Here is a 53780-nt window from a genome sequence, read left to right as displayed (position 1 = left end):
CTACGTCAAGCGCGCCAAGAAGATGCAGGTGATCGTCGGCGTCTCCGCGCCGGGCTTTGCCACCATGCGTTCGCTGGCCAAGGCTTCGATGGACGCGGGCGCGGCCGGCGTCATGATCGCGCCGCCGCCTTCGCTCCGCACCGACGACCAGATCATCGGTTATTTCAAGCAGGCAGCCGAGGCGATCGGGCCCGACATTCCGTGGGTGCTGCAGGACTATCCGCTGACGCTGACGGTGGTGTTCACGCCGGCCGTGATCCGCAAGATCGTCATGGACAATCCGAACTGCGTCATGCTCAAGCACGAAGATTGGCCGGGTCTGGAGAAGATCTCGACCCTGCGCGGCTTCCAGAAGGACGGCTCGCTGCGTCCGCTCTCGATCCTCTGCGGCAATGGCGGCACGTTCCTCGATTTCGAGATGGAGCGTGGCGCTGACGGCGCCATGACCGGCTACGCCTTCCCGGAGCTTCTGATCGACGTCGTGAACCTCTCCAAGGCCGGCAAGCGCGATGCGGCACATGACATCTTCGACGCGCATCTACCGCTGATCCGCTACGAGCAGCAGCCCGGCGTCGGCCTGACCGTGCGCAAATACGTACTCCAGAAGCGCGGCATCATCGCCTCCAGCGCCCAGCGCAAGCCCGGTGCGACGATGACGGCGACGGCGAAGGCCGAGGTCGATTATCTGCTGTCGCGCGTCGCCCGTTTCGACAAACGTGCCAATCTCGGCCCGCAATCCAGCGCTGCAGGTTAACTGAATGCCCGAGACATCAGCATCACGCCCGGCCTCGACGATCCTCCTGCTCCGTGACGGCGCCAAGGAGGTCGAGATCTTCATGATGGTCCGCCATCATCAGATCGAGTTCAACTCGGGCGCGCTGGTGTTTCCCGGCGGCAGCGTCGACGCCGGCGATCAGGAGATCGTCAAGCGATCCGACCTGTATTCGGGCGGCGAAGGCCTGAGTGAAGCGGACCGCGGTTTTCGGATCGCCGCGATCCGCGAGACCTTTGAGGAGAGCGGCATTTTGCTGGCGCGCTCGAAGGACTCGAACACGCCGATCGATGCCAGGCGCGCCGGCGAGATCGCAGATAGCCATCGCGTCGCGCTCAACGAGCACAAGGTCAGCTTCCTGAGCATTTTGGCCGACAATGGCCTCCAGCTCGCGCTCGACACGCTGGTGCCTTACGCGCACTGGATCACGCCGGAGGGCATGCCGAAGCGGTTCGACACCTGGTTCTTCCTTGCGGCCGCGCCGTCCGACCAGCTCGGTGCTCACGACGGTCGTGAGTCCACCGACTCGATCTGGCTGTCGGCGCGCGAAGCCGTGGAGGGCGGCGAGAGCGGCCGCTTCAAGCTGCCGTTTCCGACCACGCGCAATCTGATCCGGCTCGCCAAGCAGGGCAGCGTGAAGGCCGCGCTCGACCATGCCAAGGGCATGTCGATCGTCACGGTGATGCCGGTCATGACCAAGACCGACACCGGCCGCCAGCTCCGCATCCCCCGCGAGGCCGGCTATGACGGCGAGGTGTTCGAGGTCGGCGCGGTCGGCTAGAACACTTCGACATCCAGCGAAGTATTGGCGCGCGCGGACGCGCTAGGTTCCGTCCCTGACAACGGAACGGAGCGCGCGCCATGGACAACCGGCAGGACACCAGCATCGCCGCCGAGCTGGCGCTGCTGGTCGCGTTGGCAACGCTCTGGGGCGGCTCCTACACCTTCATCAAGCTCGGCGTCGCCTCCATTCCGCCGATCACGTTGATTGCGGCACGGACGACGATAGCCGGTGTGCTCCTGCTGGTCGTCATGTGGGCGCGGGGCGTCACGATGCCGACGGACGTCGCGACCTGGCAGCGCTTCGCATTCCAGGCCGTCCTTAACAGCGTCATCCCCTGGACGCTGATCGCCTGGGGTGAGCGCCATGTCGATGCCGCGCTCGCCACCATCCTCAATTCGGCTGGGCCGATCTTCACCTTCCTGCTCACGGCGGTCGTGACCCGGCACGAGGCGACGACCCCGCGAAAACTGTTCGGCGTCGTCGCCGGGATGGCCGGCATCTTGCTGATCGTCGGCGTCGATGCCTTCCACGACATCGGCAGCGGCCTCGTCGCGGAGGCGGCCATTGTCGCCGCCACCGTCTGCTACGCCTGCGCCGCGATCTTCGGCCGCAGCTTCAAGGGCCTCGATCCCATGGCGCCCGCGGCCGGGTCGCTGCTGGCAGGCGCGGCAGCGCTGATCCCGGCCTCGCTGATCGTCGAACAGCCCTGGACCCTGTCGCCGTCGCTGAGTTCCGTGCTGGCGCTGCTCGCGCTGGCCGTGTTCTCGACTGCGGCGGCGTTCGCGATCTATTTCCGCCTGATCCAGACCCTGGGCTCGGTCGGCACCACCGCGCAGGCTTACTTGCGCGTGCCCATCGGGGTCGCCATCAGTGTCGCCTTCCTCGGCGAGACCCTGAGCCGGACCGCCTGGATCGGCCTTGCCTGCGTTGTCCTCGGCGTCGCCGCCATGACCATCCCGGCCCGGCGGGCCGCCAGCATCAAACCGTCATGATCGGGAGGGGAGGAGCGCGGTCGGCCCACAATATTAAGGATATTGGGCGGCCCCAGGCATGTTCCCCCGGGGCCGCAATACGTCGTATATTGGGCTACCAGTAGCCCGGTCCTCAAAGCCAAATGTCCGCCGAATTGACGCCGACCCCTGAGAAAAAGCGAACATTCTCGCTCTCCATCGGCCAGCTCACCTTCGGCAGCTTCCTCCTGGTGCTGGCGGTGATCATCGTCACCTCGACGGCGAGCGTGATCGCGATCCGGCACATCGACACGACCTTCGCCGAGTTGCAGCGGCTCCAGAGCGTCGGCGACCTCGCCGAGGACATCGACCGCCGCATGAACGAGCTGCGCCTCGCGGCGCGCGACTTCGTCACCGATCCCGGTGCCGGCACCCAGTTCAAGCAGGTGGGCGAGGCGGCCTCGACGCTCAGCGACATCCTGAAGAAGACCCGTATCGAGCTCGCGCCCGAGCAGCAGGACATGATCGACGGGGTCACCGAGCGCCTCGCGACCTACCGCAACGGCCTCGAGCGGATCTCGACCCTGATCGACCGCCGCGCCCAGCTGCTCGCCGGCCTGCCGCCGCTGCGCGACCGGTTCGACGTGGCCGTCGGGGCGACAGCGGACCGCGAGCTGGCTTCCCGTCTGTCGGAGGCGCAGAGCCGGATCGCGCTCGGGCTGCTCGCGCGCAACCCGTCCGCGGCCGAGCAGGCTGCGCAGAGCATGCGGGCGATGGATATCCCGGACAGCCAGCTGAAGTCGGCCGTCAACGACTACGCCGAGGCGATCATGGCCGTGGCCGTCCGCGAACGGCAGATCGCCGATATCGACCGCGAGGTGCTGGGCACCGAGGGCCGCCTGATCGGCCGCGTCACGGAACTCCTGCGCGAGGTCAGCGCCCGGCGCGGTCACGTGCTGTCGCGCGACTTCGCCCGCACGCTGACGGAGGCGCGGTGGCAGAGCATCGCGCTCGGCTCCATCGGCGTGCTGATCGGCATTCTCGCGGCGGGGTTCGTGGTGCGGCGGACGGTCCGCCCGCTCGCCCAGATCGCACGGTCGATCCGCGCGCTTGCAGCCGGCGAGAAGAACACCTCGATCCCGTCGGCCGACCTCGACAACGAGATCGGCGACATCGCGCGCGCGGCCGAAGTGTTCCGGCGTGCGCTGGAGGAGGCCGACACCGCGCGCGAAGCCGCAGTGCGTGCGCTGACCGAGCAGCGCCTCGCCGAAGAGAGCTACCGCAAACTGTTCGAGGGTTCGGTCGACGGCATCTATGTCACGACGCCGGCCGGCGATCTCCTCAACGCCAATCCGGCGCTGGCGCGGATGATGGGCTATGACAGCCCGCAGCAGCTCATCGACAGCATCAACGACATCGCCCACACCATCTACGTCCATCCCGAGGCGCGCGACGAATATCAGAGGCTGATGGCGCGCGACGGCATCGTGCGCGAGTTCGAGTACCAGGTGCGCCAGCGCAGCGGCAATATCCTGTGGCTTTCCGACAGCGCCACGGGCGTACGGGACGAGGCGGGCAACATCGTTCGCTACGAGGGTACGCTGCGCGACATCACCGACCAGAAGCGGGCGGAAGACGCCATCGCCGAAGGCCGGCGCCTGCTCCAGCAGGTCATCGACACCGTGCCCGCGGTCATCAACGTCAAGAACCGCGACCTGCGCTATGTGCTGATGAACCGTTACATGGCCGGCATCTTCGGCATCGAGCCCGGCGATGCGCTCGGCCGCACCACGGCGGACCTGATGTCCCGCTACGGCGCGGCCAAGTCCGACGAGAGCGACAAGAGGGTGCTCAAGCTTCGAAAAGGTCTCGGGTTCTACGAGGAGGAGTACAAGGATTCCGCCGGCAACATGCGGCAATGGCTGGTCAACAAGCTGCCGCTGCTCGATGCCGAAGGCGAGATCGAGCGGATCGTCACCGTGGCGCTGGACATCGGCGAGCGCAAGCGCGGCGAGCAGGAGATGCGTAAAGCCAAGGAATCCGCCGAGACGGCGTTGCGCAACCTGCGCGAGACCCAGGCCTCGCTGATCGAGGCGGAGAAGCTCGCCGCGCTCGGACGGCTCGTCGCCGGCGTCGCGCATGAAGTCAACAACCCTGTCGGCATCAGCCTCACGGTCGCATCCGCGCTGGAGCGCAAGACCGCGATGTTCACCTCCGAAGTCGAGCGCGGCGAGCTCCGTCGCTCCACGCTCAACGACTTCCTCAACACCAGCCGCGATGCGTCCTCGCAGCTCGTCTCCAATCTGAACCGCGCCGCCGAGCTGATCCAGTCGTTCAAGCAGGTCGCGGCCGACCGCAACTACTCGGACCAGCGCAGCTTCGATCTCGGCGACCTCACAGAGCAAGTGGTGATGAGCCTGCGGCCGGGCCTGCGCAAGCACAATCTGACGCTCAACGTCGAGTGCCAACCGGAGCTGACCATGAACAGCTATCCCGGCCCGTACGGCCAGGTGCTGACCAACCTGTTTCTCAATTCGGTGGCGCATGCCTTCCCGGACGGCCGGCCGGGGACCATCGACATCCAGGTGCGCGCGTCCGGCAAGGACAATGTCGAGATCATCTTCTCCGACAATGGCTGCGGCATGTCGCTCGACGTTCGCCGCCGCGCATTTGACCCGTTCTTTACGACGAGACGCGATCAGGGCGGCACCGGCCTCGGACTGCACATCGTCTACAGCATCGTCACCAACCGGCTCGGCGGGCGGCTCGATCTCGATTCCGAGCCAGGCGAGGGGACGCGCATCCAGATCATCCTGCCGCGCACGGCGCCGCTCGAGCAGGCAGCAGAGTGAGCTAGTCAGCCTCTGCGAGCTTGTGCAGGGTGGCGTTGAAAATCAGGCTGGCCTTGCCGACGAGCGCCGTTCCCGTCATCTCCGCGCGAGTATCCGTGTAGGTCCCGCTGACGCCGATGCCGACCGGCGCCGGGCCGCCGAACAGCGGATTGTCATTGCCCCGAGGCGAGGTGTGCCGTTGCACCAGCACCTCGCCCTTGAAGGTGTTGTTGTCCTTCGCCACGTAGCTGCCGGTGTAATAGAGGTAGGCATCGCCGCCAAGAATCTTGCCGTCGCGAAAAAGAATTACGCCGCTGCCCTTGCCGACTCGACCATCGAGCAGGTTCACGTGAATCGAATAGAGGCCGTTCTTCATAACGTCCCACAGGCCGGCCAGCATCGCCCAATAGCGTAACCGGTAGGGCTTTTATGCCAAAGCGCGTTCAAGCGCGCAACGCGGCAGTTTGCCGACCGCCGGTGCGATCCTGCCGCCGCGAGCCGTAGTTGTCCCAGCTTGTCTATGACGCCACCATGACGGTCTGATCACGACGCGAGGCCAGTCGTTGCGAATCAAGTTGGCCCGCGAAATGCATAACCATTGTTGCACTGGCCGCGGGGTGCTGGAGCAAGACAAACGTGAGCAACTGGATCGATTCCGGCGGCGATGAGCCGCGTCCGTACAGTGTGCGTCCCACGATTTGCGAAACACAACGGCAGACTGGCGCATCAAGCTGGCGAAGCGTGGCGAGCCTCGCTTGCGCCTTGGCCTTGATCGCACTCGCAGCCCCCTTGGGGCACGCGCGCGACCGCGGCCAGTTCGTCAACACCAATGCCGAATTGAAGGCATGGTTCGACGGACTGCGCAGCGGCAAGGGGCCCTGCTGCTCCGATGCCGACGGCTCGGCGCTCTCGGACAGCGACTGGGAGAGCAAGGACGGACACTATCGTGTCCGCATCCCGCGCCTGGGTCATGTGCCCGACGGCCAGCAGCAGGAGCTCGTCTGGGTTGACGTGCCGGAGGAGGCCGTCATCTCGGAGCCGAACCGGGTCGGGCGCACCATGGTCTGGCCGATCTACGGCTACGCGGGCGTCGCCATCCGCTGCTTTATGCCCGGTAGCATGACTTAGCCGGGCGAACGCACGCCCGGCTTCTCGGCGACATCAGATGCGGCGCCGCGTCAGGTGTATTTCTTGTCGCGCTCGAGCAGCTCGATGGAGATGCCCTCGGGACCGCGGATGAAGCAGATGCGCACGCCGGGGCGGATCGTGGTCGGCTCGCGCGTGAAGGTGACGCCCTTGGCCTTGATCTCGGCCGCGACGGCGTCGATGTCCCTCACGGTGAGACCGAAATGGTCGAGGCCCTGATGCGGGTGCGGCGGCGGCGGGTTGACTTCGTTGTCACCTTCGAGCGGCGCGATGAAGATTTTTGCGCCGCCGAGATTCACGTCGATCCGTCCCGGCGCGCGCACGACCTCGCCGCCGAGGATGTCGCGCAGCCACGCCGCCGTGGCCTCCGGATCGGGGCTGCGCAGGTGGACGTGATCCCAAGTGACGACGACTGGCATTTCATTTTCTCCCAACGGGGTCTTCGATGTTGCAGCGCATGTTAGCGGCCCCGGCCGGTGATCGCCACCGTCCTTGCCGATTCGCAACTGCGGGAACCTTAGTTCGTCTCCTGGATTAGGGTAAGCAGTGGCCGAGGCTGTCGTACGAGCGTCGGCCGCGATCGGTGGCGCAATGAAAGCCAGGTTTGACCGGATTGGGCTTGGACGTTTCGCCGGGAGCAGCGAGCGCCTCGCGCGGGCCGTGACGATTGCGAGCGTCTCGTTTGGCCGAGGCCTGCTCTGGCTACTGGCGGCGATCATCGTCGGCTGCGGCGTGTGGATGTTGCTGCCGCTTTCCAAAGGCAACAGCGCCGAGCCGATGAAGTCTGACGTGGCGACCGTCGAACCTGCCACCCCTGGCGATGCGGCAGCCGTGGTCTCGCCCATAACCCAGGCTCAGGCTCCAGCTGCGGCGGAGCTCGATGGCCTCAGAATTTCATCGCAGACCTGGCGCCGTGGCGGGCTCGGCTCGAAGGCGCTGGTGACCTTCACGCTGCGAAACGACAATGACTATGCCGTAAAGGATCTGGAGATTGTCTGCGCGTTCACTCGGCGCGATGGCAGTCATCTCACCGACCGCAGCCGCGTGCTTGCCGACACGGTGACGATGAAGAGCCGCAAGACCTTTGCGCGTATCGCTGTCGGCTTCATCAACGTTAACGCCGATCAGGCGAAGTGTTCGGTGGTCGCAGCACGGCGCGCGTAAGGGCCGGCAGCCTCCGGTAGCGGAAAAGTTACTGTCCCCGGGGCTTGGTCGAAAAACTTGGCGTTGCCATTTGAACCTAGGGCCGGGTGCAGGAACCAATCAAAGGATCGCCTGTTGAAGGCGAAGAGCCCACGCGGGGATGCGGGGGGCGGAGCGCGGCCAATGCCCATTTTCAGGTATTTCGTTTTCGTCGGTGGAGCCTTGCTCGCACTGCTGTTCGCGGCAGATTACGTTCTGCCATCGCAACCGGTCGCACAGGCCGTTGCCACCGCAAGCAACGACCAGCCCCTGATCCGGATCCGGTCAGATCGCCATTTGCCGGAGCGTGTCGTGCTCGACACCAGCCAGCCGACGATTGCCGCGCCCGCCGTGAAGACAGCCGCGGTCGTTGCGCCGCAGCCGCCGGAGGCGGTGTCGCCGGCGCTGGCCGAGATGTCGGCCAAGGCGCGTGTGCGCGAGACTTTTGCCCAGTTCACGCCGGCCCCGAAGGCCGATGCCGCCAAGAAGACCGAGGCCAGGCCGCAAGTCCAGGCACAGGCCCAGCTCCCTCAAACCCAGGTTCCGCAGATCCAGGCGCAGCCCAAGCGCAAGGTCGTGAGGGCCCATCCGGCGCCGCAGCAGGGCCGGCCGATGATGCTGGTGGCCCAGCAGCCGCATTTCGGTCTCTTCAACTCCACCTGGTGAGAGCGGCCTCCGACCCGTCTCGAAACGAGACGGGAGGGCTTTTTATTGGTCAGTCTCTCTGCTAATTCGAACCCATCCGAACGCCGCGCCCGGCGCTGGCTTGCCCAGCACCGCCAGGTGACGTTTGGTGACGGCCCGTGATCCGGGCCGGGGCGCTCGTAGCTCAGCTGGATAGAGCATCGGATTTCGATTCCGAGGGTCGGAGGTTCGAATCCTTCCGAGCGCGCCAATAAAATCAATGGGTTGGCGCGTATTTCGCCCGCCGACCGTGCTGCGCCTATCGCGCCAAAATCTAATGCAATTTCAAGGGATCAAATACAATCAAAGCGGCTCGGCGCGATACGAGGCGCAGCACGAGGGCACCAGCTTGGGGCAAGCCACTTGTTGCTAATTGACTCTGCAACCGACGCGTGAAAGTAGGGGCAGTGTCGGGGGATTTTGATTCATGAATTTCGCAGCGCGGAAGAGGATTTATACGGCGATTGAGCGCGAGCGAGAAACAAAGGTCATAACCTTCGTGACGAGCGATCGCGTGGGAGTGGAGACACAAATCGCGCCTGATTGCGTGGATCTGTTCGTTGATTTGCTTGACCGCCTGGGGCCTACCAAGCGTATTTCGCTCCTTCTGCATACCAACGGGGGTCATACTTCAGTTGCGTGGCGCCTGGTAAATCTAATCCGGACATTTTGCGATGAGCTGGAGGTACTGATCCCCCTCAAAGCGCTGAGCGCCGGCACACTGCTGTCATTAGGTGCGCACAAGATCGTTATGACAAAGCAGGCTGCGCTTGGTCCCATCGATCCGAGTGTCAATCATCCGCTTGGCCCGCAGGTGCCGTACGGCAATCAAATAGCTCGCGTCCCCGTAAGCGTTGAGGCGGTCAAGGGCTACCTCGATGCGGCGCGGAAAGATCTTGGTGTGATCGACCAGGGTGCGCTTGCACAGGTCATCATCGATCTTTCAAACAAGGTTCATCCGCTGGTTCTAGGTGAGATTTTTCGATCGCGGGCCCAAATTCGTTTCTTGGCCGAAAAGCTCCTAGCCGGACAGGTCAATGACACTGAACAAGCTCAGAAGATCATCGATTTCTTGTGCGCCGATTCCGGCAGTCACGATTACACGATGAATCGCCGGGAGGCGGAAAGTCTCGGCCTCAAAATCGAGAAGCCCACGCAAGAATTTTACGAAACGTTAAGGAAGATTCACCTTAGCTACGCCGAAGAACTGAAGATCATAGAGCCATATTCCCCGCAGGTGCTGCTTGGGGCCAATCAGGCCACGAACTATTCGCTGGTGAGGGGATTAGTCGAGAGCACCAAGGGAGGCTGTTATGCCTTTCTTTCCGAGGGCACCTTGGCTAAGGTAATGGTTCCAGGTCCGACGGGCGCGATGGTGGAATCGGTGACGGATCAACGTACCTTTGAGGGCTGGAGGAAGATCGTATGAGTTTTCATCTGGATTTTGAGCCGTTGGTTCTTCCCCTTACTGCTGATGCAAGCATGCAGTACCACGAACGGACAGGCGTGCTCGTGGCCAGTTCGACCTCGTCGGCCGACAACGGGAATCTGGCGGCAGCCACGAAGAACAGCACATTTCAGTGTGGCCCCAGCGGAAACATTCCCGTTGTAAATCTGCCTCGGAGTCAGGCTACGGCCTCCCGGCGCTAAAGCCGCAGCTCTTCACGCCAAAACCGTCCGGCGCCCGACGTGGCCCACCAGATCCCGTAGCTAACGGCTAGCACGATGTCGTCGTGCTTGCCGGCGCGCGCTGACCACGTGTTGGCACCCGATGCGGTGACGTGCCGTTGAAAGTCGCGCAATTCGTCGCGTAGCGAATCCGCTTCCGTCAGCGCCGCAGCAACGTGCAGCTCTTTCGAGTGCATCGCGGCTTCGAGCTTCGAAATCAGGATCGTCTTGGCCACCCGGTACACGTTTCCTTCGTGCGTCTGCTCACTGCCGGCGGTGATTTGGACGCGCATCGGCCGCAGTCCGTTCGCTTCCATCAGGTCGACAACGCCGGCACCGACGCCGCTTTGGTCAATGACCAGCTTGGCCCTGGCGCTCTTGAGCGGTTCGCGCTGCATCAGCTCGCCGATCGCAAGCGCCTGCGCCACGTAATTCATACCGAGGGGAAGCCGTTGCAGGTGCACGAGGTCAAATCGCCGGATCGTCCGTTCGCGTCGGATCTTCAATCGGTGATCGACGACGTCCTCGCCCGTGCCCCTGACTGTATGATGAATGACCGCGATGGCGGTGCTGTCGACCGACTTTCCCAGGTCGGCGCCGACCACCCATTCATCAATCGGCTGAACGTCAACCCGTTTCCAACCGTCAACCATTACACCCATAGTGGTCGCAACTCCTTGTCAAAGATGCCGTCGATGATCTCGTTCGGAAATGCGGCCTCCTGATCGTCCAAGAACTCGAGTCCGTATTCCGTTCGGAACGTGGTTTCGCCGAGTGCTCGCCGTTCGCTTTCCAGAAACTCAGGCGTGATCCGGGGGCACATGTCGGGCGTCACGCGGATCTTTTCGAAGTCAGACTCGGGATCCGTCCATCCCTCGTAGAACCAGCCACGCTTGGCGGCGCCGGTCGTGAGCCCGATCAGTTGGCCGCGGGGATGCACCGCCAGCATGGGGCGCACGGCGGCATAGATTTCGTCCGAGACGCGCGCGCCTTCGTCGATCAGGACCAAGCGCACCCGCGCGATGCCGCGCACGTTGTCCGCCTCACCAGGCAAGCCGATGATACGTGACCCATTGGGCAGCTCGATACGCTGCACGGCGTCGTTGGCAAGGTCCGCGCCAGGCAAGTGCAGATAGCGTCCCTTGGCGCGACGGATGAACTCCGAACTGATGCGCTGCGCCGGGCTGATGACAACAATGGTTTCGCCCGGCTCGGTGTGCGCCACATGGTCCGCGAGCAGCACGCACGTTTCCGTCTTACCGGCCTGTCGGCATGCCAGGATCAGCCCGCGGCGGGGCGGCTCGCGCAGGAAGGTTTGCTGCCACGGGTCGGGCTCGACGCCGCAGTCATTGGCGAACGCCACGGGGTCGCAGGCGTAGGCCAGGTCGCGGGCCATCAGGGACACGGCGGCGCCTCCGGCAGCGGGACGGGGCAGGGCGGGGCGGCCGGCTTTGCCTCGATGAGCCGTGGCGCCTTGGTGGCCGTCTTTGTGATCTCTTCGGCGGCTTGCGTCTCGATGCCGGCGAGCGCGCGCCCTACGGCAAGCCGCGCCTCAGGGAAGGGCGCCAGGGCGCGCAACAGCACCTCGCGCAGGCGCAGGTAGTCGGGGTGGGTCAAGATGTGCTGGTGCCGCGTCTCGTGGACGTTGACCAGTACGCCGAGCAGCTTCGACACCAGTTGCAGGTTGTTGGTGATCGCAGCTTCGCCGCGGATGGCTGCGCCCGCGTCGCCGATGGCTGCGGCCAACTCGATATGGTTCGCCAGGCGGGCGCGCTGGTGCACGAGGTGGTGAAGCAGGTTCTCGCCCTCGCTCACCTTGAGCGCATCGAGATCCACCGCGCTCGGGTGCAAGGCGTGCTGCACGGCCGCCATCATCTGCGGCGACAGGTGGTTCTTGCCGTGGCGCTGAACGCTATGCGGTGACAGGTTGAAGCGCTTGCCGATCGCGTCATGACCGAGCCCATGCGCGAGTGCGACGTCGACAGAATGCCTATGCGGGCTGTTGCAGACTTGGCAGGCGCCGGGACCGGTCTTGGCCATTGAGTTCGCTTTCAGCAAGCGCGAATGGCGCCCCCGACCCGCATCACCGGTCAAGGGCGCAACATAGGCGCATTACGATGTAGAAAATTAGGTTATTTCAGCATCTTAGCATGAGACCCAAAGATATATAATCCGTTAATCGAATCCGAAGCGGTGCGAAAGCACCGGAAAACCGGCGCGGATTTACGATCGGCTGCGCAGTTGTTCTTCAAGCGAGGCAATCCGCTGCCCAAGCGTGTCGACGTGGCGAACAAGATCGATCGCCAGGCGACGAGTGATCCGAATGCTCTGATTCTCCACAACATTGCGATGTTCTTCGTCGAAGTTGTGGAGTTGCTCTGCCAAATCGTGAAGGTCTTCAATCGCCATATTCCGTTCCTTTGCTGCCATTCTCGTCGTGGTTGGGATGTAACCGTGTAACGCTGTAACCGCAGTTTTCCCACGGGGGCTACGGCTGTACGTAGCTATAAGATTCTATTTTCTCTGCTCTAATAGAAGAATCTACAGTTACAACGGTTACAACAACGCATCGCTTTGAACTCATTGCGAAATTGCTGTAACCGCCAGATCGACCCAACGGTTACAGTAACGGTTACATCAGCCTCGCGGCGGCGGAACGGGTGGCAGACCGACCGGACAAGGCGGCATCTCTGTAACCGCAACATTTCCCGCAACGGTTACAGCCATTGCCGCTTGCGCCAGTCTGTCGATCACCAGTTCGCAGGGCCGATTGACGAATATTTCCGCCTTGAACCGAATGGCCGCTTCCGGTCGACCGCGCCGCCACACCTTCCGAACGTTATCACCGTCGCGATGCGGCACGGGAGCGAAGCCAAGGCCCTTGAGCGCTGCGCGAACGTCCCTTAGAGGCAGGCCCCGTTCCGAGGCGAACGTCTGCACGTCGGCCGCGGTCACATAGCAATCGCTGGCGTCGCCGAAGGTGAAGGCAAGCACGTCTTCCGCCCCCGTCCGCTCGCGCGCGGCGTCCTGATGCCTTCCGGCGACCGCCCACAAAGCCTCGGGGATCCTGAAGTCCTCGCCGGCCGCGTGCCAGTCAGCGGCCTCTGCGTAGAGCTGCTCGATGTTCTCGCGGACCCATTCGATATCGATCTTCTCGACGACGTGGACCGGTAGCCATCGGCGGTTTCCAGTTTGCGACAACAGTGGCGTGCTGTCGTTCGTGGTCGCGACGAAAATGTGCCGGCGAAGGTGGTCGCTCGCCTCTTCCTTCCACTTCAGGGTGGCGTTGTCGTTCTCGCGCGACATAAACGCCTTGAGCTTGGTGGTTTCAGTCTTAGACATGCCGGCCAACTCGGCCAGTTCGATAATCTGCTTTCCCTTGAGCTGTGGGATGACATCTTGCGGCCGGCCACCTAACTCCACCGAGTCGATGAACCATTCGGGCCGCAGCGCGAGCGCTTTGCACATCGTCGACTTGGCTTTGCCTTCCTCGGAAATGAAAATCACGGTCTCGTCGTGTTTCGCGCCTGGCTCGCGCGCGCGTTTGACCAAACCACCAATGAGGTTAGCGCCGACCGCGCGATGATATGCGTCATCAGGGCAACCGACGGCTTTCGACAGCCAGTTCCCGAGCCGCTCCACGCCATCCCACCGCAGCAAATCGACCGCATCGCGCAACGAATCGTAGCTGTATTCTCGGGCGATGCGATCCACACCGGCGCGGAAGAAATCCCACGAACAGTGAAAACCGTGTCCGCTGGTGTGGGTATCGAGCCACAGGTCTTTCCGCTGGTTCTCACCGAGCCGTTGCCAGGATCCGTGAAGTCCCTCGCTGCCCTCGATGGAATTAGTGAATTCGTCGAAGCGTAGATCGACACCACGTAGATTCAGGAAGGTCCGGATGTTGTCGAAGCTGGAGGGGTCGGGCTTACCGCTGCTCGTCGCAATGTAGGAACCGCGATTCTTACCTTGTACTTCCCACACGATCTTTTCTTCGAAGCTCTTGTAAGCCCTGGTCAATGTATCCTCGGGCAGCGCGCACATATTTTCGCGGATAAGGTCGATGAGCGCTTTCACCGTCTCCTCATGCACAATGCCGAGAATGGCGATGATGTGCGCGCAGCGATCGGCCCGGAACGTGCGCGGCTTTTGGGCCATGGTCACGATGCGCCGGATGGCGGAATTGAACTGGTGAAAGATCGCCGGATAGTTTTGCTCGACCGCGGCGGGAAGTTGAGGCGCGTCCGGCCAACGCTCCGTGCAAGCCCATCCATCGTTAAACTCGTCGATCGGACGAGCGGCCAGGCTGGCGATCGTCAATGGCGTCTGGCCCACAAGTGAGCCGGCGGGCGGCCCATACAGTCGTTGGCGGCGAACCTCGTCTTGGGGTTTTTTCTCTGATTCGTTCACGGGGACTTTGCTCCAATACGCATTGCCGAGGGCTTGGACCTTGTTGCTGATGGTGTCGACAGCGGCGCGTTGCTCGGCGTTGAGCGCAGGACGACCTTGCTTGCGACCCTCCGGGGTAAGTTCGCCGTTGAGTCTCTCTTGTAGCGCGGACCACTCGGCGAGCGCCGATTGCCAGGCTTCCCATTCAGACCGGGCAGGTTCGAAGACCGGTCGTTCGGGCAATTCGATTGTTTCATCATCGTGCCCGGGATGGCGTTCCCACCTGGCCACCGCGTCGAGATACGCGCGGCGTTCCGCTTCGAGTTTCAGCGCGGGGAAATCATCGAGAATAAATTGACGGTTTACCTCGCGATCGAACCAGAGCTGTTCAGCGCCGCGGTCCGGTATCACGCCGCGTTCGAAGATTCGCAGCGTCTCGGGCTTTACCCGAACGAACATGCGGTCGCCGCCTTCCCAATAGTCAGGGTATATCTCGACCGTGTTCTCTGTTCCCGGACGCCTTACGTGGATTGGCGAGCCGCCGTTATCCGGCCAAACGGTTTCATCGGGCTCCTGATCCTCGTACAATTCGCAACGGGCTAGAGCGAAACTGCTGTCGTAGAAGATCAGCCACCGACCATCGATGTCGGCGGTTTGGGGTAGATAGTTCGCGATCATTAGGACTCTCCGTTTGAGTCCCCGAACCAAGTTCTGATTGCAAAAATCGCGGATTGTGCTAGGTAAAGGCCGCCAAGCAATTTACCAGACGTCCGCGGCCCTGCGATCAACCTTGATCCGGGGCCGTTTCGTTTGCTGCGAGCTTTTCGAAGACGATGCGGTGCAGCCTCGTGATGCGCTCGATTGCGGCGATACTCGGGGCTTTCTTCGGTTCAAAGATGAACACGGCCGAATTGTTCGTTCGCGGGCGATCGATCATCACCGTGACCGATCGGTCCCCGTGAAAGTCGACCACGATGTCCGCAGGGTTTTCGGCTTCCCAGTCTGGAAAAGCGCTCGTGCGCATGCTGCCGACTATCCCGTCCAGCGCGGTACCCAAGTCATCGAACTTGATCCCGAGCCGTTCCACGAATTGGAATGCGGCCCGTGCACTATCCTCTGGAGAGAGCTTTGTCCGGAGAGGATTGTAAGTGGCGCTTGAAAGTTCGAAACGCCTAATCCGCTTCACGTTCGCAACGCGGGACTCACCCCGGGCCGGATCGAATGTGAACCCGAGCAGCGTGTTTACCCGGTCGGAGTCGGTCATGACTACGCCGCCGTAGCGACCGGGTTCGCCCTTCGATACTAGCTTGCCGGATTGCATATCCCGGAAACGATCCGCAGCCGTGCCGGGCGCAAGCGATGTCAGTTCCGCGGCTGTTGCCTTGAGCAAATTTGCTTTCATACGGCAACGATAGCAACTTAAACATTGAAAGTCAATGTTTAGCCACTTGTGGCTCTAATCCTTCGCCCGCGGCGCTTTCAATCCGATCTCGATGAGCTGCCGGATTGCATCCGATACGTTTGGGATGGGCCGCTGTTTTGCGCGCCACTTGTCGATTGCTTCAAGCATGCTCTCGCTGAGGCCGACAAGCTTTTTGACCGGATAGATCTCTGGGCGTGGCATCGGTACTCCCTACAAATAACGTATATGCGTTATTGACAAACCGCATATATCGCATATACGTTATTTCCGAGCTTGGGGCAACAGCCCGGCCGAATCGGAGAGCAGCATGATTAATCTTGCCACCTTCAACCCCGCCCGCAGCACGCACATTTACACTCTTCCGGGTGCTTTCTTTTCCAACGGCGGCGCAATGATGGAATTCATTTTTGAGCGTCGCCAATACGAGGCCGCCGTGCAGACGTTCGCCAAGGAGGCAAGCCCGGCTGGCATCAGCGAATCCCTTGCGGCCGCTCGGCGCTACGGCTTCAAACTGACCAGGGGTGAAGCCCGTGAGGCTGCTGCCGACGCGCTGCGCGAGAAGCTGGCGGCACTCGGCTACAGCGAATCCGATGCCGCATGGCACGCGGCCCGCCGCGGTCGCCGCGATCGGCACTACTATTTCATGGACCAGCGCACCGTTGCTGCGCGTTGGGACGAACTCAGGAAGCGCAGGACGCATTAGTCTCGTCCTTTGGTGCGAGGCGGCCGGGTTTTTGCCTGAGCCGCCTTTCGCGCCTCGTACTTCCGTTCCCAATCGTCCTCGATGCGCTGTTCCTCTCGGCGGCGCAGCGCCTCGCGGGCTTGCTCAAGGGCCGCGTGGGACAGTTCGGCCGTGGAAAGACCAAGCGGATTTGACGCGATTGGTGGCGGTCCCATTCGCGTGCCCTGAACCATCACCCACACGTCAGCCAACGTCGACAGGAACGCTTTGCCTGGTCGATAAACGCGCAACTGACCTTTGCGCGCCCGCCGCTTCAAAGTGTCCGCGGTCACGCCGCTACCCGGGAAGGCAATGCGAGCCAGCTCATCCAAAGGTCTAAGGGTTTCGTCGGTCCAATCGGTCACAACCGAGCGGTAGCACGGTCGCGGCGCGTTTCATGTTGACTGTCAACATAACCCCTAGTTTTACAGGCTTTTTGTTGCATTCTCGTGCAAGTTGCGCTTTGATGTTCCGATTGGGGGGGCTTTCAAATGGATGTTCTCGCGCGGGCGGCGCTTTGTGCCGCATGGAGTGTTTGCGCTGTCTCGCTCGGGGCCTGTTCTTCAACTCCGGCCGATCTCGAAGCCAAGGCGGCGCCGATCGTCCAGACATATCCCGAAAATTACCAGGAGATATATCGAAGGGTTTCGACGACCGCCAAACGCTGTTTTGCCGGCAACGTTGGCGCATATGCATCCTTCGCTGTCGACTCGGAACTATATTCCGAATTGGGCTATGGAGAGATGACGCTGTCTTTGATCAACCTGGGAACGCGCAACTACTATTTGTCGGTGCGCGTCGATAAGCAGCCGGCGGGCTCTAAACTGACGGTGCGCTCGGGCAACACGCTGGCAAGCGACCGATACAAAACATTGATACTCGGATGGGCCGGCGGCGACCAGAATTGTCCGGTTATATGAAATTAGGCAGAGACCCCTACCCATGGAAGACGCGGCGACGTTCGCGCCGGCTTAGTCGGTTTCGTAGGTGCCAGAAACCCAGACTTGATCGCCGCTGGTCACGGGATAAGTGCCGTCATACTTTCTGATGTAACCGATGTTCGTGCCAGGGCCAGTAATGATCGCTAAGCCGATGCCCCCAAACTTAAAGCCAGCGAACGGAAACTGAATTGCAGCAGCGGACGACGCGGCGGACGTCGGAAACGGTAGCGTGAACGTCAAATAGTCGGATCCTGTGCCGTTGGTGGTGACAAGAATGTAGCAACCAAAGATGACGGTCTTACCGATTTTTTTGTACCTGCCTGCGCCGCTTTTCGCGGTGATCGCGCCTACCGTAGAGCCGATGGTCGGGGTCCATGCCGTCCACGCTCCAGTTGCGTCAACGCCACCCACGGAAAGGCCGCCGACATCAACATTTCCGCCGAACTTGCTTGGCGTCGATCCAGCGCTGTAGAACGCGTAATTCGACGCCCCCTTGGTGAGGGTATCGCAGTAGAAGCCATACTGCGCTGTAACCGTCCCGGCTCCGGTAATATCGACGGCGCAATGCAATCTCGCATCAGTCACCGTCGCGACAGCTGTTGGCGGCACCGTCAACAGCTGTCGCCCAATATCTGCTGACCGTCCCGGCTTGGCTGAATGTTGGAAGAGACTGGATCGCAGCGTAGTGATCGAAATTGCCAGTACCGCTGAGGGTCACGCGGCCATCGAAAGACGCATACCCGATGGGTCCGCCGGTTGTCCGGCTAATGGCCGTACCGTCACTGACGCCGTGGCCATCGCCGGATCCCGTGTTGTCGAAAGCTCTGGTGATGGAGATGGCCGGATCAGATTGGGCATTCGCAGGAGAGCCAATCTTGACCGGGAAGGCGTTGAAGCTGTGCAATCCGGTCCAGCTTGGCGCGATCGATTGAGACAGCGCCGGCGCGCCGTCCGATCGGATCGCGCTGGACGCTGACCCGTTCACCGCGGTCAAGCCAATCGTGGCTGTCGGATCGGCGACCGTACCAGCCCCATCCTGGCCGGCGGGAATCTCGAAATCGAAGACAGTGGCGGAAGGCGTGCCCGAATTCGTAACCGTCGCCGGGTTGCCATAAGCAACGGTCGTTACCGTTCCGACCGAAATTGTTGCGGCGTCACCGTCAACACCGTCCGCACCTTTGGACGCCAGCACATTCCAATACGTCGCGTTTGGCGCGGCATGCCCCGCGCTCGGCGTGTCGTTGATGTAGATGTACGACGAGCCCGACGTCGTCTGCACGTCGCCGTAGGAATACGTCGTGACGTTGTCGTAGGCGCCGCGAAGATTGAACGCCTTGTAAATTCCGAGATAGGTCCAAACGCCCGCGCTCTTGACCCACGTTTTACCGGTGGTCGGCTGGAACGCATACTGGCCATCGTCGCCAAGGGACGGATCGGGGTCCGTTGCATCGACGTCAACGAAAACGAAAAAGCCCGACGTGTTGAAGGCCGTCACCAGCTTGTTGACGGTCCCCATCACCTCCGCGCCGGCAAAGCGCTGCGGCGAGACCTGCCAAATTTTGTACGCAACACCGGTCTGCGCGCCGCCGCCCCACGGCGGAATGACCAGGTGCGTGGCGTCCGTGACGTCTGAAATCACCGACTGAAAATTGCCGATTTGCAGGAGATCGCCAGGCTTTGCGCTGCCGTCAGACCAAATGGTGCCTGTGCCGGTGACGGTCGTTCCGCCCGCAGAAACGGTGACGGTGCCGGTGGAGTATGAAGAGAGTGCGGTCATCGAGATTGTTTCCTTGCTTCGATCAATGCGTCGGGCGGTAGGTTGCCGAGTTCGATTTTCAAGGCTTGACCCGTGCTCATAGATCCCGCCTTTTCTTCGCGCTCTGCACGATTTTGACCGTGTCGGCGTAGCGGGCGGCGCGATCGCGAGCCAATTCCTCACGGAGTTGCAGAACCGTTTCGGCCGATGCGCCCTCGCCAATATTGATTTGCCGGTTGTCCTGCATGACCACGGATGGCGAATTGCTGTTCGCCGCGCGTGTCATGCTGCCCACGAGCCCGCCGTCGGCGTAGCCGCGCAGGCTGTCCAGATTGGCCACGCCGACGCGTCGCACGGTCACGGCGTCCATGACGTATTCGCCCTTATGGACGATGCCGGCCGGCTGATATTTGCCACCGGGGCCGGTGTAGCCGCCGCTGGCGAACGAGCCGACGAGCGGAGCGCCGCCGACCGACGTCGGACCAATCGCGCCAGCAATCGAGCCGTCGAAGTTGATCGCGCCGCCACCGCCACCCATGCCGAGCAGTCCAAGCAGACCACCCGAGGACGATCCGCCAAACGCCGAGGCGAACAGTTTGTCTGCCGCCATCTGCATCAGTTTGTCGGCGATCTTGCCGAGAGCGTTCAGGCCGGCCGATTTGAACGCATCCCACGCGCTCGCGCCCTGGCGGAGCTGTTGGCCGAATTCAACAAAGAACCCGCGATTTACGTTCATTCCCTCGACCATGAGGGAGTCGAGTTGCTTCCGCGCGTTGCCGGCGTCGTTTAAGGCTTGCTGGAATTGGGGCAGCATCGACCCGGCGACCTTTGCTTGGTCTGCGAGCGCTTCGACGGATTTTGCAGCCAGGTTTGAAGCCGCTGTAAAAGCCTGCAGATTGGACGGATCGACAATGCCTCTGTCGATCCACGATTGAAGCTGGTCACTGGCAGCCTTGCTGGCGTCGCGGAAGCTGAACACGCCAATGCTCGCTTGTTCGGAGACGCGCGACATTTCAGCCTGCGCGCGCGTGGCCAACAGAATGGCGTCGCGCTGCTTGTCCGAAACCGACACGCCCTGTAGCGCTGCCGCGGCGAGTTCAAGTTCCTTCGCCTTAACTTGATCCTCGACGGTTGCCAGGTTGCCAAGTAGAGCAATCCGTTGCGAGATGGCGCCGTAGCAACCTAGCCGACCGCGAGACGGCGGCCGGGCGGAAATCCGTGAGCGACGTTCCAACTTGGCCAGTCGATAGGCGCCGGCTTGATGAGTTGCCCGATTTGATCTTCCGAGCGCCAGTCTTGCAGTAGACATTGGGAAATTCCCTCGCGAGTGATGGTGCTATGCTGCACATATCCACCGATCCAATGGACTTCGTCATCGAACAGAGCGTGGCGTTGCATTTCGATGACTTTGCGCAACCTGTTCTTCAGAAGCGCCGGCTCGTCGTTCTCGGAGAGTCCTTCGAACCATGCGTCCATAATGATTTCGCCGGGGATCACCGGACCGACGATGACATTCGGAAGTCGCTGAAGAACGAAGGGCTCAGGGAGATATTCGCCCTTAGTGCCCTCGGGTACGCCGATTGGCGTCTGATCCGTTGTTTCGATTACGTATGCTTCCGGACCGCCGCGCGCCTCGGAGAATCCAACCACAAGCATCTCGATATGGTCGGTGAGTTGCCATCGGCTGACGATGGAGGGCAAAACGATCTCGATGCATTCAACGAGATCATCGAAGGTCGCGAACGCATTGGTCAGTTCGTAGCCGAGGATGGGCGTTGCGACTGACATGCCGCGAATTGCGATGCCACCGGGCCAACCTGGCACGGTGTAGAATTTCGGCAAAAACCCGGCCAAGACACCGTTGCGGTCATAGCTCGCCGCATCGGTGACTACGTGAATAGTCTGGTTCTTGGGGCTGATTACGATATTTGTCGCGGTCATGCGCGGGTCGTCTCAAGCGCCATATCGAGCTTGCGGCCGATCTCGCCGGCGACGTCGAAGATCGAGTCCAGGCACGGAGGCGACGGACCTTCCTTGACTTCACGCAGACGGTCGAAAGCCCGATCGCGGATCTTCGCCAACTCGGCTTCGTCGGCGCCGCTGCGGACGCCGCTCAGCAATTCGGCTTCGAATTCGAGGGTGATCGTTTTCAATGCGTTGGTCATTACGCGAGCCTGACGTTCGTGGCCATGGGCTTGCCGGACCGGTCGTTGATGCCGATGTCAAAGGCCACATGAGTGCCAACTTCGAGCTTGGTCGTGCCATGCGGAAGCGCCGAAACATGGCAAAAGACGTCATGCCCATCGACGCGCACAAATCCGAACCCGCGTTCGTCGTTCCAGTTTTTCACTTCGCCGATTTTTGTCATCAGGACACAGACACCTGCACGGAACCGCTCTTGGCGGTCACCCGCACCACGACCCGACCTTTGTCCGGGACAGGCCCCAAAGAGGCTATGCCATTGGCGGGAACGGGGATCTGCTGCGCCGCGAAGCTTTGGCCCATCGAGTCGACGGCGAGTTCTCCGGTGGAGCTGCTGTTGGGGGACACGACCGTAACGCGCTCGCCTTGGAGCAATTCGATCGAGACTGTGTCGCCTAAGCCAAAGCTGGGGCCGGCGCTCACCTGCCATGAACGAGGTTGCCGGTAGCCAGACATGCTGCTTTCGAAATACTGCATTACGACTGCCCGAGCGCGCGAGCGAGATCGGCCGGCAGCGGCTTCTTTGCCGGCACGCCCTGGCGCGGATCCGGCGTCGGTGTGATCTTCACGTCAACGACGGGCTGAAGCGCTTCGGTGATCTGGCGGGAGGCGGAATCGGCATTGAGGTTCTTGACCATGGGTTGGCTCCTGTGGGTTACGCTTCGGTGATCAGGCGTTCGACCTCGGCTGCGATGTGCCGCTGGTCGACGACGCGCTCGTCCAAAAAGAGTTTGAGCGCGGTGTTGTTCGGTAGTTCGCCGAGTTCGCCATAGGCCTTGGTCATGACAGCGGTGGCGTTCGCGAGTAGGCTGACCGCTTCGCGCTCGGCTTCCAGTGTCGCAGTCATGCCCGGATGCGCCAGTTCGATCGCATGCGTACGCGCTACATCGACCGTCTGCGCATCCGCGCCGATCAGTTCGGGCGCTTCAAGTATCGTGGTCAGGAAAAGCGGAGACATGGTCGGAATGAGAGCGCGCAATTCCTGCTGCGTCTTGCCGGCGATCTGGTCGCGGACGCGATTTCGAAGAATAGCGCCGGCCGCGTCGGTTTTGTCGATCTCCGGCAGCTTCAGCGCTGCGCGCTTTTCTTCGATGCGCTCGGCGAGGCGGCGGGCGAGCATCTCGGCCTTGATCACTTCCCACGCGCGCGAGCCGATGACTTCGCGGGCCTTCTTGGTCTTGCCGGCCGGGCTCAGATCCTTGTCGTCGCGAATGTTGGCAACAGACGCCCTGGTCACGTCGTCCAGGGTACAATGCAGTTCGATCGTGCCGGTCAGCGCGTTGCGGATCGCTGCGTTGGAGATCGCCGCAGCGACGCGCTCGCTGTGACGGAAATAGGGCTGGCTCATTGGTAGGTGTTCCTGAATGTTGAAAATCAGGCCGCGTTTGCGCGCGGCGTTGCGGTGGGTTGAAAACTGGCGAGGAAGGTGGGGACGTGCATTCCCCAGCGGCCGGCGATCTTCTTCGCGCCAGGCACGCGTCCTTGGTCGAGCATGAACCAGGTCGTTTCTTTTGAACGGCCCAGGTATTTGCTGATATCAGCGGCGCCCCAAACGAAATCGTTCGGCGCTGCGATGGAATTTGGGGTTTCGGTTTTCACAAGCGAGACTCCATCAAGAGGCTCGCTGGGCACAAAAAAGCCGGAAGCGAGCCATGGTGGCTTCGTGCTCCCGGCAGCATCTCGCTGTCGTCAAGAACCGCTACAGCATCCCGCTGCTGGTTCCGTAGAGAGGTGTAATCAAACCCGACAATACTCGATAAAGCTTAATCGAACGTTACCTAACCGAAATTGCCCTCGGCCGCGGCCAGCTCAGCGGAGTCATCGGCGCGCGGAAACAGATGGCCGTATCTGTCGGCCGTCATCGTGATGCTGGAATGCCCCATGCGATCCTGCACCTCCTTGAGATTCAATCCCAAGCCAACCGGCGGCCGATTGATGCACCAGCTCGCGAAATAGTGGCGCAGTGCGTGGGTCCCGGAATACTTCACCTGCAGAAGCGGCTTTCCGTCGTCATCGTGGGCGGGAGCGCCTTGCTCGTCCACAACGGGCGCCGTCACCCCCGCGGCAAGCATGGTCGGGATCACTCCGCGTTTGACGATGTTCGAATGGTTCTCGATGTTGCCCGAGCCGTTGGGAAAAACGTAGAGCAATTCACGAACAGGTTCGCCATGCTCATCGCGCCGGCCAGTGTTGCGGCGAGGGCAGGTTAGTTTCCACTCTCGAAGCGTGGCGAGTGTCTTTGGGGGGACTGGTATGGTCCGCTCACCGGCTTCGGATTTCGGCCGGCCGATCTCGTTGAACGCATCGGCGCGCTGGCGAACGTGGAGTTTGGCTTTCTTGAAGTCGATGTCTTGCCACCGAAGACCACGCAGTTCTGACGCTCGCAACCCACAGCGAATTGCGACGAGCATCAGCGGTCGCCAACGTCCGTCGACGGCTTTGAGGATCGAGTCGATTTCTTCCGGGGTTGGAATGTCGACACCGACTTTTAGTTTTCCTTTGGCCCGGCGCTCCGCCTGGCGCTGTTTGCCCCGTTTGCGGCCGGCCCGAAGGCTGCGAACGACGTTTTGGCCGACTTGCCCCCGTTCCTGAGCATCGGCGAGCAATGACCCCAAGTCGCCCGTTACGCGCTTCACCATGTCGGCCGATCGCGGCTCGGCTTCGGTCTGTCCTGGCGCCGGAGTGCCTTTGCGAAGCTTGTCCTGCCAGTCGCGCACAATCGCGACGGTGAGGGCGGACAGTTTTAGGCCGCCAAGATACGGGCTGATGTGATCGCGAAAGTGCTGCTCGTAACCGTCGCGGGTCGTCCGTTCCAGATCCCCACAAGCGTCAAGCCAGTTGCGGCCGGCCTCGGCGACGGTGATGCTTTTCGAGTGCGGCACGTGCACGCCCTTGGCCACGTCGACCCGTACCTGAGCGTGGAATGCGTCCGCATCCTTTTTGCGTTGGAAGAATTTCAGGTGCCGGCGGCGCTTGCCGCGGCTGTCCAGTTCGGGCGTGCTGTACTGCACCACGTAGGCTTGGCGAGCCTCGCCGGTCTTGGTGGTCCACGTATGAGTTCGAACCGACATGCTGCGCCCCGACCGTTGGAAACTGTTCGGAGTTTACAGCAGGCGCAGCAAAGGCGCAATATAAGCGGGATTTGTCTAGCAATTACAACGTATGACATCGGATTTCGATTCCGAGGGTCGGAGGTTCGAATCCTTCCGAGCGCGCCACTTGTCAGGCCGGAGCCTTGAGGTCCGGCCGCCTCAATCCGCCGGTTCCCTTACTTGCCCTGGATCTTCAGCCCATTGGGACCGACATTGATCTGGAGGCCGTCGGGCTGCTTTTTCGCCTGGTAGAGATTGTAGCCGAGCACCGCTGCCGTGACGGCCAGCGCACCGATGATCAGAAACAATAGATTGCGGCTGATGGACATTCTTTTCCCTGAACCATTTCGTTGACGGCGAGAAAAAGCCCCGCGCGTGGATGCGCGGGGCTCTTCGGTGCGCCGCCGGGGCTGGCTGGCGGCACACTTCTCGAACTTGCTAATGCGGTCCGAAGGGACTGGTTCCGTCGCGGCCCGACGCGAGGGCGCAGGGCCGAACGATCGGCGTTGCGCCCGTGATGTCAGCTTGCGGAGAAACTGGTATGCCGGGCCCGTGCCAGCGTGTCCGACGGTGCCTCGTGGAAGGTCGCGCGGTAGGCGGCGGCAAACTCGCCGAGGTGATGAAATCCCTGGGCGCGCGCGCATGTGGCGACCGTCGCGCCGCCGCCCTTGAGGAGCCGCGAGCGCGTGGCCCACAGCCGCTTCAGGCGGATGTATTGATGCAGGCTCATGCCGCACACCTTGCTCACCGCGCCGCCGAGCGTCCGGACCGAGACGCCGAATTCACCGGCGAGATTGGCCGTGTAGATCGGAGCGGTCGGATAGGCTGCGACGTAATCGTCGATCTGCCGCACGAGCCTGGCGGATCGCGCACCTGCACTCGGGGCGCTGCGCTCCGACAGCGGGTCGATCTGAAACAGGTCGTCGAAGGCGAGCAGCAGGCCTTCCTGGAGATGCGCGGCGACTTCCGTGGTTTCGAACATGTGCGGCTCGACCGACGCGGTCCGCAGGATGTCTTGCACGAGCTGCCGCGCATAGAGGTGAGCGGCGGGGTCCGCCAGGCGAACCCATAGCGCGTCGGCGCGATCGAACCAGCCGCGATCCTTGAGCGTGGGCGAGAACATGATCAGCGCGTGGTAATTGGTCTGATGCTCGACGAAATGGCAGTGATGATTGCCGCGCAAGGCGATGAAAATGCGCGAGTCGAGATCGATCCCGCTCGAGCTCGCCCGCAGATCGTCGGTCATCGGCAGGATCACCATGCCGCCCGGTGCGCGATAGGTGGAATCGAGGATCCGCGCAAACGACCTCGCCACGATGATCCGGCACCCCGGCAGGTTCACGATCGCGCGGGCTGCTGCGAAATTGGCGACGTCGAGCGGAATGCTGCGGGCATCTTCCATCGACTCGGCCGGCCGGAACGCGTCGACATCGGTGAACCGGACCAACTGGAGGGCGGAGGAGGGAGCGAGGGCGTCGAAGAACATGCTTCTGGCCGGATGCTGAAATGTGACAATTAAATGAATATCGATACATCGCCATCAATGGCGAAACATGGTGATTCAGTAAACCGGATTCCGGGCAGTAGTATTGCGGACATCATGCCAAGAGGCTGGCTCGATCGATGTCACCGTCAACGGTCTCGGCTCATCGGCAGCCCGGAGGTGAGGTCGATGAAATGGAGCCGCGTGCAGGCGGGGCAGGCGAAAGACTCGAAGCTCCGCCCTTCAGTCCTCCGCCCCTCAAACCCTGGCTGCTTCTCGAGGTGCGTCTGCACATTCATGCCCGTCTGGGGGCATCGGAAAACGATGAAATCCGCCATCGATGTAGAATGACGGCACGGCGAATTTCATCTTTGATCTGGATCAGTTTTGGAATCGCTCCACGCAAATCGCGATCTCGCAAATGCGAAGGGGCCCGAAGGCCCCTTCAAAAATCACCAGCGGCGATAGCGTGGCCCGTAATAGCGAGGCCCGTAGTAGCGAGGCCCATACCCGTAATACCGGGGGCCGTAGTACGGCCGCGGCCCGTAGTACCCATAGTAGTTCGGGCGCCAGAAACAGCGTCCCCAAGCGTCGCAGACCATGCGGACCTGCTCGACGTCGGAGACCTGCGGCACCGCAGGTGCGGGCGCGATAGGCATGGCGGACGCCGCCGGCGATGCCGCGAGGGCACCGACCAAGGCACCGAACAGGGATGCGGCGACGAGGCCAATCTTAGGATTCATGATGTCTTCCTCTGCTTACGCAATAAAGGATATCGAAGTTGTTCTGATCAAATTGTGGCGGAGCCGAAATGTAATGCTGATGAACAAATCTTCAGCCAGTTTCGCCGCAGGCCTGACCTTTCGCTCCGCCAGACTATCCCAGGTTCGCGCGGGTGACCAATGCTGCGCTTTCGTTGGCGTTGCTTGGCAAGACATCGCCGCCATCCTTGATCCTGCGCAATTCACGGGTCGGGCTTCGTCTCTAGTCTTGCCGTTATGGCCAGCCTTTCGAGGAATTCGAAGAGCAGGCTTGCGAAACTGCCTGGAGCTGCGCAATGGACAAGATGAGAATAGACAAGGGTGACTGGCTGGTCGTGTGCGACGGGCGCAAGGCGCTCATTCTGGAAAACCTCGGCGACGAGATGTTTCCGAACCTCCACACCCGGGAGGTGCACGAGCATCCCAATCCCTCGACCAGTGCGCAGGGGACCGATGCGCCCGGCCGGCTGAATGCCGCCGTCGGCGGCGCGCGCAGCTCGGTCGAGCAGACCGATTGGCACGATGAGGCCGAGCGCGCCTTCCTGCGGAGCCTGGCCGGCCGGCTCGATGCGGCTGTCAGCGCGGGCGAGACCTCGGCGCTGACCATGGTGGCCTCACCACGCGCGCTCGGCATGATCCGTGCCGATTATTCGGACGTGGTGCGCAAAGCGCTCCAGGGCGAGGTCGGCAAGGACCTCGTCAAGCTGCCGGTCTACGAGATCGAGAAGCAATTACTACTGTCGGGTGCCGCCGGATAGCTGCACCCGCAGAGGACGCGCGGCGCCCCTCAGTAGCAGGGGTGCCGGCGGCGGTCCTGGCCGATGTAGGTGGCCGAGCCCTGGTAGCAATGGTTGGTCGACGGGCCGTCGTAAAGGGCGAAGGTGCCGGGGGTGATACCAGGTCCGTAATTGTGCAGATAGCTAATCGGATAGGGCAGCGGGTTCGTGTAGTAGCGGTGGTACCGGTGGTGCCCCCGCGCCTCCGCGACGGCAGGGGCGAGGATTGCAGCCGACAGGGCAGCAACCGCGGCTACAAGCTTCAACGTGCTCATCTCGATTCTCCGGAACCCGCGCGAATAGGACAGCTGTTTATAGCCATTTCGGGCCGCCGGGGCACCCGTCCGGCGCCCGGAAATCGGGGGCGATCCCGCAGATTCCCGGGTGGGTGTGACAGAATTGCCCGATATGGGGCCGAAGGCTGCCCATTTTTGGCCTTTTCGGGATGCTTAACGAATTCCCCACACAAGTATGACCAAAGAGAATTCGCTTAAGAATCCTGTTGCCGGCCCTTTGGGGGTCCTTCGAGGCCGGTCCATTCCTGAAGGCATCCGCCGTCACGCACCATGCGCATCACGCTTTTGAGCCTGCTGTTGCTCTCCGTCGCCGCCGCCACGCCGGCGCGCGCCGAATTGCACATTACCCGCGACCACGGCGGCTATGTCGAGGAGTACAAGGCCAAGTACAAGCGGGTCCGCGAGAAGGGTGAGCGCGTCATCATCGACGGCATCTGCAACTCGGCCTGCACCCTGGTGCTCGGCATCGTGCCGATGAACAAGATCTGCGTGACGCCGCGCGCGAGCCTCGGCTTCCACCAAGCCTATTACGACAAGGCCTTCACCTTCGGCATCAAGGTCACCAGCGCGGAGGGGACGTCCGACCTGATGTCCTACTACCCCGACACGGTGAAGGACTGGATTCGCCGCAATGGTGGGCTCACCACCGACATGAAGAAGATCAAGAACGGTGTCGAGCTCTGGAAGATCATCGACCCCTGTCCGGAAGAATGGTGAGCGGCTGAGCTGAACGCCGTCGTCCGTCGCAGCGCAGCATCGCCGACGACGAAAACGCGTCGCACCTCGCCGAAATTCGCATTGCCGCACAGGCCCCGGTCGGGCAATGAGGGCGGCAATGAACCATAATCAAGAAGCCCTGACCGCCCGCGCCGCGCCGATCCTGTTCGTCGTGCTCTGGAGCACCGGATTCATCGGCACCAAATACGTCATCAACAATGCCGATCCCCTGACCTATCTCGCCATTCGCATGGCGATCGTGGTCGTCCTGATGGCGATCATTGCTGGCGCGGCGCGACCAAAATGGCCGGACCGTATCGACGTCGCGCACAGCGCTGTTGCCGGCATTCTCGTCCACGGCTTCTATCTCGGCGGCACTGCGATTGCGATCGCGCACTCGATTCCGGCCGGACTCTCCGCGCTGATTCCGGGCCTTCAGCCGATCCTGACCTCGACCATCGCCAACCGCTGGCTCGGCGAACGCGTGACGCCGGTGCAATGGGCGGGGCTCGTGCTTGGCCTCGGCGGCGTGGTGCTGATCCTGCACGGCCGTCCCATGACCGGCGAGGCCGGGCTCGGCTGGCTCGCCTCGGTGGTCTCGCTGATCAGCATCACGCTCGGCACGCTCTATCAGCGCCGCTACTGCAACCACATCGACTGGCGCGCCGGCAATCTCGTGCAGTATGTCGCCGTCACCGTCTTCTTCGCGGTCGGCGCCTTCGTGTTCGAGGACCGCGTGGTGCACTGGACGCGGGAGTTCGTGCTCGCGCTTGCATGGCTCGCGGTGGCGCTCTCGATCGGGTCGATCGGGCTGTTGTACTGGCTGATCCGCCACGCAGCGGCGACCTCGGTTGCGAGCCTGTTCTACCTGGTGCCCGCCGTCACGGCATTGATGGCCTATCTGCTGTTCGGCGAGAAGCTCGATGCGCTGGCGATTGCCGGCATGGCGATGTGCGCGGCGGCGGTGTTCGTGGTCAACCGGCGCTTCTAGGTCAACAAGTGGTGCGCCGGAATGCATCCCTGACGTGCGGTGCGCGCTCGTGCTAGGCTGGGCTGATTTCAGCTTCCCTTTCACATGGTGATTTCATGAAGAAGGCCAGACGTGCGCTGCTCGGCAGGTCCCTGAAGCCGGTCCGGATTGCCTGCATCAACTACGCGGAAGAGATGATGAGCGACCGGAAGATGGCGAGGCTCACGGCCGCGTTGCAGAAATGCTACGACGAGCATTTCCTCCCCGTATGGGGCTATCCCGTCGATCTCGACGTCACCCGCAGGCCGAAGCCGTCCGACTGGCAGCTGGTCTATTTCGACGATGCCACCCACGAGAACTTCCTCGGGCGGCATGAGCTGACGCATCGGGGACAGCCGATCTCGAAGATCTTCCTCAAGGCGCTGAGTGAGGATGAGCCGGTCAGCCTGGCTGCGTCTCACGAATTGTTCGAGATGGTGCTCGATCCCATGGCCAATCTGTGGGCCGACAAGACCCGGCACACCCAATATGCCTACGAGGTCTGCGACGCCGTCGAGGAGGAGGCTTTCCTCGTCAACGGCTTTCCGATGTCGAACTTCGTCTATCCGTCCTGGTTCGAGCCGTTCGAGCATCCCCGCGGCACCAAATTCGACCACATGGGATCGCTCAAGGCACCGTTCTCCATGACCGAGGGCGGCTACGTCATCAAGAAGGTCAACGGCAAGCGGGTGATCAAGCAGTTCGGCTCACCCGAGAAGCGGCGGCGGTTCAATGCCGAAGACCGGCGCGGTCATCGCAGCGAATTTCGCGATCCGCAAGGCGAGCATCACCCGGGTCGGCGCGCCGCAAAACGGCGAGGGTAGGGAGGAGTCTCCGGGCACGCCGGCCCCCGGAGACTCCGAGCGTTGTGCCTCAGCGCTTGGCCTTTTTGGCCTTCTTTTTTGACTTGGTGGCTTTCTTGGCAGCCTTCTTCGCGGCCTTCTTGGCCGCTTTCTTCGACGACTTCTTTGCCGCCTTCTTCGAAGCCTTCTTGGCGGCCTTCTTCGAAGTTTTCTTGGCCTTCTTCTTGGAAGCCTTCTTCGGCGCTACTTTCTTCGCAACCTTCTTGGCGGCTTTCCTGACCTTCTTGACGGCGATGACTGCGGCTTCCTTGGTCGCTTCCACGGCTGTGGTGATCGTGTCCATCGCCTGGTCGGTGATCGGCTTCTCGTCGTCCATATCGTCCCCCACGGTTTGTATGGAGCGATGACGATAGCGGGTTTCAAAATTGTGTCAAAGCAACGCTCAACCTTTGCGGATCTTTGCGTAGGCGGCGAGCGCGCGCTCGCGTCCTTTCGCGTGATCGACGATCGGCTGCGGATAGGTCTTGCCGAGCGCGACGCCGACGCTCGCAAGCTCGATCGGCGTTGCCTGCCAGGGCTGGTGGATCAGCTTGGCCGGTACGTCCTTCAGCTCCGGCACCCAGCGCCGGACATAGGCTCCGTCGGGGTCGAACTTCTCGCCCTGCAGAGTTGGATTGAACACGCGGAAATAGGGCGCGGCGTCGGCGCCGCAGCCTGCGACCCATTGCCAGTTGGCCGGATTGCTGCCGGCGTCCGCATCGACCAGCGTGTCCCAGAACCAGCTCTCGCCGTCGCGCCAGTCGATCAGGAGGTGCTTGACCAGGAAGGACGCCACCACCATCCGCACCCGGTTGTGCATCACGCCCGTGTGCCAGAGCTCGCGCAGGCCGGCATCGACGATGGGATAGCCCGTGTGCCCGCGCTGCCAGGCGGCGAGCGCCTTCTTGTCGCCCTTCCAGGGGAAGCCATCGAAATTCGCTTGCAGGTTTTCGGTGGCGAGGTCGGGATGATCGTGGAGGAGATGGCGGCAGAACTCGCGCCAGCCGAGCTCGCTCAGGAACTTCTCGACGCCGGAGCCGATCGCGGGATTCTCCGCCGCCGCGAAGCGCGCGGCGTGCCAGACCTGGCGCGGGCTGAGCTCGCCGAACCTCAAGTGAGGCGACAGGCTTGACGTGCCCTCGCGGTCCGGGCGGTCGCGATCACCGGCATAGGAGCGCGCGGTGTGCTTGAGGAAGCCGCGCAGGCGCACGCGGGCCGCGGCTTCGCCCGGCGTCCAGGTCTGGCGCAGGCCGCCGGCCCAGTCGGGGTGGGTCGGCTCGAGCTTCCAGCTCTCCAGCGCGTCGCCGGCGAGCTTCGGCGCGGCGCGCAGCTCCCTCGGCGCAGGCAGAGGCTTGGGCGGATCGCCGAGCGACAGCACCCGCCGCCAGAACGGCGTGAACACGCGAAGGCCGCGGCCCTCCTTGTTGCGGATCGCCGAGGGCGGGACTAGCAGGTCGCCGGGGAAGCTTTGCGAGTCCACACCGAGCTTTGCCAGCGCCGCTTCGAGCTGTTTCTCGACGGCCTGATGCGATGCTTGCGCGATCCCGTTCCAGTAGACCGCTCCGGCGCCGCTGTCGCGCGCCACCTCGGCGATGACCCTGGCCGCCGGCCCCTTGCGCAGGATCAGCGATCCGCCGCGCGTCGCGATATCGGCGCCGAGCGCGCGCAGCGACTGCGCCAGCCACCAGCGCGCCGCGCCGCCCGCCGCGCGTCCGGCCGCATCGTCCAGCACATACAGGCAGATCACCGGCGCGCCGGTCTTGGCGGCAGCATGGAGGGCGGGATGGTCGGACAGGCGAAGGTCATCGCGAAACCAGACGATGATGGGCGGCGCGCTCGACGTGGTCAGGGGAGCCTCGTTTACAATTTGGAAAGCATCCTGGGTGAGGTGCTGTGAACCGTCGTTAATGCGGCCGTAAGCGGATTGCATGAATATGCAGGAATTCCGGGGGTGGTTCCATTCATGTCAAACCTTTTCACGGCGAAGTTCCTGCCGCAGTTCAAGCTGGGTACCAACGCCGTCCTGTGTGCGGTGCTGCTGATCGCCGTGAATACGGCGCTGGTGGTCGGCGCCGGCTACTGGTCGCTGACCTCTGCGTTCAACGATCGAGCGCTGCGCGACATCGAGGTCAATCTGCGCACGCTGGCGCTGGCCTTCGCCGAGATCGTTCCCGACGCCAAAATCACCATGCGGGATGGCGCGGTCGCGCGCATCGAGATCCCGAAGATGCCGGAGTTCAGGGATCACGGCATCGTCGATCGCGCGGTGTCCTATGTCGGGGGCAACGCGACGCTGTTCGTGTTCGATGATGCCAGCGGCCAGTTCGTGCGCCGCTCGACCAATGTGAAGAAGGAAAATGGCGACCGCGCCGTCGGGACCCAGCTTGCCGCCGACCATCCCGGGCAGGCCGTCCTGCGCCGCGGCGAGGCCTACAAGGGCCCGGCCACGCTGTTCGGTAAATCCTTCATGACCGCCTATTTCCCGGTCGCGGACGCCGGCGGCAAGGTCGTCGGGATCCTCTATGTCGGCATCGCCATGGCACAGTTCGAGAGCATGCTCAGCCAGGCGATATCCAGCATGGCGGTCGCCGCGGGGCTCGCTGCGCTGCTGGTTCTGGCGCTGACCCTGCTGATCGTCCGCCGCGTCACCAAGCCGCTCAGCTCGGTCACGCACTCGCTGACCGCGCTCGCCAACGGTCAGAGCGACGTCGAGATCGAGTGCGAGGACCGCGCCGACGAGATCGGCGAGATCGCCCGCACGGTCGCGGTGTTCAGGAGCAATTCGCTGGAGCGGGCGCGCCTGCGCAGCGAGCAGACGGCCGCAACCGCTGCCGCCGCCGAGCAGCGCAAGGCAGAGCTGCGCAACTTCGTCGAAGAGTTCCGCGGCAGCGTCGGCGGCATCCTCGACAAGGTGCTGACGTCCTCCGGTGAGTTCGAACGGGCGGCGCGACAGCTGACCGACACCGCACGCTCCACCGCCGATCTGTCGGCGCAGTCCGCAGGGGCATCCGAAAGCGCTTCCGAGCATGTCCGCTCGGCCGCCGCGGCCTCCGACGAGCTGTCCCAATCGATTTCCGAGATCACCCGCCGGGTGCAGGAGTCGAACGAGATCTCCGCCGAGGCCGTGCGACAGGCCGAGACGACCGACCAGCGCATCGCGCAGCTCTCCGAGGCGGGCGCGCGCATCGGCGACGTCGTCAAGCTGATCACCTCGATCGCCGAGCAGACCAACCTGCTGGCGCTGAACGCGACCATCGAGGCCGCGCGTGCGGGCGATGCCGGTCGCGGCTTCGCCGTGGTGGCTCAGGAGGTCAAGACACTCGCCGGCCAGACGGCCAAAGCGACGGACGAGATCTCGAACCAGATCGCGAGCATGCAGCAGGCAACCGAGGAGTCGGTCGCGGCGGTCAAGGGGATTGGCCAGACCATCGAGCGCATCAGCGGCATCGCCAGCTCGATCTCGGCTGCGGTCGAGCAGCAGAGGAGCGCCACCCACAACATCGCGGCCAGCGTTCGCGCTGCGGCCTCGGGCACGGCTGATGTTGCGGTGAATGTTCGCCATGCCGCCAAGGGCGCGAGCGAGACCGGCGAGACGTCGAGCCGGATGTTTGCCTCCGCCCAGGCGCTGTCAGGCGAAAGCCTGCATCTGAAGGCTGAGGTCGACGGTTTTCTGGACCGCGTGCACGCGGCCTGAGGGCTGACCTGCAACTCAATGTCGTCATTCCGGGGCGGTCCGTAGGACCGAACCCGGAATCTCGAGATCCCGGGTCTGGTCCTTCGGACCATCCCGGGATGACAGTTGATTATTTAGGCTGCGGCACGATGCGGATGTAGGGCTTCGGTTCCTTCCAGCCCTGCGGATAGATCGTCTTGGCCTCATCGTTGGAGACCGAGCCGGCGATGATGACGTCCTCGCCCTGCGACCAGTCGGCCGGGGTGGCGACGCGATGCTTGGCGGTGAGCTGGAGCGAGTCGATGACGCGCAGGATCTCCTGGAAGTTCCGGCCCGTGGTCATCGGATAGACCAGCACCAGCTTGATCTTCTTGTCCGGCCCGATGATGAAGACGTTGCGGACGGTCTGGTTGTCGGCCGGCGTGCGGGTGAGGGGATCGCCCGAGGTCGAGGCCGGCAGCATCTCGTAGAGCTTCGAGACGTTGAAGTCGGTGTCGCCGATCATCGGATAGTTCGGAGCCGCGCCTTGCGTCTCCTTGATGTCCTCCGACCATTTGGAATGGCGGTCGACGGGGTCGACCGAGAGGCCCATCAGCTTGACGCCGCGCTTGTCGAATTCCGGCTTCAGCTTTGCGAGAGCGCCGAGCTCGGTCGTACAAACCGGCGTGAAGTCCTTGGGGTGCGAGAACAGGAGCGCCCAGCTATTGCCGATCCAGTCGTGGAACTTGATCTTCCCTTCGGTGGTCTCGGCTTCGAAGTCGGGGGCGGTGGCGCCGATCGGAAGTGTCATGGTTCTACCTCATCTCATTGAATTTATTTGAGAATTAGTCCCTGTCGTCACTGCCAGTATAAGGTCTCTGCGGTCCCAAGTGAACGCCAAGTGAACCGCCTCAAGTAAAATGTGAATTCCTTCTTTGAAGAGCCGATTTTCTAGCACTTTTCTGTTACAGCCGCGCCTGCGGCGAAACATCTCCACCGGGGCCACACGGTCTCGATTGCCCCGATAAAGCCTTTTATGACCCGCATCACGCCCGCCCGACGCTCTCCGGAACCGAAATGGTCCTCGTAGCGACTAATCGGCAACCATTGAGAAAAGTCGCGATCCCCGTATCGAATCGTTAACCACCCCTTTACGCCCGCATGAAAATGCTGGTCGATCAGAAGAAATCTGGAAGTGAACTATGTCTGCCGCTGCGCATAAGTCTGTTGAGTCGCCGTCCCTCGAACCGTCCTGCCGCGATACCTCGGCCCATGCACTGACCATCGTGCGCGACGGTGTGATCACGGGCGAAGGCCCGACCACCAAGGGCCGGGTCCATTTCTCCCGCTCGCTCGATGCCGACGACACCGCCTGGTGCGCGCGCATCCTGACCACCACCGCCGTCAACGATCAGCCGATCAGCCGGGCCGAAGCGGAGGTCCTGTTCGAGATCAACGAAGCTGCAACCGAGCGCACCGATGGCGGACGGTTCGACGATTTGCTGGCCAAGGCCGTGGCCCATTACGCCGCGAGCGCCTCGGGTCTGAAGGTGCCGCCGCGCAGCGTCGCGCTGTCCGCGGAGTCCGACATCGAGAGCTGGGCGCCGTCCTACGCCTCCAAGGTCAACAGCGAGATGCTGGAGTGGATTGCCGGACAGATGCGCGGCAAGCGCCAGAACAACCGCCGCCTGATGGCCATGGTGGCGACCTTCCTGGGCGCCACCGCGCTGCCTCTGGCGGGCCAACTGCCGAACGTGTTCGACATCGGCATGTAATATCCGAGATGTTCTCGCGCCCCTTGCGAGGCGCGAGAGACAACGGCGGGGTTATTTCCCCGCCGTTTTTTGTTTGCCGGTCTCCATCCCAAGATGGTCCACCTCGAGCCCCAGCGTGCGGCCGGGGAAACCGGCGGCGTCGAAATAGCGCTGGCTGCCGACACGCTGGAAATTCAGCACGGTCATCAGGCCGCCCTCGGCAGGCTTGGACTTCTGCGTGCCGGCATACGCCTTCGGCACGATGCCGTTGGGTAACGCCTCCGACATCACGCGGCCGACGAGGCCGCCGTTCTGCGAACCGCGCAGGCCGAGAAGCTGGGCGGCGGTCATGCCGACGTCGGCATTGCTGACCGGGATCTCGCTGACATAGCCGGCTTTGAAGTCCGGACCGATCGCGGCCATGAAGTTCATGGTGTCGCCGCGGCTGAAGCTGCCATGCATGCCCTGGCCCTGGCGCAGCACGGTGTCGGCGACCTGCACCGAGCAGTTGGTCGGCGCCTCGCCGCAATCGCTGGCATAGGAGCGGAAGTTGACGACGATCGACGGCGTCGGCGTCGCCGACTTGCCGCGCAGGTTGATGCTCGACAGCGGCAGCGTGCCGGGGAAGCGGCCGAGCGAGTCCTCGACGAACACGCCGGAGACGTAGTCCTGCTCGAGCAGCGCCTTGATGGTCTTCGCCGCCAGCTTCTTGTCCTTGTTCGGCAGATAGATCAGGTCCGAGCCGCCATTGGTGGCGACGACGAGATCGGGCTTCTCCGGATCCTTGCCGAGCACGCCGTTACCGGCCTTGGGGTGCTTGTTGCCTTCGACCTTCGCATTCTTGTCGTTGGGATCGAACAGCGGCAGGTCGAGCGCTTTCGCGAGATCGAGCGCCAGGAAGCCCATCGGCAAGAAGTCCTTCGGCGTGTCGTCATAGCTGACCTTGGCCGAGGGGCTCGTCTTGCTTTCCTTGGAGATCGTCGAGAAGCCGTGGTCGGCCTGGACCATGATGTTGGTGTTGGCGGCCAGCCCGAGCTCGTCCAGCGCCTTGCGGAGCTGGGCGAGGTTGTCGTCGGCGTTCTTGATGCCGGCCATCGAGGTCGGCCCGTTGATGCCGGGCTTGATCTGGTTGAGGCTGTCGCCGGTGTTGTGCTGGCTGCCGTCGGGGTCGCGCGACCAGAACACCAGCACGAACGGCTTGTTGCGCGCCTTGAACATCGGCAGCACGACCTTGGTGGCGACGTCGGCGAAATAGGCCTGCTGCGCGACGTTGGCGACAACGGTGCCGGGCGTCTTGGCATCGCCCGCCTTGGAGTTGTCACCGCGCGGCGGCGTCGCGAGGGGCAGGCCGGCCTTGGTCAGCGCCGCCTTGACCTCGTCCGGCAGCGCCACGCCGTTCTTGCCGCCAGTGGCGTCATCGAACACGACCGAATGCAGGCCGGGCTTTTCGGGCTTGTCGGTGTGGTCGAACTGATAGGTCGGGCCGTGCTTGCCCAGCGCCGCTGTGCTGTATCCCTTGTCGCGGGCCATCTTCAGGATGGTTTCTTCGTTGAGATAGTCGCCCTTGAAATGCTCGTCGATGTCGCCGAGCACGGCGTCGTTCTCGATGAAGGGGACCACGGTGTCGCCGGCGGGGACGGAGGTGTAATTCGTCCAGATCGTGTTGGAGAACACGCCGGTATCGCCGAGATAATGCCCGGTCGACATCGCCGAGCCGTTGGCCATGGTGAACGTCGGGAAGAGCGAATGCGGGTTCTTGAAATTGACGCCCTTGTCGCGGACCTCAGCCATCGCCGGCGCCGTCTCGGGTGTGACCTTCAGCGCGCGCAGACCGTCCGGAATGAACAGGATCAGGTTACGGGGCGTGTTGTTCTGGGCGGAAGCGAGTCCGGTGGACAGCACTGTCAGTCCGGCGGACAGCAACAGCAGTGAGCGGCGCATGGAAGTCTCCTGGCGGTGAGGCGGCATGGCCGCCGACCGCGGCCCCCGGGCATCGTTTAGTTTTGCTGTATGACAGTTTTGTTACAAGGGCGAAGGGGCGTGCCGAAGTGCCGGAGAGGTGACCGGGCGTCCACGGATTGTCATTGCGGAGCGGGCAAAGCAATTGAGCAGCGCGCTACGGCAGTTGGAGGCGCTTCCCGGTTGAACGGGTTGGACGCTAAATCCCCGAATTCCAATTAAGAGAATTAGTCAATAAAATGAATGTCTTGATCCAGGAGTCGCGCTTGCGGGAGCGGCTGCAGGACGGGCCGTTCGTCATTCCGGCGCGGTCTGCACCTGCGGATTTTGGGCCATTGCCTGCGCCGGTTTCGTCGGTGCTGAATAGCCTTCGGCATTACTGAGATCGCGGCGGTCCGACGGCGGCGCCTGCAGTGCGAAGGTGATAGCGATCTGGGTTCGGTTATGGAGGCGGTATTTGCGCATGATGTTGCCGATATGCGCCCGCACCGTGTTCTCCGAGATTTTGAGCTCGTAGGCGATGTTCTTGTTTTGCATTCCCCGTGCGATCAGCATCATCAGTTCGTGCTCGCGCGGCGTCGGCGTAATCGATTCTTTCAAATCCGGGCTCATGACTTGCTCCTCCCTGGCCTTTGGCTGACGCTTGGTTTGATATGGCCACCCCAGCATGATCTCACTCCGTCTTGAGCGCCTCTATTGGACTGAGTTTGGACGCCTTGTGCGCAGGATAGAAACCAAAGATGATGCCGGTCGCGATCGAGAAGGCGAGGGCAAGCCCTATTGCCTGGCCGTCGATCGAGGTGATCCATCCAGCCATGCGGGCGACTGTCATCGAGAGCGTGATTCCGCATGCGACGCCGATGGCGCCGCCAAGCAGGCACAGGACAAGCGCCTCACAGAGAAACTGCAGGCGGATGTCCCGCATCCTTCCGCCGAGCGCGCGGCGGATGCCGATCTCCCGCGTACGCTCGGTGACCGAGACGATCATGACGTTCATGATGCTGATGCCGCCGACGAGCAGCGAGACCGAGGCGATGGCGACAAGCAGGAGCGCGACGGTGCGGATGGCGCCCTGCTGGGCCTCCATTGCTGCGGCCGGATCCTGGACCTTGAAGTCGTCCTCCTGGCCGGCGGGAATGCGGTGGCGCTGCCGCAGCAGGCTTTCGATCTCCGACCGCGCCCCCGGCATCTGTCCGTCCGCGGCCACCTTGGCGATGATATAGGCGACCGAATCCCGGTTGATGTTGCTCGCGCTGCCGAGGAAGCGCAGCTTGGCCGTGGTGAGCGGCACGAAGGCGACGTCATCCTGCGCCGGTCCCTTGCGATCGAGAACGCCGACCACTTCGAGCGGCACCTTCATGATCCTGATCTGCGCGCCGATCGGATCCTCACCCGGTGCAAACAGCTCGCGCGCGACCGTGCTTCCGAGGATCACGACCTTGCTCGCGCCGGCCTCCTCGGCGCCGGAGAAATAGCGGCCAGAGGAGAGCTGCCAGTCGCGCACCATGAAGTGTCCGGTCGTCGTGCCGTTGATGGTCGTGTTCCAGTTCTTGCTCTCGTGGATGACCTGCGCCGTTCCGGCGATCGAGCCGGCTGCGGCCTGGACTTCCGGGATCTGCTCGAGGATGGCCTGCACGTCGCTCTCGGTCATCGTCAGCTTGCTGCCGTCCTTGAGACGCACGCCGCCCTGGTAGACTGCGCCGGGTGTGATCATCAGCACGTTGGCGCCGATCGAGCGGATCTGCTCCTGCAGGCGAAGCTGCGCGCCCGATCCGATCGCGAAGACCGTCACGATCGAAGCGACGCCGATCACGATGCCGAGCATGGTGAGGAAGCTGCGTAGTGGATTGAGACGCAAGGCGTGCAGAGCGATCTGAAAGCCCTGGAGCATCGTCATGACGCAGTGCTCCGTTTTGGCAGGATCGGAGCCTGCGTCTCATCGCCGACGAGCTGGCCGTCGTGCAGGCGGATGGTGCGCCGGCACTGGGTCGCGATGCCTGGATCGTGCGTGATCATCACGATGGTCTGTCCGGTCCGGTTGAGCGCAGCGAACAGGGCCAGGATTTCGGTGCCGGTGCGGCTGTCGAGCGCGCCGGTCGGCTCGTCGGCGAGCACGATCAGCGGGGAGGCGATCAGCGCGCGCGCGATCGCAACGCGCTGCTGCTCGCCGCCCGAGAGCTGGCGCGGGAAATGATGGGCCCGGTGCAGCATGCCGACGGCCTCCAGGGACTGCTCGGCGCGCGCCAGCCGCTCCTTGCGGCCGACGCCGCAATAGACAAGTGGCAGCGCGACGTTCTCGATCGCATTGTGGCGGGCGAGCAGATTGTAGGACTGGAACACGAAGCCGATGCTGAGGGCGCGCAACGACGACCGACGATCTTCCGTGAGATCGGCGACATTGGCCCCCTGGAGAAGAACCGCCCCCTCGGTCGGCAGGTCGAGCAACCCGATCATGTTCATCAGCGTCGACTTGCCGGAGCCTGACGGTCCCATGACCGCGACGATCTCGCCCTGCGCGATGTCGAAACTGACATTGCGCACCGCAGCCACCGCGACTCCGTCAGCGCGATAGGTCCTGCTGACCGACCGGAGGCTGATGAGGGGCAGGGAAGCGGTCATGATCCGAACCTGATTCCGAGGAACTCCAGGCCTGCTGGACGGATCGCCTGGCCGACGGCGACCTGGCTGCCCTCGACGAGGTCTCCACTCCTGAGCGCGACCTGCTCGGTGCCGGCCGCGCCGACCGTCACGGCAATGCGCTGGAGCGAGCCGCTTGCAGTGCGCACCCACACGCCGCTGCGTGCAGCGGCATCCGGCCGCGTGCCGGATGGCTGGAAGCGCAACGCGGCGAGCGGCACTTTCAGCACGTCGTCCTGTCGCTCGATCACGATCTTCACCAGGGCGGTCATGCCGGGCAGCAGCGCACCGTCGAGATTGGAGGTCGCCAGGACGACGGTGTAGGTGACGACGTGCTGCTGGTTCTGCGGCGCCTTGCGCACCTGCCGCACCACCGCCTCGAAGCGGCGGTCGGGATAGGCATCCACCGTGAAATGGGCGCGCTGGCCGGGGGCGATGCGCCCGATGTCGGCTTCGTCGACCTGGGCGTGGATCTCCATGTCCTCCAGGCGGCGGGCAACCACGAAGGTGGTGCGCGATTCCAGGCCGACGGCAAGGGTCTGGCCTTCGTTGACGAACCTGCCGACGACGACGCCGTCGATCGGCGAACGGATCACTGTGCGGTCGAGATCGGCCTGGGCTGCGGCGAGAACGGCCGCCTTCTCCGGGACCGCCATTCTCGCCTGTTGCAGCTCCGCCTCGATCCGGCGGACGTCAGCCTGCGCGCCATCTACGGAGTAGGCGTTGAGGGACATCATGATCTCGGCTTCCCGCTCCTGGGCGAGCCGCGCGGTGAACTCAGTCTGCGCGTCGTCGACCGTCGTCGTCGCCACCACGTTTTGGGACTGAAGCGCCTGCTTCCGCTGCAGGGTCTTCTGCGCCGAGCTCTTGACCGCCTGGGCGCTCTCCAGCTTGGCCGCGAGCACATCCCGGCTGCCCTTGGCGTTCTGCAAATCGATCCTCGCGCGATCTAGCTTGGCGCGCGCGATGTCGACCAGTGCATTGGCGACGGCGAGGGAAGCCCTGGCTTCGTCGACCTTGGCCGCAAAGCTGCGCGGATCGATCAGGGCAAGCGGCTGATCCTTGCTGACGGTGTCGTTGAAATCGACATAGACGCGTGCGAGCTGCCCGGACAGTTGGGAACCCACCTCGATCGTTTTGACCGGTTGCAGGGCGCCAGTGACCGTGACGGTCTGCTCGATGCTGCCGCGCTGAATCGCGGCATAGCGGAACACGGGCGCATCCGATCCGAGGGTCGGAGCTTCCAGTCCCGAGGGCGCGAGGAACTTCGTCGTCGATCGGTAGGCGCGAGCGGCGCCGTCCACGGCGTGTCCGGTCGCGCTGGCGATGATGTTCGGCCGCGCACCGTAGATCGCGGCGAGGCCACATGCAGCTCCGAACAAGACAACAACAGTTGCAAATCGCATATCAAAAGCCCACCGTCTGAAAATGACTTTGCTGGTGGAAGGGTCGAATATCGCGCTATGGTTGTATTTGCCGAAGCAGTATCGAACTATCGGCTTTATGTCGCGGTTCTCGGCACGACGGTCGGGTGCGCTTCATGATCCAGAAGTAAAATCCGCAGGTGCGACTTTTCGTGATTTGCGCCGGGTGCATACCGGGCGTATTCCAACCGGAGCGCGCGTTATCAAAATTCGATAGCCGACTGAACGTCCCGTCAGGCTTGGAGGCGATGGATGTTCGATCGGCGTGTGGGCGGCGACGCCATGACGCAGTGGGCGAAATCGCAACGGCAGCATTACACTGCTGCACCCTCCAGATGGCACCTCGCCGTGACGCTGCCCATGGCGGCGCCGAACTCCTTCAATCATGAAGTCCGATATGTGAACGCCTTCACTCGTCTCCACGGGGTGTTGGCTCTAAAACGTGGGATCTGCGGATCGATGCGATTCTCTCGGTCATCGCGCATGCCTCCAAGCACCTTGTTATCAAAGCACCTGGTTATCGCTTGCGAGCACAATGGATGCCTCGTTGCTGGATCATCGAGCGTCAAGTCCGGGAGCATGTTGGAATGAGTTCAAATCAAGCCACAGTTTATGTCGTTGATGATGAAATTCAGATACGAAATGCGATCGGAAGCCTCTGCGAGGAGACGGGGCACCAGGTGAAATTGTTTGCCTCGACCGACGAATTCCTCGCGGAGACACTCACGAACCGACCGTCCTGCCTGGTGCTCGACATCCGCTTTCCCGGAACATCGCCGACCGGGCTCGAGCTTCAGCGCAAGCTGGCGGAGACGGGCGTGCCGATACCGATCGTCTTCATAAGCGGCCATTCGGACGTGCGTGTCTCGGTCGAGGCCATGAAGCGCGGCGCGATCGAGTTTCTGCCAAAACCCTTCCGCGAACAGGAGATCCTCGATGCGATCAGGCACGGTATCGAACGCGACCGCAGGCGGCTCGAGCGCGAGGACAGTGTGCGCGAGGCGCGGCAACGCGTGGAGACGCTGACGGCGCGGGAGCGCGAGATCATGCTGCTGATGGCGGAAGGGCTTGTCGCCAAGCAGATCGCGGCAAAGCTCGGCGTCAGCGAGGTGACGGTGAAGGTCCATCGCGCACGGATGATGCGAAAGCTGGAGCTGCGTTCGCCGATCGAGGTGGTGCGATTGATCGACAGCATCGGGCTGCAGGCGGAGCGCTTCGACGTCAGACATCCGCAGGTCTAGATCTGCCAGGTGCGATGTTATCGCGCGACGTCTAGTCCGTATCGACTAGCATGAACTGCAGTCTATCGCACGACGCACGACGGGCCCAGAGTCATCCCTACGATGTCGGCCTCCTCCAAAACGGCATCAGAATCCAGTCAGACAAGTTGGTTAGAAAGGGATACTCCATGCGCAAATTGTTTTTTGCTTCGGTTGCCGTGTTCGCTCTGTCTTCCGCGGCTCAGGCCGCCAACACCTCGACCACGGTGCAGCTCGGCATCGTGAACTCTTCGAGCGTCACGCAGAACGGCCTCACCAACGACAGCTCGTCGACCACGCAGGTCGGCATCCTGAACGGTGCGTCCACCATGCAGGGCACCAGCTCTGCCTCGCTCAACAACGTCAGCTCCGTAAATCAGATCGGCGTGCGGAACTCGGCGACCACCGGCCAGGTGGCCTTCGGCAACAACAACAGCGGAATCACCCAGAATTCGTTCGGGCCCGCCGTGCTCCAAAACAATTCCGCCGCCGTCGGACAGCTCAGCGTTTTCGGCGTCAACACGAGCACCGTCTCGCAGACGGCTCACTGAACCAGCCCCGTTTGGCCGGACGCGTCACGACGCGGCGCGTCCGCGCCATTCTCGAAAGCACCGCAATAGGGCGGATCGACCAAATGAGGCATCGATCGCCGGCTTTGGCGGAGGAAATGACATGCGAAGCAGATATCTCATCGCGGCAATCGTCACGTTCGGCGTGCTGACCACCGTTCATGCCCAGGCCGGCAACTCGGCCAGCGTGCTGCAATTCGGTACCACCAACAACTCCTTCATCTCGCAGAGCGGCGGCACCAACAACAGCGCCACCACGATGCAATTCGGCGTCACCAATACCGCGACCACCTTGCAGACGGGCTCGCTCCTCACCGTCAACACCTCGGTGATCGGGCAGGGCGGTACGACCGCGACGTCGTCCAACACGGCGCTGGCCGGCCAGGTCGGAGGCTTCAATTCGAGCCTGATCGGCCAGATCGGCGGCAACAACGCGGCCGGAGTCGGCCAGCTCGGAATCCTGAACGGTTCGACGATTCTTCAGCAGACTCCGTGAGCAGACAAGTGATGAGGCCGTCATGAAACGTCTCTTGAAACGTCTCCTGGGAAGTGCGTGCGCCGCAATGTTCGCTCTGTGCTCGGCCGGCGCCGGATCGGCCGGTGCCCAGACCGCTGACATCAAAACCATCGTGTCAGTCGGCGGACCGCCGGTCGTGCTGAACCAGAACAGCCAGCTCAATATGGCGGGTGTGTTCATGATCGGCGGCAGCACCGGTGCGACAGTGACGCAGAACGGCACCAACAATGCCACGGGCGTCCTCCAATTCGGGGGGACGAACTCCGCGTCGATCGGGCAGGCCGGGATGAACAATTTCGCCTTCGTCGGTCAGACCGGCCAGTCGGCGACGAGCCTGATATCCCAGCTCGGCGCCATGAATACGGGGGCGGTGGCGCAGTTCGGCGCGGTCAATGCCTCGATGATCGTCCAGACGAGTCCGTAAGGCGCGCGCGAACGGCGCCGTTAAGAGCGAACGGGGAAACGCGATGCGAAGTGGCAGACAAGTCCTGAGGCGCGTGTTCGCCCTGGCGGCATTGCTTGCGGCTGTCGGTACTGCGACGCAAGCGTGCGCCGGATCCGTCCAGCGCAGTGTGACGAACCGGAACGTGAGCATCGAAACGGTCGTGCAGTTCGGCGACAACGTACAGCCGGTCACGATCGAGGAGAACAGCCGCATCAATATCGCGCGGGTGATTCAGATCGGCGGGACCGGTACGGTGGACGCGACCATCATCCAGAACGGCACGCGCAATTATGCTAACGTGATCCAGGTGGGCGGCACGACGAACGCGGCCATCGGTCAGTCCGGCCTAAGCAACACCGCCGATATTACCCAGATCGGCAATTCCACCAACGCGCTCCTGCTCCAGATCGGGGACATGAACACGGGAGCGGTGAGGCAGTTCGGACGTTTCAATTGGCTGGCGATCTTCCAGTTCAGCCGATGATGGAGGTGTGACATGCGGTTGCTCCTGCTTGCATCCGGAATGGGAATTATCAGCGCGATCGCGATGGCGCCGGCCGGGGCCGGCGACGGCCATACCACAGTGGTCCAGGACGAGAACGGGATGGCGTCGATCACGCAAAGCGGCGATCCCGCGCAGGCCGAGGTCAGGATCGACAAGGAGCCGGGGCGCACCACGATCTATCGTCGCAGCGGCGGCAACACCGCCATCGTGACGCAGGGCACCGGAAATGCGAAGGACATGCTCGACTGGCTGCGCAAGCAGCAGGGCCGCTGACGCGCGAAGGCCCACCGTCCGCGCAAGACGGTGGGCCTCGACGCGTGCGGGCACTACCAGCTGCGATATCTGCCGGTCAGCGTGCCGTTGTTGTTGCCGTCGGGACCGACGTCGCCCTGCGTCGAGCTCGGCGTCGGATGGTTGGTGCCGTTGAACGCGCCATACGGTCCCGCCGTGCCGGGATAGTACATCGCGCGCGGCTGAACCGGTTCATAGCCGGGGCCGCTCCGCTCCCAACCCACACGCGGTCCGTTCCAATCGTAGCCCTGTGCCGACGCGGCAGCCGTGCCCGCGATAAGGGATGCCGCGATCAGGCTGAGAAGTTTTGACTTGTTCTGCATCCGGGATGCTCCTTGCTTTTGGTCGGAGCCAACGGCCGCAGTGCGGGAGCGTTCCGGGCGTCATCGGCTGAAGCGATCAACTCCGATCAACTGGTTATGAAGTCGCGGTCCACGGAACGAAGTGCCTGAAATGAGGCGGGAATCCCGGGCGTCTTGCCGCACATTGTTCCGCGTTAATCCCGTGCCTTAACCAACAATTAATTATACGTTTGCGGGTGGGCGACAGCCCGGCCTAGCGTGCGGTGGGGAGCCGCCGAAGCCAAACGAGTTGGTGCGTATCATGATGTCCAGATCATACGGGGCGTTATTCGCCTCACTCAGCGCAGCCGCGCTGCTCCTTGCCCCCAGCGACAGCTTTGCACGGCCCGGCGCCACCGCGGCGCATGGGCTCGCTGTCGGGCCTTCCGGCGGGGTGGCGCGTCCGCCGATGGCGCATGGCGGCAGGTTCCGCGGCCGTAACACGCCCTGGGTCTACTGGCCGGGCGGTGGCGGGTTCTTTTACGACAACGCAGGCTACGGTCAGCCCTTCGCCGATCCCGGGCAGCCGGCCTCCACCGACGTGCGCTACACCTACACCTATGACGTTCCCTGGGATTGGACCCATCGCTTCCCGCCGAACGTGGTGCCGTCAGACCGGCCCTATGTGCCGAGCTGCCCGACGGAGCAGGTGACGGTGCCGGGCCGCGGCGGCGGCGAGCACACCGTCAACATCATGCGCTGCTACTGAGCGGCGTATTGGGCTTCTTGCGCATGATCTCTTCGGAAAACCGCTTCACACTTTCCGGATCATGCTCTAGCCCAGCTCAAAACTGGTCACGCCGAACACGCGGTCGATCCGCAGCGGCGGGATCGGCCCAGTGTACATCCGCGCCGTCTCGAATACCGGCCTGAGCCCGAACGATTCCGCGAGAGCAATCGCCTCGCGATTGACGGCGGGGACGTCGAGGAAGATTTCGCCGCCACCTGCGCTTGCCAGCAGGGCCAGCACGATCGCTTTCGCCGCTCCGCGGTCGTCGGCAACGAGCGGGCCGATCTTGTGGCCGGTCCGGCAGGGCCGGATCACGCCCCATGCGGCAAGCTGGCCATGGCGCAGCAGCGCTGCGCCGAGATGGCCCGGCGTGTCGATCCAGGCGCGCAGGAAGGCGCTTCGCGCGGCTGGGAAGACAGTCGCGTCGTCGGCTTCAACAAGCGCGAACGGGATATTGTCGAGCGCGACGATATCGGCAGGTGGATTCGGCGGCGCGGCGACGATGCCGCCGTAGCGGATATTGGCGTAGGCAAGCTGGAAGCCGGATTTTTTGTAATTGTCCTGCTGCGCCACGACGCCGTCGAGGCCGATCACACGCGAGCCCGCATGTGCGATCGCCGCGTTCCAGATGCGCAGGCCATGGCCCGCGCCGCGAAAGCCCGGGCGCACGATATAGAAGCCGAGGAAGGCGAAGCGATCATCGTAGTTGACGCAGGAGACGGTTGCGACCGGCTCGCCGTCGATCTCGCCGACGAAGAAGCCTTTTGCGTCCGGGGTCGCGAAACAGGCGGCATCGCCGAGGCCCGGATTCCAGCCCTCGGCGGCGGCCCAGTCGACGGCGATGGCGATCTCCTCGGGGCGCAAATTGCGGATCTGCAAATCGCTCATGACGAATGCCTTCCAACGGTGGACCTGCCGGCAGGTCCGGCGGTAGAAGGCCTCATGATAGGCCGGGCCGGCGGCTCGCCTCAACTCCATCGCAAGGGATGACGGTCATGGCAGCACAGAAGGTCGCACTCGTTACTGCGGGCGGCAGCGGCATGGGGGCAGGGGCGGCGCGGCGGCTCGCGGCAGACGGCTTTGGCGTCGCGATCCTGTCGTCCTCCGGCAAGGGCGAGGCGCTGGCGGCCGAGCTCGGCGGTCTCGGCGTCACCGGCTCCAACAAGTCGAATGACGATCTGAAGCGGCTCGTCGACGGCGCGATGGCCAAATGGGGGCGCATCGACGTGCTCGTCAACAGCGCGGGCCATGGGCCCCGCGCGCCGATCACGGAGATCACCGACGAGCAGTGGCACACCGGCCTCGACACTTATCTGCTCAACGTGATCCGGCCGACCCGGCTGGTGACGCCGGTGATGCAGGCGCAGAAGAGCGGCGCCATCGTCAACATCTCGACCGCCTGGGCGTTCGAGCCGAGCGCGATGTTTCCAACCTCCGCGGTGTTCCGCGCGGGCCTTGCCGCCTTCACGAAGATCTTCACCGACGCCCATGCCGCCGACAACATCCGCATGAACAACGTTCTGCCGGGCTGGATCGACAGCCTGCCGCAGACCGATGCGCGGCGCGACAGTGTGCCGATGAAACGCTACGGCAAGGTCGAGGAGATCGCGGCGACGGTCGCATTCCTCGCCTCGGACGGTGCGGCCTACATCACCGGCCAGAACATCCGCGTGGATGGCGGGTTGACGCGCTCGGTGTGAGATCGCGCGCGGATTCGAGCGCCGCTCTCGCGCACTTGTCGTGATGCGACGTTCACTTGCCTCGCGCGCCGCTGCGGCAGCGGCGATGTGTGGCGATCGGGTCACACTCGCCACGCGTCTTGCGCGATAAGTCACTGACTGCGTCACAGTCCATACGAACTGCGCTGCAGACCGAGACGAGTGGGCAGTGCACCTCCTATTCCCAGGCTGCGCCGGATGCCTCCCGTCCGCGCGCATTCCGGAACGCGAGATCAATCGCGTGGGGCAAGGAGACTGGAATGAAGAAGCTTTTTCTGGCGGTCGCTTCGATTGTGTTGGGCACCGCATCCGTGCATGCGGCCGACCTCGCGGCGCAATACACCAAGGCGCCGGTGATGGCGCCGGCCTACAATTGGACGGGCTTTTACGTCGGCGGCAATGTCGGCGGGCAGTGGGGCAGCGCCGATCCGACCACCTCGACGGTCTGGTCGCCGACAGGCTATTTCGCCACCAGCAGCGTCCCCGCCATCAACACGGTCGGCGCCCAGAGCGTCAACAGCTCCAGTGTGACCGGCGGCTTCACTGCGGGCTACAACTGGCAGGTCAATCACGCCGTGCTCGGCCTCGAAGGCGACATCAACTATTTCGGGTTCAAGGGCAGCGCGACCGGTTCGGCGGTCTATCCCTGCTGCGCCCCGACCGCCTTCACCGTCAATTCGTCGGTCTCGGCCGACTGGCTCGCCACCATCCGCGGCCGCATCGGTTTCCTCGCGGCTCCGACCTGGCTGCTCTATGCCACGGGCGGCGCGGCGATCGCCGAGGTGAAGGGAAATTTCAACTTCACCGACACCTTCTCGCTGGCGACGGAGTCGGCCGCGATCCGCGACACGCGCCTCGGCTGGACCGCGGGCGTCGGCACCGAGTACGCCTTCGGCGGCGGCTGGTCGCTCAAGGCCGAGTATCTTTACGTCGATCTCGGACGCGCCACGGCGACCAGCACCAATCTGGTCGGCTTCGGAGGAGCGGTGCCGTTCCCGAGCAACGTCTACACCCACTCGGTCGACCTCAAATCCAACATCGTGCGCGTCGGCGTGAACTACAAGTTCGGCGGACCTGTCGTCGCCAGATACTGAGCTATCCCGTTCCGGATCTGGTACGGAAAGCCCCGGTTCTGCCGGGGCTTTCTGTTTCGAGGGACGGATTCAATGCGATGCCACGAGCTTCGCCAGCGCGGGCAGGATCCTGTAGCGAACGATCTCGTGCGGGTATTCGCCGCGATTTGCGAGCAGGACGAAGCCGATCTGCCCGGCAGGGACGAGGCCGAGATAGCCGGAGGCGTTGTTGAGGCCGCCGGGCTTGTCGATGATGGTGACGCCGGGCAAGCGCACCGTCTCCCAGGCCATGCCTTGTCCGAATTTCTCGTCGACGCGGAAGGCCTCGCGCTGCGTCATCCGCAGCGCCTCGCGCAAATGCGGATCGACCGAGCGGCCGTCGACGCAGGCCGCAACGAAGGTCGCAAGATCCCGCGGGGACGAAAACATCTGGCCGGTGCCGGGAAAGTTGAAATAGCTCTGCTGGTTGCCGGGCGGTCCGATTGCCACGCCCTGATCCGAATAGCCTTGCGCGACGCGCTGCATCCAGGTCGCGTCCATGATGGCGCGGTTGTCCTCGCCGCGCTCCGGCAGCGAGGTCGCATTCATGCCGAGCGGCGCAAGGATGCGCTCTTCGAGCAGGGTTGCGATCGGAGCGCCGTAGCAGCGCTCGAGCACGAGCTGAAGCAGCACGTAACAGGCATGGCTGTAGACGCGCTGCTTGCCGGGCGCTTCGCCGGCCGGCGGCTTCCAGGCGTTGAACATGTCGATGAACTGCGCCTGCGTGAAGGAGTCGTTCGGCCATGGCGGATGGTCGGTCGAAAGCAGCATGCCGGACGTGTGCGTGGCGAGCTGGCCGACGGTGACGCGGCGGACATAGTCTCCGGTGAGCTCGGGCAGATATTTCGGCAGGGGATCGTCGGGCCGCAATTCACTCCTGAGCGAGCCGAGCGCCACCAGCGTCGCCTCGAACGGTTTGCGTAGGGAACCAAGGTTGAACAGCGTATCCGGCGTGACCGGTCTGCGCGTGGCGTCGTCGGCAAAGCCGTAGCTGAAGAACTCGACATGGCGCCCGGCATAGAGCGCGACGGCGAGGCCGCCCGGCTGGTCCGGCGTCGCGGTCGGCGCCAGCTCGCTTGCGACGATGTCGCGCATCTGCGCGATCATGTCGGAATCCGCGGATGCGCAGCGTGGCCAGGCGATCGCCGTCGCGAGGGGAATAAGCGCAGCCCGGGCGAGGGCCCGCCGGGTGAGGTGCGATGAGTTGACAACAGACGGCACGGCTCTGACGCATGATGCGATGCACCCCCGAATCTCTTTTAGCGGGGAGGGCCGCGCCTCCCAATTCACGATTGCGCGTTGTGGGTTCCTCATCGCGGGTCGCGGCTTCGCTCCATCCGGGCTACAAGTCGGAAAATATAACTTAGCTCATCGGCTAACAATCATTGACGCCGGACGGTGGCGGACGTATAGTTAGCTTCATGGCTAACCAATTGTCCCGGCTCGACCAGATCTTCGCCGCCCTTGCCGATCCCACACGGCGGGCGATCGTGATGCGGCTCTGTGCCGGCGAGGCGTCGGTCGGCGAGCTTGCCGATCCATTCGAGATGGCGCTGCCGAGCTTCATGAAACACATCCATGTGCTGGAGACGAGCGGGCTCGTTCAGTCGGAAAAATCCGGCCGCGTGCGCACCTGCCGCCTCAGTCCGGACGCGCTCCTCGGCGCGGAGGACTGGTTCCAGCAGCAGCGCGCGATCTGGGAGGCGCGGCTCGACCGGTTCGAGGCCTACGTGATGAAACTGAAGAAAGAGAAGGAAGGCGCGGCCGCCAAGCGGCCGTCGCGCACAACCAAACGGAAAGGTTCTGAGTGATGACGAATTCCAATGCCGCCCTGTCGCAATGGTCGCTCGACCGTGAGATCGTGATGTCGCGCGTGATCGACGCACCGCGCGATCTGGTGTTCGAGGCATGGTCCGACCCAAAGCACCTGCCGCAATGGTTCGGACCGAAGGGCTTCAAGGTCGAGACCTTCGAGATCGACGTGCGCGTCGGCGGCCTCTGGCGCTTCAACATGATCGGCCCGGACGGCACGGTCTATCCGAACCGCATGCGCTTTCGCCGCATCGAGCGGCCCTCGCTGATGGAGATGGATCACGGCACCGACCAGGATGACGATCCCGGCATGTTTCGCTTCACCGTCACCTTTGCCGAGCAGGCTAACGGCAAGACTGTTCTGATGATGCGGCAACTGGCCTCGAGCACCGAGCAGCGCGACGGCATGATCGGTTTTGGTGCCGTCGAGTACGGCTACCAGACGCTGGACAAGCTGGCGGCGTATGTGGGCGGGATGAAGAAATAGAGTCCCCGCGTTATTCCGGGGCCTCGAAGAAGCGCCGCGGAATAAGCTCAAAAATGCAGGGGAGAGCAGTGGCCTTCGCGAATATGACAGCGCGCAGGCCAATTATGACAGCGCCATAACGTAGATTTTTGTCGCGTCGTGCTGCCGGAATATGACAGAATTGCTACCGCTAGATGTCATATCGATTACGGCGGAGCGATTCATGTTGCAGTGGCAGGCGCGGTCAAATCCCCTCGCGTGGTGGTGGGGGTCCCTGACGCTTGTCAGTGCGGCCAACGTTCTCGTCTGGTTCATGCTGTATCGCGAGTTCTATCCGACAGTTGCGGGCAGCATCAGTGGTGGCTCCGACATCGGCCTGATGCTCCTGCTCTGCGCGGGCTATGTGTTTGGCTGCGCCTTCCGCTCGGTGCTGCCGCGCGCCGACGTACAGCGAATCTGCCTGTTCGACACCTGGCTCTCCAGCGTCGTTGTCGGCCGCACGGTCGCGACCGTGGCCGAACTGTGCTTCGTCGCGCAGTGGGCGATCATCCTGCATCAGCTCGGGGGCATGACGGGCGCGGAGACCGCGGTGAACATCGCGCTGGTGATCGTGCCCATCATCATCATCGCGGAGTGTTTCTCCTGGTACGCGGTGGTGACGACCAACTTCCTCTTCAACGCGATCGAGAACTCGCTGTGGGCGGTGACCTTCTTCCTCGCCGGCATCGCGCTTTGCCGGCTGATGCCGGAATTCCAGGGACCGGTGCGCTGGGCGCTGATGTCGGGCATCGTCGGCATCGCCTGTTTCCTCGCCTTCCTCGTCACCGTCGACGTGCCGATGTATCTCAGCCGCTGGCGGGCAGGGCATGAAGAGGGCAATAAGTTCCTCGGCTTCCTCGAGGGCCTGCATGACGTCTCGACGCGCTGGGTGGTGACCCACGACATCGCGCACTGGAAGGGCGAGCTGACCTGGATGTTCCTGTATTTCAGCGCCGCAGTCTGGTCGAGCCTCGCGCTCTGCGCGCTCTACGCGATGGAAGGCTATCTCACGCGTTATCTGGCCTGATTGGTTATTTGCCGACCAGGCTGCACTTGCTGCGGTCGAGCGGGCGGAAGGCCTGGTCGGGCGGGATGGTCGCGACCAGCTTGACGAAGTCCCAAGGGCCCTTGGACTCCTCGGGCGTCTTGACCTGCACCAGATAGAGATCGTGCACCATGCGCTGGTCCTCGCGGATGCGGCCATTGGGTGTGTAGGCATCCGACACGGGCGTGGCCTTCATCTTGGCCATCACGGCCGCGCTGTCGTCGGAGTCGGTGTCCTTCACGGCCTGCAGATAGTGGCGCACGGCGGAATAGACCCCGGCCTGAATTTGCGAGGGCATCGCCTTGCGGCGTGCGTAGAAGACATCGGAGAACTTCCGGGCTGCGGGCGAGACATCCTCGAAGAACGAGGTGACGATGAGATCGCCGCGGGTGGCCTTCAGGCCGACCGACTCGATGTCGACGTTCTGGAATGACATCGGCACGATCTTCATGCCCTGGTCGGCAAGGCCGAATTCCTCCGCCTGCTTGATCGCGGTGGCGTTGTCGCCGGCGACATTGATCGCGAGGATCTTTGCGCCTGAAGACTGCGCCTGGAGCAGGAACGATGAGTAGTCGGGCGTGCCGAGCTGCGCCTTGACGCTCCCGGCGACCTTGCCGCCGAGCTCGGTGATGCGGGCGCGCGCGGTCGCCTCGATCGAGTGGCCGAAGGCATAGTCGCCGGTGATGAAGAACCACGGCTCCTTGCTGGTCTGCATGATGCCGGAGACCACTGCGGTTGCAGTGGAATAGGCGTCCTGGGTCCATTGCACGCTCGACGGCGCGCAGGCTTCATCAGTGAGCTGGTTGGCGCCCGCGCCGGAGACGAGGAACATTTTTCCGTTGCCGCGCACCAGCTCCTGCACGGCGAGCGCGGCGCCGGAGCTGCCGCCGTCCGCGATCGCCTGCACGCCGTCGCTGAACCACTTTCGCGCGAGCGAGGCCGCAAGGTCCGGCTTGTTCTGGTGGTCGGCCTGCAAGATCTCGATCGGCTTGCCGTTGATCTTGCCGCCGAATTCCTCCGCCGCCATCCGCGCTGCCTCGACCGAGCCGGGGCCCATGGCGGTTGCGAAAATGCCATTCA

General features: G+C 63.1%; 64 protein-coding genes and 1 tRNA gene (2 of these 65 cut by a window edge). 29 read left to right on the top strand and 36 right to left on the bottom strand.

Annotated elements, in window-relative coordinates; translation table 11 throughout:
• From NLM25_RS27180 to NLM25_RS27165, 4 genes are all read left to right on the top strand, one after another.
• Positions 1-754, top strand: partial view of a dihydrodipicolinate synthase family protein gene (locus NLM25_RS27180; RefSeq protein ID WP_254139039.1) — the 3' portion only. 200 nt of this gene lie to the left of the window's left edge; 754 of the gene's 954 nt are visible here — the last part of the coding sequence; the start codon falls outside the window, past its left edge; the stop codon is at positions 752-754.
• Between the two features lie 4 nt (positions 755-758).
• Positions 759-1553, top strand: coding sequence for an NUDIX hydrolase (locus tag NLM25_RS27175; RefSeq protein ID WP_254139038.1), 795 nt, complete (start codon positions 759-761; stop codon positions 1551-1553).
• A gap of 80 nt (positions 1554-1633) precedes the next feature.
• A complete protein-coding gene (locus tag NLM25_RS27170) occupies positions 1634-2548 on the top strand; it encodes a DMT family transporter (RefSeq protein WP_254139037.1) in 915 nt (304 codons plus the stop codon).
• Between the two features lie 122 nt (positions 2549-2670).
• Entirely contained in the window at positions 2671-5358 is a 2688-nt protein-coding gene (locus NLM25_RS27165) for a PAS domain S-box protein (protein ID WP_254139036.1), read from the top strand.
• 1 nt (position 5359) lies between these two features.
• On the opposite strand, the gene NLM25_RS27160 is transcribed toward NLM25_RS27165, so the two are convergent.
• Positions 5360-5713 (bottom strand): GrlR family regulatory protein, encoded by a 354-nt coding sequence (locus tag NLM25_RS27160; protein WP_305887447.1) that lies wholly within the window; start codon positions 5711-5713, stop codon positions 5360-5362.
• Positions 5714-5973: 260 nt separating this feature from the next.
• Between NLM25_RS27160 and NLM25_RS27155 the strand changes: the two genes are divergently transcribed.
• A complete protein-coding gene (locus NLM25_RS27155) occupies positions 5974-6465 on the top strand; it encodes a hypothetical protein (protein WP_254139035.1) in 492 nt (163 codons plus the stop codon).
• A gap of 50 nt (positions 6466-6515) precedes the next feature.
• Here NLM25_RS27155 and NLM25_RS27150 read toward each other — a convergent pair whose 3' ends face one another.
• On the bottom strand, positions 6516-6902 hold the full coding sequence (locus tag NLM25_RS27150) for a VOC family protein (protein ID WP_254139034.1): 387 nt from the start codon (positions 6900-6902) through the stop codon (positions 6516-6518).
• 172 nt (positions 6903-7074) lie between these two features.
• Here NLM25_RS27150 and NLM25_RS27145 point away from each other — a divergent pair, with 172 nt between their 5' ends.
• From NLM25_RS27145 to NLM25_RS27130, 4 genes are all read left to right on the top strand, one after another.
• Positions 7075-7647 (top strand): hypothetical protein, encoded by a 573-nt coding sequence (locus tag NLM25_RS27145; protein ID WP_254141274.1) that lies wholly within the window; start codon positions 7075-7077, stop codon positions 7645-7647.
• Between the two features lie 162 nt (positions 7648-7809).
• Complete coding sequence (locus NLM25_RS27140) at positions 7810-8331, top strand: hypothetical protein (RefSeq protein WP_254139033.1); 522 nt, start codon at positions 7810-7812, stop codon at positions 8329-8331.
• A 152-nt stretch (positions 8332-8483) separates the two neighbouring features.
• Positions 8484-8560 (top strand) — tRNA-Arg (locus tag NLM25_RS27135).
• A 216-nt stretch (positions 8561-8776) separates the two neighbouring features.
• A complete protein-coding gene (locus NLM25_RS27130) occupies positions 8777-9778 on the top strand; it encodes a hypothetical protein (RefSeq protein ID WP_254139032.1) in 1002 nt (333 codons plus the stop codon).
• Between the two features lie 217 nt (positions 9779-9995).
• Here the strand turns inward: NLM25_RS27130 and NLM25_RS27125 are convergent, their stop codons facing one another.
• The 6 genes from NLM25_RS27125 to NLM25_RS27100 all read right to left on the bottom strand — a co-directional run bounded on the left by NLM25_RS27125 (position 9996) and on the right by NLM25_RS27100 (position 15796).
• Positions 9996-10679 carry a hypothetical protein gene (locus NLM25_RS27125; protein ID WP_254139031.1) on the bottom strand — a complete coding sequence of 228 codons (684 nt, stop codon included), beginning with the start codon at positions 10677-10679 and terminating at the stop codon, positions 9996-9998.
• Positions 10670-11413, bottom strand: coding sequence for a terminase large subunit domain-containing protein (locus NLM25_RS27120; RefSeq protein WP_254141273.1), 744 nt, complete (start codon positions 11411-11413; stop codon positions 10670-10672). The genes NLM25_RS27125 and NLM25_RS27120 overlap by 10 nt, the downstream gene beginning before the upstream one ends.
• A complete protein-coding gene (locus tag NLM25_RS27115) occupies positions 11413-12057 on the bottom strand; it encodes a hypothetical protein (protein WP_254139030.1) in 645 nt (214 codons plus the stop codon). The genes NLM25_RS27120 and NLM25_RS27115 overlap by 1 nt, the downstream gene beginning before the upstream one ends.
• 183 nt (positions 12058-12240) lie before the next feature.
• Entirely contained in the window at positions 12241-12426 is a 186-nt protein-coding gene (locus tag NLM25_RS27110) for a hypothetical protein (protein WP_254139029.1), read from the bottom strand.
• A gap of 228 nt (positions 12427-12654) precedes the next feature.
• A complete protein-coding gene (locus NLM25_RS27105; protein ID WP_254139028.1) occupies positions 12655-15084 on the bottom strand; it encodes a virulence-associated E family protein in 2430 nt (809 codons plus the stop codon).
• Between the two features lie 106 nt (positions 15085-15190).
• On the bottom strand, positions 15191-15796 hold the full coding sequence (locus NLM25_RS27100) for a hypothetical protein (protein ID WP_254139027.1): 606 nt from the start codon (positions 15794-15796) through the stop codon (positions 15191-15193).
• Positions 15797-16136: 340 nt separating this feature from the next.
• Between NLM25_RS27100 and NLM25_RS27095 the strand changes: the two genes are divergently transcribed.
• Positions 16137-16532 (top strand): hypothetical protein, encoded by a 396-nt coding sequence (locus NLM25_RS27095; RefSeq protein ID WP_254139026.1) that lies wholly within the window; start codon positions 16137-16139, stop codon positions 16530-16532.
• Here the strand turns inward: NLM25_RS27095 and NLM25_RS27090 are convergent.
• On the bottom strand, positions 16529-16843 hold the full coding sequence (locus tag NLM25_RS27090) for a hypothetical protein (RefSeq protein ID WP_254139025.1): 315 nt from the start codon (positions 16841-16843) through the stop codon (positions 16529-16531). The genes NLM25_RS27095 and NLM25_RS27090 overlap by 4 nt on opposite strands.
• A gap of 198 nt (positions 16844-17041) precedes the next feature.
• Between NLM25_RS27090 and NLM25_RS27085 the strand changes: the two genes are divergently transcribed.
• A complete protein-coding gene (locus tag NLM25_RS27085; protein ID WP_254139024.1) occupies positions 17042-17470 on the top strand; it encodes a hypothetical protein in 429 nt (142 codons plus the stop codon).
• Positions 17471-17521: 51 nt separating this feature from the next.
• Here the strand turns inward: NLM25_RS27085 and NLM25_RS27080 are convergent, their stop codons facing one another.
• The 14 genes from NLM25_RS27080 to NLM25_RS27010 all read right to left on the bottom strand — a co-directional run bounded on the left by NLM25_RS27080 (position 17522) and on the right by NLM25_RS27010 (position 26767).
• The gene (locus tag NLM25_RS27080) at positions 17522-18106 is read right to left on the bottom strand and encodes a hypothetical protein (RefSeq protein ID WP_254139023.1); all 585 of its coding nucleotides are present in this window, start codon (positions 18104-18106) and stop codon (positions 17522-17524) included.
• On the bottom strand, positions 18069-19268 hold the full coding sequence (locus NLM25_RS27075; RefSeq protein WP_254139022.1) for a hypothetical protein: 1200 nt from the start codon (positions 19266-19268) through the stop codon (positions 18069-18071). Before NLM25_RS27075 ends, NLM25_RS27080 begins: the two co-directional genes overlap by 38 nt.
• A gap of 76 nt (positions 19269-19344) precedes the next feature.
• Positions 19345-20481 (bottom strand): hypothetical protein, encoded by a 1137-nt coding sequence (locus NLM25_RS27070; RefSeq protein WP_254139021.1) that lies wholly within the window; start codon positions 20479-20481, stop codon positions 19345-19347.
• Positions 20430-21188, bottom strand: coding sequence for a hypothetical protein (locus NLM25_RS27065; RefSeq protein WP_254139020.1), 759 nt, complete (start codon positions 21186-21188; stop codon positions 20430-20432). Before NLM25_RS27065 ends, NLM25_RS27070 begins: the two co-directional genes overlap by 52 nt.
• On the bottom strand, positions 21185-21412 hold the full coding sequence (locus tag NLM25_RS27060) for a hypothetical protein (RefSeq protein ID WP_254139019.1): 228 nt from the start codon (positions 21410-21412) through the stop codon (positions 21185-21187). Before NLM25_RS27060 ends, NLM25_RS27065 begins: the two co-directional genes overlap by 4 nt.
• Entirely contained in the window at positions 21412-21615 is a 204-nt protein-coding gene (locus NLM25_RS27055) for a cold-shock protein (protein WP_254139018.1), read from the bottom strand. Before NLM25_RS27055 ends, NLM25_RS27060 begins: the two co-directional genes overlap by 1 nt.
• Entirely contained in the window at positions 21615-21926 is a 312-nt protein-coding gene (locus NLM25_RS27050; protein ID WP_254139017.1) for a hypothetical protein, read from the bottom strand. Before NLM25_RS27050 ends, NLM25_RS27055 begins: the two co-directional genes overlap by 1 nt.
• Entirely contained in the window at positions 21926-22087 is a 162-nt protein-coding gene (locus NLM25_RS27045; RefSeq protein WP_254139016.1) for a hypothetical protein, read from the bottom strand. The genes NLM25_RS27050 and NLM25_RS27045 overlap by 1 nt, the downstream gene beginning before the upstream one ends.
• Before the next feature lie 17 nt (positions 22088-22104).
• Complete coding sequence (locus NLM25_RS27040; RefSeq protein ID WP_254139015.1) at positions 22105-22797, bottom strand: hypothetical protein; 693 nt, start codon at positions 22795-22797, stop codon at positions 22105-22107.
• A 26-nt stretch (positions 22798-22823) separates the two neighbouring features.
• On the bottom strand, positions 22824-23048 hold the full coding sequence (locus NLM25_RS27035; protein WP_254139014.1) for a hypothetical protein: 225 nt from the start codon (positions 23046-23048) through the stop codon (positions 22824-22826).
• A 179-nt stretch (positions 23049-23227) separates the two neighbouring features.
• The gene (locus NLM25_RS27030) at positions 23228-24520 is read right to left on the bottom strand and encodes a site-specific integrase (protein WP_254139013.1); all 1293 of its coding nucleotides are present in this window, start codon (positions 24518-24520) and stop codon (positions 23228-23230) included.
• 197 nt (positions 24521-24717) lie between these two features.
• Positions 24718-24870, bottom strand: a complete 153-nt coding sequence (locus tag NLM25_RS27025; RefSeq protein ID WP_254120391.1) for a hypothetical protein — start codon at positions 24868-24870, stop codon at positions 24718-24720.
• Positions 24871-25061: 191 nt separating this feature from the next.
• Positions 25062-26027 carry a helix-turn-helix domain-containing protein gene (locus NLM25_RS27020; protein ID WP_254120390.1) on the bottom strand — a complete coding sequence of 322 codons (966 nt, stop codon included), beginning with the start codon at positions 26025-26027 and terminating at the stop codon, positions 25062-25064.
• A gap of 449 nt (positions 26028-26476) precedes the next feature.
• Positions 26477-26767, bottom strand: a complete 291-nt coding sequence (locus tag NLM25_RS27010) for a hypothetical protein (RefSeq protein ID WP_254139011.1) — start codon at positions 26765-26767, stop codon at positions 26477-26479.
• 314 nt (positions 26768-27081) lie between these two features.
• Here NLM25_RS27010 and NLM25_RS27005 point away from each other — a divergent pair, with 314 nt between their 5' ends.
• Complete coding sequence (locus NLM25_RS27005; protein ID WP_254139010.1) at positions 27082-27543, top strand: host attachment protein; 462 nt, start codon at positions 27082-27084, stop codon at positions 27541-27543.
• Between the two features lie 29 nt (positions 27544-27572).
• On the opposite strand, the gene NLM25_RS27000 is transcribed toward NLM25_RS27005, so the two are convergent.
• A complete protein-coding gene (locus NLM25_RS27000; protein ID WP_254120386.1) occupies positions 27573-27836 on the bottom strand; it encodes a hypothetical protein in 264 nt (87 codons plus the stop codon).
• Positions 27837-28127: 291 nt separating this feature from the next.
• Here NLM25_RS27000 and NLM25_RS26995 point away from each other — a divergent pair, with 291 nt between their 5' ends.
• The 3 genes from NLM25_RS26995 to NLM25_RS26985 all read left to right on the top strand — a co-directional run bounded on the left by NLM25_RS26995 (position 28128) and on the right by NLM25_RS26985 (position 30407).
• Positions 28128-28574 (top strand): hypothetical protein, encoded by a 447-nt coding sequence (locus NLM25_RS26995; protein ID WP_254120385.1) that lies wholly within the window; start codon positions 28128-28130, stop codon positions 28572-28574.
• 118 nt (positions 28575-28692) lie between these two features.
• Positions 28693-29565 carry a DMT family transporter gene (locus NLM25_RS26990; protein WP_254139009.1) on the top strand — a complete coding sequence of 291 codons (873 nt, stop codon included), beginning with the start codon at positions 28693-28695 and terminating at the stop codon, positions 29563-29565.
• Between the two features lie 95 nt (positions 29566-29660).
• Positions 29661-30407, top strand: coding sequence for a hypothetical protein (locus tag NLM25_RS26985; protein WP_254139008.1), 747 nt, complete (start codon positions 29661-29663; stop codon positions 30405-30407).
• A 49-nt stretch (positions 30408-30456) separates the two neighbouring features.
• Here the strand turns inward: NLM25_RS26985 and NLM25_RS26980 are convergent, their stop codons facing one another.
• Together NLM25_RS26980 and NLM25_RS26975 are read right to left on the bottom strand one after the other, a co-directional pair.
• A complete protein-coding gene (locus NLM25_RS26980; protein WP_254139007.1) occupies positions 30457-30762 on the bottom strand; it encodes a histone in 306 nt (101 codons plus the stop codon).
• Positions 30763-30828: 66 nt separating this feature from the next.
• Positions 30829-32274, bottom strand: coding sequence for a deoxyribodipyrimidine photo-lyase (locus tag NLM25_RS26975; RefSeq protein WP_254141272.1), 1446 nt, complete (start codon positions 32272-32274; stop codon positions 30829-30831).
• 114 nt (positions 32275-32388) lie between these two features.
• On the opposite strand from NLM25_RS26975, the gene NLM25_RS26970 reads away from it, so the two are divergent.
• Positions 32389-34119: a methyl-accepting chemotaxis protein gene (locus NLM25_RS26970; RefSeq protein ID WP_254139006.1), complete on the top strand. Its 1731-nt coding sequence runs from the start codon at positions 32389-32391 to the stop codon at positions 34117-34119.
• A 109-nt stretch (positions 34120-34228) separates the two neighbouring features.
• Here NLM25_RS26970 and NLM25_RS26965 read toward each other — a convergent pair whose 3' ends face one another.
• On the bottom strand, positions 34229-34888 hold the full coding sequence (locus NLM25_RS26965; RefSeq protein WP_061847701.1) for a peroxiredoxin: 660 nt from the start codon (positions 34886-34888) through the stop codon (positions 34229-34231).
• Positions 34889-35279: 391 nt separating this feature from the next.
• On the opposite strand from NLM25_RS26965, the gene NLM25_RS26960 reads away from it, so the two are divergent.
• The gene (locus NLM25_RS26960) at positions 35280-35852 is read left to right on the top strand and encodes a hypothetical protein (protein ID WP_254120380.1); all 573 of its coding nucleotides are present in this window, start codon (positions 35280-35282) and stop codon (positions 35850-35852) included.
• A gap of 51 nt (positions 35853-35903) precedes the next feature.
• Here NLM25_RS26960 and NLM25_RS26955 read toward each other — a convergent pair whose 3' ends face one another.
• The 5 genes from NLM25_RS26955 to NLM25_RS26935 all read right to left on the bottom strand — a co-directional run bounded on the left by NLM25_RS26955 (position 35904) and on the right by NLM25_RS26935 (position 41833).
• Positions 35904-37772, bottom strand: coding sequence for an alkaline phosphatase family protein (locus tag NLM25_RS26955; protein ID WP_254139005.1), 1869 nt, complete (start codon positions 37770-37772; stop codon positions 35904-35906).
• A 315-nt stretch (positions 37773-38087) separates the two neighbouring features.
• Positions 38088-38402, bottom strand: a complete 315-nt coding sequence (locus NLM25_RS26950; protein ID WP_254120378.1) for a response regulator transcription factor — start codon at positions 38400-38402, stop codon at positions 38088-38090.
• A 61-nt stretch (positions 38403-38463) separates the two neighbouring features.
• Positions 38464-39687 (bottom strand): ABC transporter permease, encoded by a 1224-nt coding sequence (locus tag NLM25_RS26945; RefSeq protein WP_254120377.1) that lies wholly within the window; start codon positions 39685-39687, stop codon positions 38464-38466.
• A complete protein-coding gene (locus NLM25_RS26940; RefSeq protein WP_254139004.1) occupies positions 39684-40409 on the bottom strand; it encodes an ABC transporter ATP-binding protein in 726 nt (241 codons plus the stop codon). The genes NLM25_RS26945 and NLM25_RS26940 overlap by 4 nt, the downstream gene beginning before the upstream one ends.
• A complete protein-coding gene (locus NLM25_RS26935; RefSeq protein WP_309143616.1) occupies positions 40406-41833 on the bottom strand; it encodes an efflux RND transporter periplasmic adaptor subunit in 1428 nt (475 codons plus the stop codon). Before NLM25_RS26935 ends, NLM25_RS26940 begins: the two co-directional genes overlap by 4 nt.
• Before the next feature lie 605 nt (positions 41834-42438).
• Here NLM25_RS26935 and NLM25_RS26930 point away from each other — a divergent pair.
• The 6 genes from NLM25_RS26930 (at position 42439) to NLM25_RS26905 (ending at position 45419) form a co-directional block, all read left to right on the top strand.
• Complete coding sequence (locus tag NLM25_RS26930; RefSeq protein ID WP_254120374.1) at positions 42439-43092, top strand: response regulator transcription factor; 654 nt, start codon at positions 42439-42441, stop codon at positions 43090-43092.
• Between the two features lie 167 nt (positions 43093-43259).
• Positions 43260-43661, top strand: coding sequence for a curlin subunit CsgB (locus tag NLM25_RS26925; RefSeq protein ID WP_254120373.1), 402 nt, complete (start codon positions 43260-43262; stop codon positions 43659-43661).
• 121 nt (positions 43662-43782) lie between these two features.
• Positions 43783-44175 (top strand): curlin, encoded by a 393-nt coding sequence (locus NLM25_RS26920; protein ID WP_254120372.1) that lies wholly within the window; start codon positions 43783-43785, stop codon positions 44173-44175.
• Between the two features lie 22 nt (positions 44176-44197).
• Positions 44198-44620, top strand: a complete 423-nt coding sequence (locus tag NLM25_RS26915; RefSeq protein ID WP_254139002.1) for a curlin — start codon at positions 44198-44200, stop codon at positions 44618-44620.
• 73 nt (positions 44621-44693) lie between these two features.
• Complete coding sequence (locus NLM25_RS26910; protein ID WP_309143615.1) at positions 44694-45125, top strand: curlin; 432 nt, start codon at positions 44694-44696, stop codon at positions 45123-45125.
• Positions 45126-45137: 12 nt separating this feature from the next.
• Positions 45138-45419: a hypothetical protein gene (locus NLM25_RS26905; protein WP_254139000.1), complete on the top strand. Its 282-nt coding sequence runs from the start codon at positions 45138-45140 to the stop codon at positions 45417-45419.
• 53 nt (positions 45420-45472) lie between these two features.
• On the opposite strand, the gene NLM25_RS26900 is transcribed toward NLM25_RS26905, so the two are convergent.
• Positions 45473-45760: a hypothetical protein gene (locus NLM25_RS26900; RefSeq protein WP_254138999.1), complete on the bottom strand. Its 288-nt coding sequence runs from the start codon at positions 45758-45760 to the stop codon at positions 45473-45475.
• A 280-nt stretch (positions 45761-46040) separates the two neighbouring features.
• Here NLM25_RS26900 and NLM25_RS26895 point away from each other — a divergent pair, with 280 nt between their 5' ends.
• Positions 46041-46487 (top strand): hypothetical protein, encoded by a 447-nt coding sequence (locus NLM25_RS26895; RefSeq protein WP_254120367.1) that lies wholly within the window; start codon positions 46041-46043, stop codon positions 46485-46487.
• Positions 46488-46553: 66 nt separating this feature from the next.
• On the opposite strand, the gene NLM25_RS26890 is transcribed toward NLM25_RS26895, so the two are convergent.
• On the bottom strand, positions 46554-47396 hold the full coding sequence (locus NLM25_RS26890) for a GNAT family N-acetyltransferase (RefSeq protein ID WP_254138998.1): 843 nt from the start codon (positions 47394-47396) through the stop codon (positions 46554-46556).
• A gap of 107 nt (positions 47397-47503) precedes the next feature.
• On the opposite strand from NLM25_RS26890, the gene NLM25_RS26885 reads away from it, so the two are divergent.
• Together NLM25_RS26885 and NLM25_RS26880 are read left to right on the top strand one after the other, a co-directional pair.
• The gene (locus tag NLM25_RS26885) at positions 47504-48208 is read left to right on the top strand and encodes an SDR family oxidoreductase (protein ID WP_254138997.1); all 705 of its coding nucleotides are present in this window, start codon (positions 47504-47506) and stop codon (positions 48206-48208) included.
• Positions 48209-48486: 278 nt separating this feature from the next.
• Complete coding sequence (locus tag NLM25_RS26880) at positions 48487-49320, top strand: outer membrane protein (protein ID WP_254138996.1); 834 nt, start codon at positions 48487-48489, stop codon at positions 49318-49320.
• A gap of 69 nt (positions 49321-49389) precedes the next feature.
• Here the strand turns inward: NLM25_RS26880 and NLM25_RS26875 are convergent, their stop codons facing one another.
• Entirely contained in the window at positions 49390-50445 is a 1056-nt protein-coding gene (locus NLM25_RS26875) for a serine hydrolase (RefSeq protein WP_254138995.1), read from the bottom strand.
• Positions 50446-50759: 314 nt separating this feature from the next.
• Here NLM25_RS26875 and NLM25_RS26870 point away from each other — a divergent pair, with 314 nt between their 5' ends.
• The 3 genes from NLM25_RS26870 (at position 50760) to NLM25_RS26860 (ending at position 52682) form a co-directional block, all read left to right on the top strand.
• Positions 50760-51149, top strand: coding sequence for a helix-turn-helix transcriptional regulator (locus NLM25_RS26870; RefSeq protein ID WP_254124424.1), 390 nt, complete (start codon positions 50760-50762; stop codon positions 51147-51149).
• On the top strand, positions 51149-51637 hold the full coding sequence (locus NLM25_RS26865) for an SRPBCC family protein (protein ID WP_254138994.1): 489 nt from the start codon (positions 51149-51151) through the stop codon (positions 51635-51637). The genes NLM25_RS26870 and NLM25_RS26865 overlap by 1 nt, the downstream gene beginning before the upstream one ends.
• A gap of 202 nt (positions 51638-51839) precedes the next feature.
• Positions 51840-52682: a hypothetical protein gene (locus NLM25_RS26860; protein WP_254138993.1), complete on the top strand. Its 843-nt coding sequence runs from the start codon at positions 51840-51842 to the stop codon at positions 52680-52682.
• Between the two features lie 4 nt (positions 52683-52686).
• Here NLM25_RS26860 and NLM25_RS26855 read toward each other — a convergent pair whose 3' ends face one another.
• Positions 52687-53780, bottom strand: the 3' portion of a protein-coding gene (locus NLM25_RS26855; protein ID WP_254138992.1) for an ABC transporter substrate-binding protein. 118 nt of this gene lie beyond the right edge of the window; 1094 of the gene's 1212 nt are visible here — the last part of the coding sequence; its start codon lies beyond the right edge, outside the window; its stop codon occupies positions 52687-52689.

The sequence above is a fragment of the Bradyrhizobium sp. CCGB01 genome (assembly GCF_024199795.1).
GTDB lineage: Bacteria > Pseudomonadota > Alphaproteobacteria > Rhizobiales > Xanthobacteraceae > Bradyrhizobium.
The sequence above is the reverse complement of the archived record's forward strand: the minus strand, read 5'-3'. Positions and strand labels throughout refer to the sequence as shown.

Coding starts and splice junctions, on each gene's coding strand:
- NLM25_RS27175 (WP_254139038.1), top strand. CDS start 759: ATGCCCGAGACATCAGCATCACGCCCGGCCTCGACGATCCTCCTGCTC.
- NLM25_RS27170 (WP_254139037.1), top strand. CDS start 1,634: ATGGACAACCGGCAGGACACCAGCATCGCCGCCGAGCTGGCGCTGCTG.
- NLM25_RS27165 (WP_254139036.1), top strand. CDS start 2,671: ATGTCCGCCGAATTGACGCCGACCCCTGAGAAAAAGCGAACATTCTCG.
- NLM25_RS27160 (WP_305887447.1), bottom strand. CDS start 5,713: ATGAAGAACGGCCTCTATTCGATTCACGTGAACCTGCTCGATGGTCGA.
- NLM25_RS27150 (WP_254139034.1), bottom strand. CDS start 6,902: ATGCCAGTCGTCGTCACTTGGGATCACGTCCACCTGCGCAGCCCCGAT.
- NLM25_RS27145 (WP_254141274.1), top strand. CDS start 7,075: ATGAAAGCCAGGTTTGACCGGATTGGGCTTGGACGTTTCGCCGGGAGC.
- NLM25_RS27140 (WP_254139033.1), top strand. CDS start 7,810: ATGCCCATTTTCAGGTATTTCGTTTTCGTCGGTGGAGCCTTGCTCGCA.
- NLM25_RS27130 (WP_254139032.1), top strand. CDS start 8,777: ATGAATTTCGCAGCGCGGAAGAGGATTTATACGGCGATTGAGCGCGAG.
- NLM25_RS27125 (WP_254139031.1), bottom strand. CDS start 10,679: ATGGGTGTAATGGTTGACGGTTGGAAACGGGTTGACGTTCAGCCGATT.
- NLM25_RS27120 (WP_254141273.1), bottom strand. CDS start 11,413: ATGGCCCGCGACCTGGCCTACGCCTGCGACCCCGTGGCGTTCGCCAAT.
- NLM25_RS27115 (WP_254139030.1), bottom strand. CDS start 12,057: ATGGCCAAGACCGGTCCCGGCGCCTGCCAAGTCTGCAACAGCCCGCAT.
- NLM25_RS27110 (WP_254139029.1), bottom strand. CDS start 12,426: ATGGCGATTGAAGACCTTCACGATTTGGCAGAGCAACTCCACAACTTC.
- NLM25_RS27105 (WP_254139028.1), bottom strand. CDS start 15,084: ATGATCGCGAACTATCTACCCCAAACCGCCGACATCGATGGTCGGTGG.
- NLM25_RS27095 (WP_254139026.1), top strand. CDS start 16,137: ATGATTAATCTTGCCACCTTCAACCCCGCCCGCAGCACGCACATTTAC.
- NLM25_RS27085 (WP_254139024.1), top strand. CDS start 17,042: ATGGATGTTCTCGCGCGGGCGGCGCTTTGTGCCGCATGGAGTGTTTGC.
- NLM25_RS27075 (WP_254139022.1), bottom strand. CDS start 19,268: ATGACCGCACTCTCTTCATACTCCACCGGCACCGTCACCGTTTCTGCG.
- NLM25_RS27065 (WP_254139020.1), bottom strand. CDS start 21,188: ATGACCGCGACAAATATCGTAATCAGCCCCAAGAACCAGACTATTCAC.
- NLM25_RS27060 (WP_254139019.1), bottom strand. CDS start 21,412: ATGACCAACGCATTGAAAACGATCACCCTCGAATTCGAAGCCGAATTG.
- NLM25_RS27055 (WP_254139018.1), bottom strand. CDS start 21,615: ATGACAAAAATCGGCGAAGTGAAAAACTGGAACGACGAACGCGGGTTC.
- NLM25_RS27050 (WP_254139017.1), bottom strand. CDS start 21,926: ATGCAGTATTTCGAAAGCAGCATGTCTGGCTACCGGCAACCTCGTTCA.
- NLM25_RS27045 (WP_254139016.1), bottom strand. CDS start 22,087: ATGGTCAAGAACCTCAATGCCGATTCCGCCTCCCGCCAGATCACCGAA.
- NLM25_RS27040 (WP_254139015.1), bottom strand. CDS start 22,797: ATGAGCCAGCCCTATTTCCGTCACAGCGAGCGCGTCGCTGCGGCGATC.
- NLM25_RS27030 (WP_254139013.1), bottom strand. CDS start 24,520: ATGTCGGTTCGAACTCATACGTGGACCACCAAGACCGGCGAGGCTCGC.
- NLM25_RS27025 (WP_254120391.1), bottom strand. CDS start 24,870: ATGTCCATCAGCCGCAATCTATTGTTTCTGATCATCGGTGCGCTGGCC.
- NLM25_RS27020 (WP_254120390.1), bottom strand. CDS start 26,027: ATGTTCTTCGACGCCCTCGCTCCCTCCTCCGCCCTCCAGTTGGTCCGG.
- NLM25_RS27010 (WP_254139011.1), bottom strand. CDS start 26,767: ATGAATCCTAAGATTGGCCTCGTCGCCGCATCCCTGTTCGGTGCCTTG.
- NLM25_RS27005 (WP_254139010.1), top strand. CDS start 27,082: ATGGACAAGATGAGAATAGACAAGGGTGACTGGCTGGTCGTGTGCGAC.
- NLM25_RS27000 (WP_254120386.1), bottom strand. CDS start 27,836: ATGAGCACGTTGAAGCTTGTAGCCGCGGTTGCTGCCCTGTCGGCTGCA.
- NLM25_RS26995 (WP_254120385.1), top strand. CDS start 28,128: ATGCGCATCACGCTTTTGAGCCTGCTGTTGCTCTCCGTCGCCGCCGCC.
- NLM25_RS26990 (WP_254139009.1), top strand. CDS start 28,693: ATGAACCATAATCAAGAAGCCCTGACCGCCCGCGCCGCGCCGATCCTG.
- NLM25_RS26985 (WP_254139008.1), top strand. CDS start 29,661: ATGAAGAAGGCCAGACGTGCGCTGCTCGGCAGGTCCCTGAAGCCGGTC.
- NLM25_RS26980 (WP_254139007.1), bottom strand. CDS start 30,762: ATGGACGACGAGAAGCCGATCACCGACCAGGCGATGGACACGATCACC.
- NLM25_RS26970 (WP_254139006.1), top strand. CDS start 32,389: ATGTCAAACCTTTTCACGGCGAAGTTCCTGCCGCAGTTCAAGCTGGGT.
- NLM25_RS26965 (WP_061847701.1), bottom strand. CDS start 34,888: ATGACACTTCCGATCGGCGCCACCGCCCCCGACTTCGAAGCCGAGACC.
- NLM25_RS26960 (WP_254120380.1), top strand. CDS start 35,280: ATGTCTGCCGCTGCGCATAAGTCTGTTGAGTCGCCGTCCCTCGAACCG.
- NLM25_RS26955 (WP_254139005.1), bottom strand. CDS start 37,772: ATGCGCCGCTCACTGCTGTTGCTGTCCGCCGGACTGACAGTGCTGTCC.
- NLM25_RS26950 (WP_254120378.1), bottom strand. CDS start 38,402: ATGAGCCCGGATTTGAAAGAATCGATTACGCCGACGCCGCGCGAGCAC.
- NLM25_RS26945 (WP_254120377.1), bottom strand. CDS start 39,687: ATGACGATGCTCCAGGGCTTTCAGATCGCTCTGCACGCCTTGCGTCTC.
- NLM25_RS26940 (WP_254139004.1), bottom strand. CDS start 40,409: ATGACCGCTTCCCTGCCCCTCATCAGCCTCCGGTCGGTCAGCAGGACC.
- NLM25_RS26935 (WP_309143616.1), bottom strand. CDS start 41,833: ATGCGATTTGCAACTGTTGTTGTCTTGTTCGGAGCTGCATGTGGCCTC.
- NLM25_RS26930 (WP_254120374.1), top strand. CDS start 42,439: ATGAGTTCAAATCAAGCCACAGTTTATGTCGTTGATGATGAAATTCAG.
- NLM25_RS26925 (WP_254120373.1), top strand. CDS start 43,260: ATGCGCAAATTGTTTTTTGCTTCGGTTGCCGTGTTCGCTCTGTCTTCC.
- NLM25_RS26920 (WP_254120372.1), top strand. CDS start 43,783: ATGCGAAGCAGATATCTCATCGCGGCAATCGTCACGTTCGGCGTGCTG.
- NLM25_RS26915 (WP_254139002.1), top strand. CDS start 44,198: ATGAAACGTCTCTTGAAACGTCTCCTGGGAAGTGCGTGCGCCGCAATG.
- NLM25_RS26905 (WP_254139000.1), top strand. CDS start 45,138: ATGCGGTTGCTCCTGCTTGCATCCGGAATGGGAATTATCAGCGCGATC.
- NLM25_RS26900 (WP_254138999.1), bottom strand. CDS start 45,760: ATGCAGAACAAGTCAAAACTTCTCAGCCTGATCGCGGCATCCCTTATC.
- NLM25_RS26895 (WP_254120367.1), top strand. CDS start 46,041: ATGATGTCCAGATCATACGGGGCGTTATTCGCCTCACTCAGCGCAGCC.
- NLM25_RS26890 (WP_254138998.1), bottom strand. CDS start 47,396: ATGAGCGATTTGCAGATCCGCAATTTGCGCCCCGAGGAGATCGCCATC.
- NLM25_RS26885 (WP_254138997.1), top strand. CDS start 47,504: ATGGCAGCACAGAAGGTCGCACTCGTTACTGCGGGCGGCAGCGGCATG.
- NLM25_RS26880 (WP_254138996.1), top strand. CDS start 48,487: ATGAAGAAGCTTTTTCTGGCGGTCGCTTCGATTGTGTTGGGCACCGCA.
- NLM25_RS26875 (WP_254138995.1), bottom strand. CDS start 50,445: ATGATCGCGCAGATGCGCGACATCGTCGCAAGCGAGCTGGCGCCGACC.
- NLM25_RS26870 (WP_254124424.1), top strand. CDS start 50,760: ATGGCTAACCAATTGTCCCGGCTCGACCAGATCTTCGCCGCCCTTGCC.
- NLM25_RS26865 (WP_254138994.1), top strand. CDS start 51,149: ATGACGAATTCCAATGCCGCCCTGTCGCAATGGTCGCTCGACCGTGAG.
- NLM25_RS26860 (WP_254138993.1), top strand. CDS start 51,840: ATGTTGCAGTGGCAGGCGCGGTCAAATCCCCTCGCGTGGTGGTGGGGG.